Annotated in this window: 40 protein-coding genes and 1 pseudogene (1 of these 41 running past the window's edge); 10 read left to right on the top strand and 31 right to left on the bottom strand. The window is 33.8% G+C overall.

Going from position 1 to position 46,420, the window contains the following annotated elements; all coding sequences use genetic code 11:
* Nucleotides 1-138: 138 nt before the first annotated feature.
* On the bottom strand, nucleotides 139-1,077 hold the full coding sequence (locus FLACHUCJ7_RS04095; protein ID WP_078226928.1) for an L-threonine 3-dehydrogenase: 939 nt from the start codon (nucleotides 1,075-1,077) through the stop codon (nucleotides 139-141).
* A gap of 205 nt (nucleotides 1,078-1,282) precedes the next feature.
* Here FLACHUCJ7_RS04095 and FLACHUCJ7_RS04090 point away from each other — a divergent pair, with 205 nt between their 5' ends.
* The 4 genes from FLACHUCJ7_RS04090 to FLACHUCJ7_RS04075 all read left to right on the top strand — a co-directional run bounded on the left by FLACHUCJ7_RS04090 (nucleotide 1,283) and on the right by FLACHUCJ7_RS04075 (nucleotide 7,748).
* Entirely contained in the window at nucleotides 1,283-1,891 is a 609-nt protein-coding gene (locus FLACHUCJ7_RS04090) for a hypothetical protein (RefSeq protein ID WP_180907996.1), read from the top strand.
* Nucleotides 1,884-5,246, top strand: a complete 3,363-nt coding sequence (gene mfd / locus FLACHUCJ7_RS04085; protein WP_180907995.1) for a transcription-repair coupling factor — start codon at nucleotides 1,884-1,886, stop codon at nucleotides 5,244-5,246. Before FLACHUCJ7_RS04090 ends, mfd begins: the two co-directional genes overlap by 8 nt.
* An 824-nt stretch (nucleotides 5,247-6,070) precedes the next feature.
* Nucleotides 6,071-7,153, top strand: a complete 1,083-nt coding sequence (gene dinB / locus FLACHUCJ7_RS04080) for a DNA polymerase IV (protein ID WP_180907994.1) — start codon at nucleotides 6,071-6,073, stop codon at nucleotides 7,151-7,153.
* 79 nt (nucleotides 7,154-7,232) lie between these two features.
* Nucleotides 7,233-7,748, top strand: coding sequence for a PAS domain-containing protein (locus tag FLACHUCJ7_RS04075; RefSeq protein WP_180907993.1), 516 nt, complete (start codon nucleotides 7,233-7,235; stop codon nucleotides 7,746-7,748).
* Nucleotides 7,749-7,797: 49 nt separating this feature from the next.
* On the opposite strand, the pseudogene FLACHUCJ7_RS04070 reads toward FLACHUCJ7_RS04075, so the two are convergent.
* The 19 genes and pseudogenes from FLACHUCJ7_RS04070 to aspS form a co-directional block, all read right to left on the bottom strand.
* A pseudogene (locus FLACHUCJ7_RS04070) lies at nucleotides 7,798-8,575 on the bottom strand (Bax inhibitor-1/YccA family protein).
* 161 nt (nucleotides 8,576-8,736) lie between these two features.
* A complete protein-coding gene (locus FLACHUCJ7_RS04065) occupies nucleotides 8,737-10,128 on the bottom strand; it encodes an NADH-quinone oxidoreductase subunit N (RefSeq protein ID WP_180907992.1) in 1,392 nt (463 codons plus the stop codon).
* A 64-nt stretch (nucleotides 10,129-10,192) separates the two neighbouring features.
* Nucleotides 10,193-11,635, bottom strand: coding sequence for a complex I subunit 4 family protein (locus tag FLACHUCJ7_RS04060; protein WP_180907991.1), 1,443 nt, complete (start codon nucleotides 11,633-11,635; stop codon nucleotides 10,193-10,195).
* A 10-nt stretch (nucleotides 11,636-11,645) separates the two neighbouring features.
* On the bottom strand, nucleotides 11,646-13,535 hold the full coding sequence (nuoL, locus tag FLACHUCJ7_RS04055) for an NADH-quinone oxidoreductase subunit L (RefSeq protein ID WP_180907990.1): 1,890 nt from the start codon (nucleotides 13,533-13,535) through the stop codon (nucleotides 11,646-11,648).
* 6 nt (nucleotides 13,536-13,541) lie between these two features.
* On the bottom strand, nucleotides 13,542-13,862 hold the full coding sequence (gene nuoK, locus FLACHUCJ7_RS04050) for an NADH-quinone oxidoreductase subunit NuoK (RefSeq protein WP_017494599.1): 321 nt from the start codon (nucleotides 13,860-13,862) through the stop codon (nucleotides 13,542-13,544).
* The gene (locus FLACHUCJ7_RS04045) at nucleotides 13,862-14,401 is read right to left on the bottom strand and encodes an NADH-quinone oxidoreductase subunit J family protein (RefSeq protein WP_031454066.1); all 540 of its coding nucleotides are present in this window, start codon (nucleotides 14,399-14,401) and stop codon (nucleotides 13,862-13,864) included. Before FLACHUCJ7_RS04045 ends, nuoK begins: the two co-directional genes overlap by 1 nt.
* Nucleotides 14,402-14,947 (bottom strand): NuoI/complex I 23 kDa subunit family protein, encoded by a 546-nt coding sequence (locus FLACHUCJ7_RS04040; protein WP_180907989.1) that lies wholly within the window; start codon nucleotides 14,945-14,947, stop codon nucleotides 14,402-14,404. It abuts the gene before it with no gap.
* A 157-nt stretch (nucleotides 14,948-15,104) separates the two neighbouring features.
* The gene (nuoH, locus tag FLACHUCJ7_RS04035) at nucleotides 15,105-16,160 is read right to left on the bottom strand and encodes an NADH-quinone oxidoreductase subunit NuoH (RefSeq protein ID WP_078226936.1); all 1,056 of its coding nucleotides are present in this window, start codon (nucleotides 16,158-16,160) and stop codon (nucleotides 15,105-15,107) included.
* A 2-nt stretch (nucleotides 16,161-16,162) separates the two neighbouring features.
* The gene (locus tag FLACHUCJ7_RS04030; protein WP_078226937.1) at nucleotides 16,163-17,194 is read right to left on the bottom strand and encodes a 2Fe-2S iron-sulfur cluster-binding protein; all 1,032 of its coding nucleotides are present in this window, start codon (nucleotides 17,192-17,194) and stop codon (nucleotides 16,163-16,165) included.
* Nucleotides 17,195-17,287: 93 nt separating this feature from the next.
* Nucleotides 17,288-18,658: an NADH-quinone oxidoreductase subunit NuoF gene (nuoF, locus tag FLACHUCJ7_RS04025; RefSeq protein WP_180907988.1), complete on the bottom strand. Its 1,371-nt coding sequence runs from the start codon at nucleotides 18,656-18,658 to the stop codon at nucleotides 17,288-17,290.
* A 6-nt stretch (nucleotides 18,659-18,664) separates the two neighbouring features.
* The gene (locus tag FLACHUCJ7_RS04020; protein WP_180907987.1) at nucleotides 18,665-19,294 is read right to left on the bottom strand and encodes a DUF3226 domain-containing protein; all 630 of its coding nucleotides are present in this window, start codon (nucleotides 19,292-19,294) and stop codon (nucleotides 18,665-18,667) included.
* Nucleotides 19,294-20,397 (bottom strand): AAA family ATPase, encoded by a 1,104-nt coding sequence (locus tag FLACHUCJ7_RS04015; RefSeq protein ID WP_180907986.1) that lies wholly within the window; start codon nucleotides 20,395-20,397, stop codon nucleotides 19,294-19,296. Before FLACHUCJ7_RS04015 ends, FLACHUCJ7_RS04020 begins: the two co-directional genes overlap by 1 nt.
* 3 nt (nucleotides 20,398-20,400) lie before the next feature.
* Nucleotides 20,401-20,931: a complex I 24 kDa subunit family protein gene (locus tag FLACHUCJ7_RS04010; protein WP_180907985.1), complete on the bottom strand. Its 531-nt coding sequence runs from the start codon at nucleotides 20,929-20,931 to the stop codon at nucleotides 20,401-20,403.
* Nucleotides 20,932-21,013: 82 nt separating this feature from the next.
* A complete protein-coding gene (locus tag FLACHUCJ7_RS04005; protein WP_110305960.1) occupies nucleotides 21,014-22,252 on the bottom strand; it encodes an NADH-quinone oxidoreductase subunit D in 1,239 nt (412 codons plus the stop codon).
* A gap of 21 nt (nucleotides 22,253-22,273) precedes the next feature.
* Entirely contained in the window at nucleotides 22,274-22,795 is a 522-nt protein-coding gene (locus FLACHUCJ7_RS04000) for an NADH-quinone oxidoreductase subunit C (RefSeq protein ID WP_180907984.1), read from the bottom strand.
* Between the two features lies 1 nt (nucleotide 22,796).
* A complete protein-coding gene (locus tag FLACHUCJ7_RS03995; RefSeq protein ID WP_031454074.1) occupies nucleotides 22,797-23,345 on the bottom strand; it encodes an NADH-quinone oxidoreductase subunit B in 549 nt (182 codons plus the stop codon).
* 89 nt (nucleotides 23,346-23,434) lie between these two features.
* Nucleotides 23,435-23,800, bottom strand: coding sequence for an NADH-quinone oxidoreductase subunit A (locus tag FLACHUCJ7_RS03990; protein ID WP_031454075.1), 366 nt, complete (start codon nucleotides 23,798-23,800; stop codon nucleotides 23,435-23,437).
* A 241-nt stretch (nucleotides 23,801-24,041) separates the two neighbouring features.
* Entirely contained in the window at nucleotides 24,042-24,236 is a 195-nt protein-coding gene (locus tag FLACHUCJ7_RS03985; RefSeq protein ID WP_007137066.1) for a cold-shock protein, read from the bottom strand.
* A 321-nt stretch (nucleotides 24,237-24,557) separates the two neighbouring features.
* A complete protein-coding gene (gene aspS / locus FLACHUCJ7_RS03980) occupies nucleotides 24,558-26,309 on the bottom strand; it encodes an aspartate--tRNA ligase (protein WP_180907983.1) in 1,752 nt (583 codons plus the stop codon).
* 159 nt (nucleotides 26,310-26,468) lie between these two features.
* Between aspS and FLACHUCJ7_RS03975 the strand changes: the two genes are divergently transcribed.
* Both FLACHUCJ7_RS03975 and FLACHUCJ7_RS03970 read left to right on the top strand, forming a co-directional pair.
* On the top strand, nucleotides 26,469-27,464 hold the full coding sequence (locus FLACHUCJ7_RS03975) for a TlpA family protein disulfide reductase (RefSeq protein ID WP_180907982.1): 996 nt from the start codon (nucleotides 26,469-26,471) through the stop codon (nucleotides 27,462-27,464).
* Nucleotides 27,465-27,670: 206 nt separating this feature from the next.
* Nucleotides 27,671-28,018, top strand: a complete 348-nt coding sequence (locus FLACHUCJ7_RS03970) for a toxin-antitoxin system YwqK family antitoxin (protein WP_031454078.1) — start codon at nucleotides 27,671-27,673, stop codon at nucleotides 28,016-28,018.
* A gap of 80 nt (nucleotides 28,019-28,098) precedes the next feature.
* On the opposite strand, the gene FLACHUCJ7_RS03965 is transcribed toward FLACHUCJ7_RS03970, so the two are convergent.
* The 9 genes from FLACHUCJ7_RS03965 to FLACHUCJ7_RS03925 all read right to left on the bottom strand — a co-directional run bounded on the left by FLACHUCJ7_RS03965 (nucleotide 28,099) and on the right by FLACHUCJ7_RS03925 (nucleotide 39,946).
* Nucleotides 28,099-29,646 carry a PepSY-associated TM helix domain-containing protein gene (locus FLACHUCJ7_RS03965; protein WP_180907981.1) on the bottom strand — a complete coding sequence of 516 codons (1,548 nt, stop codon included), beginning with the start codon at nucleotides 29,644-29,646 and terminating at the stop codon, nucleotides 28,099-28,101.
* 3 nt (nucleotides 29,647-29,649) lie between these two features.
* Nucleotides 29,650-29,952 carry a hypothetical protein gene (locus FLACHUCJ7_RS03960; RefSeq protein WP_031454080.1) on the bottom strand — a complete coding sequence of 101 codons (303 nt, stop codon included), beginning with the start codon at nucleotides 29,950-29,952 and terminating at the stop codon, nucleotides 29,650-29,652.
* A gap of 2 nt (nucleotides 29,953-29,954) precedes the next feature.
* Nucleotides 29,955-30,287 carry a hypothetical protein gene (locus FLACHUCJ7_RS03955; protein ID WP_180907980.1) on the bottom strand — a complete coding sequence of 111 codons (333 nt, stop codon included), beginning with the start codon at nucleotides 30,285-30,287 and terminating at the stop codon, nucleotides 29,955-29,957.
* Nucleotides 30,288-30,345: 58 nt separating this feature from the next.
* Complete coding sequence (locus tag FLACHUCJ7_RS03950) at nucleotides 30,346-32,805, bottom strand: TonB-dependent receptor (RefSeq protein ID WP_180907979.1); 2,460 nt, start codon at nucleotides 32,803-32,805, stop codon at nucleotides 30,346-30,348.
* Nucleotides 32,806-33,027: 222 nt separating this feature from the next.
* Nucleotides 33,028-36,204 (bottom strand): efflux RND transporter permease subunit, encoded by a 3,177-nt coding sequence (locus FLACHUCJ7_RS03945; RefSeq protein ID WP_180907978.1) that lies wholly within the window; start codon nucleotides 36,202-36,204, stop codon nucleotides 33,028-33,030.
* A gap of 83 nt (nucleotides 36,205-36,287) precedes the next feature.
* Nucleotides 36,288-37,355, bottom strand: a complete 1,068-nt coding sequence (locus FLACHUCJ7_RS03940; protein ID WP_180907977.1) for an efflux RND transporter periplasmic adaptor subunit — start codon at nucleotides 37,353-37,355, stop codon at nucleotides 36,288-36,290.
* 9 nt (nucleotides 37,356-37,364) lie between these two features.
* Entirely contained in the window at nucleotides 37,365-38,699 is a 1,335-nt protein-coding gene (locus tag FLACHUCJ7_RS03935) for a TolC family protein (protein WP_180907976.1), read from the bottom strand.
* Between the two features lie 18 nt (nucleotides 38,700-38,717).
* Nucleotides 38,718-39,317: a TetR/AcrR family transcriptional regulator gene (locus FLACHUCJ7_RS03930; RefSeq protein ID WP_031454086.1), complete on the bottom strand. Its 600-nt coding sequence runs from the start codon at nucleotides 39,315-39,317 to the stop codon at nucleotides 38,718-38,720.
* A 107-nt stretch (nucleotides 39,318-39,424) separates the two neighbouring features.
* The gene (locus tag FLACHUCJ7_RS03925) at nucleotides 39,425-39,946 is read right to left on the bottom strand and encodes a YceI family protein (RefSeq protein WP_031454087.1); all 522 of its coding nucleotides are present in this window, start codon (nucleotides 39,944-39,946) and stop codon (nucleotides 39,425-39,427) included.
* A gap of 250 nt (nucleotides 39,947-40,196) precedes the next feature.
* On the opposite strand from FLACHUCJ7_RS03925, the gene FLACHUCJ7_RS03920 reads away from it, so the two are divergent.
* Genes FLACHUCJ7_RS03920 through FLACHUCJ7_RS03910 form a run of 3 tightly spaced genes read left to right on the top strand, consistent with a single transcriptional unit; the run spans nucleotide 40,197 to nucleotide 42,341 of the window.
* Nucleotides 40,197-41,171 carry a polyprenyl synthetase family protein gene (locus FLACHUCJ7_RS03920; protein WP_180907975.1) on the top strand — a complete coding sequence of 325 codons (975 nt, stop codon included), beginning with the start codon at nucleotides 40,197-40,199 and terminating at the stop codon, nucleotides 41,169-41,171.
* A gap of 15 nt (nucleotides 41,172-41,186) precedes the next feature.
* Nucleotides 41,187-41,933, top strand: a complete 747-nt coding sequence (locus FLACHUCJ7_RS03915) for a hypothetical protein (RefSeq protein ID WP_078226954.1) — start codon at nucleotides 41,187-41,189, stop codon at nucleotides 41,931-41,933.
* A 54-nt stretch (nucleotides 41,934-41,987) separates the two neighbouring features.
* A complete protein-coding gene (locus FLACHUCJ7_RS03910; protein WP_078226955.1) occupies nucleotides 41,988-42,341 on the top strand; it encodes a hypothetical protein in 354 nt (117 codons plus the stop codon).
* Nucleotide 42,342: 1 nt separating this feature from the next.
* Here the strand turns inward: FLACHUCJ7_RS03910 and FLACHUCJ7_RS03905 are convergent, their stop codons facing one another.
* Nucleotides 42,343-42,921 (bottom strand): hypothetical protein, encoded by a 579-nt coding sequence (locus FLACHUCJ7_RS03905; RefSeq protein WP_180907974.1) that lies wholly within the window; start codon nucleotides 42,919-42,921, stop codon nucleotides 42,343-42,345.
* Nucleotides 42,922-42,976: 55 nt separating this feature from the next.
* Complete coding sequence (locus FLACHUCJ7_RS03900) at nucleotides 42,977-43,531, bottom strand: hypothetical protein (RefSeq protein WP_180907973.1); 555 nt, start codon at nucleotides 43,529-43,531, stop codon at nucleotides 42,977-42,979.
* A gap of 118 nt (nucleotides 43,532-43,649) precedes the next feature.
* Here FLACHUCJ7_RS03900 and FLACHUCJ7_RS03895 point away from each other — a divergent pair, with 118 nt between their 5' ends.
* On the top strand, nucleotides 43,650-46,420 hold the 5' portion of the coding sequence (locus FLACHUCJ7_RS03895; RefSeq protein ID WP_180907972.1) for a 2-oxoglutarate dehydrogenase E1 component. 10 nt of this gene lie beyond the right edge of the window; the window shows 2,771 of its 2,781 coding nt (coding positions 1-2,771); it begins with the start codon at nucleotides 43,650-43,652; its stop codon lies off the right edge, out of view.

The following is a 46,420-nucleotide window of genomic DNA, read 5'->3' as shown; positions in this document are numbered from 1 at the left end:
ATTACACTAAAAAGATACAAAAAAAGGAGCAGAAAACTTTTAGCTTCTGCTCCTTATTAATTAACAATTTATTTGTGAAAAGACTTTTTCAGTGCCCTCCGTTTTTAACTTCGGTATTTTTTTGTTTTAATTTTGAAATTAGCCCAAATGCTCGAGCATATCTTTGGTCATAGATTCCAGATCAAATTTGTGATTCCAGCCCCAGTCTTTTCTTGCATCAGCATCATCGATACTAGCAGGCCAGCTGTCCGCAATTTTTTGACGGAAATCCGGATTGTAAGTAATTTCAAATTCCGGAATATGTTTTTTGATTTCAGCAGCAATTTCAGTTGGCGTGAAACTCATGGCAGCTAAATTATAAGAAGAGTGTATTTTGATTTCTTCAGCCGGAGCTTTCATGATGTTGATTGTGGCGTCAATTGCATCATCCATATACATCATTGGCATTTTGGTTTCTGAGGATAAAAAGCACTCATATTTTTTATCGGCAATAGCTTTGTGAAAAATATCTACGGCATAATCTGTAGTCCCGCCGCCCGGAGGAGTCGACCAGCTAATTAGACCCGGATAACGAATACTTCTAACATCAACTCCGTAAATATTATGGTAGTATTCACACCATCTTTCACCGGCTTGCTTACTGATTCCGTAAACTGTCGAAGGTTCCATAATCGTATATTGAGACGTATTTTCTTTTGGTGTTGTTGGACCAAAAACTGCTATACTGGATGGCCAGAAAATCTTCTGAATTTTTTTGGCTTTCGCCAGATTCAAAACATGAAATAAAGAGTTCATATTCAAATCCCAGGCAAAAGCAGGGTTTTTTTCAGCTGTAGCCGATAAAAGGGCTGCCATTAAATAAATATCAGTAATCTGATGGATCTCTACAAGATGTTCAATTTGGTTAAAATCCAAAGCATTAATTACTTCAAAAGGACCGGAGTTAACGACGTCTGTATTTAATTTTCGGATATCAGAAGCAATTACATTCTCGGTTCCGTACAATTTACGAAGTTTCTGAGTCAGCTCTGTTCCAATTTGACCACAAGCACCAATAATTAATATTTTTGGATTCATTTGAATAGATTTTAAAGAACAAATATAGTTTATTCGTAAATTATAGTGCTTTTAAGAATGTTAAATTATGAATTTAATAACAAATAATATTTATTTTTGTATAATTCGTTCTGATGTGCATTTCTTAAACTTAACAAAATGCTTGTAATTCAAAATTCATAATTGTAAAATTTACTTGTAACTTTGTAGCTTAATGTTTTATAAAATGAAATACAAAATATCTCTTCTTCTGCTTTTCGCTTTCATATTGAATTCATGTCAGGATGAAAATGAAAGACGTATAGCTGAAAATAAAAAGGAAGCCAAAAAAAAGGAAATCATTTTTAATAATATAGATAAAGGCTGGTCGTTTATTGACGAACCTATTAATGAAGTTTCAGAAAAAAATGTAAATGATTGGAAAGAGTGGGGTGAATTTTTAAAAGAATTAGACGGAAAGCCAAAGAAAACTATTGGAGCATTTCAAAAAAAATCTGCTGCGATTGCCAAAAAATCTATGGCATTAAACAATAATATTCCGGCACAATTCAATCAGCCTCAAATCAGAAGTCGAATTTCTATTTTGATTACAAAAGTGAAGATGATGGATTTGTTTATTCATTTAGATAAAATTCCGGATGAAAAAGTTACTTTTTTAATTGGCGAAATCAATAAAGAGTTAGTTTCATTAGAAAGACAAATGGATAAAATTGTTGAAAAAAGCAAAATTCCACAAGAAGAAGGAGAGTCAGATTTCTTAAGAATGTTAGATACTACACGAGCAATCCCGAATTCGATGCCACCAATAGATAAAAATTTACCTAAAGTTGAGTAAAAACGCCTTATATACAACCTACGATAATCTGCCAAAAGCTGAGCAGATCGCAGCAAGTTTACTGGAAGGAAATCAAATAAAAATGAATCTTTCAGGATTACTTGGTTCTGCGGTTTCATTTATAATCCGTTCCGTTTTTAAGAAAACCGAACTGCCTTTTTTGATTGTTTTAGACAATAAGGAAGAAGCTGCGTATTACCTGAATGATCTGGAACAAATGATCGGAGAGCAGGATGTTTTGTTTTATCCGGCTTCATTTAGACGTCCGTACCAGGTTGATGAAACCGATAATGCAAATGTCTTGCTTCGCGCTGAGGTTTTAAACCGAATCAATTCCCGTAAAAAACCAGCGATAATTGTTACGTATCCGGAAGCACTTTTTGAAAAAGTGGTTACCAGAAGGGAACTTGATAAAAACACTTTAAAAGTAGCCTTGAACGATAAAATTTCGATTGATTTTATCAACGAAGTTTTGTTTGAATATGAATTTAAAAGAGTTGATTTTATTACAGAACCCGGCGAATTTTCGGTTCGTGGAGGAATTGTCGATGTATTCTCTTTCTCAAACGATCATCCGTACCGAATTGAGTTTTTTGGCAACGAAGTAGACAGTATCAGAAGCTTTGATGTAGAAACACAATTATCGGTAGAAACACATAAAAAAATTACGATTATCCCGAATGTCGAAAACAAACTTTTTCAGGAAAATCGCGAAAGCTTTTTAGATTATATTGCGGAAAGTACCGTTATTTTTATTCAAAATACAGAAGGGCTTTTTAGTCAATTAGACAAACAATTCGCAAGGGCTGAAGAAGCTTTTGAGAAATTGTCCAAAGAAATAAAACACGCTGTGCCGGAACAATTATTCTTAAATCAGGCTTCATTTATAAAGCGGTCTTTGGATTTTTCTGTAGTAGAATTGTCAAAACCGGTTTATAAAACAGCTAAGAAATTCGAATTTCATATTCAGCCACAGCCCTCGTTCAATAAGCAATTTGATTTGCTGCTAAACAATCTGAGCGACAATCATTTCAACGGATACAAAAATTATTTGTTCTGTTCAAATGAAACGCAGGCAAAACGTTTCCATGATATTTTTGAAAGCTTAGACGAAGCCAATTCGGAGAATATTAGAAAACAATATCATACTATTGTACTGCCTTTGTACCAGGGTTTTATTGATGAAGAAAATCAGATTACGGCATATACCGATCATCAGATTTTTGAGCGATATCATAAATTCAACATCAAAAATGGCTATTCGAAAAAGCAGAATATCACGTTAAAAGAACTAACAGCACTTTCAGTTGGCGATTATGTAACACATATCGATCACGGAATCGGGAAGTTTGGCGGTTTGCAGAAAATTCAGGTTGAGGGAAAAACCCAGGAAGCTATAAAACTGGTTTATGCCGATAATGATATTGTATATGTGAGTATTCACTCGCTTCATAAAATCTCGAAATACAACGGAAAAGACGGAACGCCTCCAAAAATTTACAAACTTGGATCGAACGCCTGGAAAGTTTTAAAACAGAAAACCAAAGCACGCGTTAAACATATTGCCTTCAACTTGATTCAGCTCTATGCAAAACGCCGTTTGGAGAAAGGTTTTCAGTTTGCGCCGGACAGTTATCTTCAAAACGAATTAGAAAGTTCGTTTATTTATGAAGACACTCCGGACCAGACCAAATCGACAGCAGAAGTAAAAGCAGACATGGAAAGTGATCGTCCTATGGACCGCTTAGTCTGTGGAGACGTAGGTTTTGGTAAAACAGAGGTTGCGATTCGTGCTGCTTTTAAGGCAGTTGACAACAGCAAGCAGGTAGCCGTTTTGGTTCCGACCACAATTTTGGCCTATCAGCACTACAGAACTTTTTCAGAACGATTAAAAGATATGCCGGTCACAATTGGGTACTTAAACCGATTTAGAACTGCCAAACAAAAATCGCAGACTTTAAAAGATTTAGCCGAAGGAAAACTCGATATCGTTATTGGAACACATCAATTGGTAAACAAAAATGTAGTTTTTAAAGACCTGGGTTTATTGATTGTCGATGAGGAACAAAAGTTTGGTGTAAACGTAAAAGATAAACTCAAAACCATTGCTGCAAATGTCGATACGCTGACGTTAACAGCAACACCAATTCCGAGAACGTTGCAGTTTTCATTAATGGCAGCGCGCGATTTATCAGTAATTACAACGCCTCCTCCAAATCGTTATCCAATTGAAACGAATGTAGTTGGTTTTAATGAAGAAACAATTCGTGATGCAATTTCATATGAAATTCAGCGCAACGGACAGGTTTTCTTTATCAATAACCGAATCGAAAATATCAAAGAAGTGGCAGGAATGATTCAGCGTTTGGTGCCAAATGCAAGAGTTGGAATTGGTCACGGGCAAATGGAGGGAGCAAAACTCGAAGAATTGATGTTAGGTTTCATGAACGGAGATTTTGATGTTTTGGTAGCAACCACAATTATCGAAAGCGGATTGGACGTTCCAAATGCCAACACGATTTTCATCAACAATGCCAACAATTTCGGATTATCAGATTTGCATCAAATGCGTGGTCGTGTTGGGCGAAGTAATAAAAAAGCATTCTGTTATTTCATCTGTCCGCCGTATTCATCCATGACCGAAGATGCGAGAAAACGAATTCAGGCATTGGAGCAATTCAGTGAACTCGGAAGTGGTTTCAACATTGCGATGAAAGATCTTGAAATTCGTGGTGCCGGAGATTTATTAGGCGGAGAACAAAGCGGTTTCATCAACGAAATTGGTTTCGATACCTACCAAAAAATCATGAACGAAGCTATCGAAGAATTGAAGGAAAACGAATTCAAAGATTTATATCCGGAAGAAAATGATATTGAAACGAAGGAATACGTAAAAGATTTACAGATCGATACGGACTTCGAGTTGTTGTTTTCTGACGAATATATCAATAATGTCACCGAACGTTTGAGTTTATATAACGAATTGGGTTCAGTCAAAAACGAAGAAGAGCTGGTTACTTTTCAAAACAAACTAATTGACCGTTTCGGGCCAATGCCTCCGCGGGCCAATGCCCTGATGAATAGTATCCGTATCAAATGGATCGCTACAAATATTGGTATCGAGAAACTGGTAATGAAAAAAGGCAAAATGATTGGTTATTTTGTTTCGGATCAACAATCAGATTATTATCAATCTTCGAAATTTAGAAAGGTTTTACAATTTGTACAAAAACAAAGCAGTCTTTGCACAATGAAAGAAAAACAAACGCCAAGCGGTTTACGACTTTTATTGACCTTTGAGAATGTAAAATCAACCAAAAGAGCTTTGGAGTTAATGGAAATGTTGGGTGAATAAATTTTAGAAGCAGAATAACTGAGTTTCAAACACCAACAGTCCCGTATTCCTTTCACACGATCGATTGCGAACTGACGAAGTAATCTTTTGCACCGAACCACGGCACAAAAGGATTTCCAGCCCTATCGGGGCTAAGTTAGAGGTTTAGTAATTTTATTGACCTTCTCAAACGTCTTTTTGAAAAGTAAACATAAAAAGTAAACCCGAATGAAAATTTTCATTCGGGTTTACTTTTTAAACAATATTAATTTGTGTAATTTAAAAGTTTTTTACTTCAAAGCTTGCTTCATTTATTACCTGTAACAGTAATTTCAAAAAGTAAAAAAATCACCTTGGGAAGGTGATTTAATTTGGTCAATTGGTTTTTTGGTTTAGATAGTTCATCATGAACCCAAAATACTTGCATCTATTATATGCGAGCTTTTTGTTTTCTGATAGTATTTATAGAGATGCCGAGTCCATTATGATTTATTTCTTAAGAACTCATGCCTTTCTTTCATGATATTTAATTTTTTTTTCTGCTTGTGATTTTCAATTCACTTTACCGAAATGTCTGGTGTAATTCATTTCTGTACAGCAAATATATAAAAATATTTTTCTCAATTATAGATATATAAAAAAACTTATTTTATTTTTTTTATCTATTTTTTTTTAATAATTAAAATTAATACTTAATTTATTAAGATATTTCAAATGTAGCTATTTCTTTTTTTTGATCATGAAAAAACGTCGTTATCAGGAATTAAATAAAAATTTCAATTTACTAAAAAACATTTGATCAGTTTTGATAGCTCAGATTACCTGTTCTTCTTTAAATTTGTATTATGTCTGAAACTCCAATTTATCGAAAAATAATCCACATCGATATGGATGCTTTTTATGCTTCGGTAGAGCAAATGGATGATCCTGCTTTGTGTGGAAAACCTATTGCTGTTGGTGGCTCAGAGAACAGGGGAGTAGTTTCTGCAGCAAGCTATGAAGCCAGAAAATTTGGTGTCAGAAGTGCTATAAGTGGTGTTTTGGCCAAAAAATATTGTCCCGAAATTATATTTGTCCGGCCTCGTTTTGATCGTTACAAAGAAATCTCTTCTAAGATTCATAAAATCTTTCATGAATACACAGATATGGTGGAGCCGCTTTCGCTTGATGAAGCCTATCTTGATGTAACTCAAAATAAAAAAGGAAATCCAAGTGCATCCTTATTGGCCCAGGAAATCAGATTACGAATTTTAAATGAAGTTGGAATCACAGCTTCTGCAGGAATTTCTATAAATAAATTCGTAGCTAAAATTGCGAGTGATTACAATAAGCCTAATGGCCAGAAAACGGTAAATCCTGATGAGGTAGTTCCTTTTTTAGAAGAATTGCCTATCAGAAAATTTTATGGAGTCGGAAAAGTGACGACAGAAAAAATGTACCAACTGGGGATTTTTACAGGATTAGATTTGAAAAGCAAATCACTTGAGTTTTTAGAAAAGCACTTTGGAAAATCAGGAAAATTTTATTTTCACGTTGTTAGGGGAATTCATAACAGCGAAGTAAAGCCTTCACGGAATACCAAATCTGTTGCCTCAGAACATACTTTTGATGTCAATCTTACATCGGAAATTTTTATGCTGGAACAACTCGAAAAAATAGCTGTTTCGTTGGAAAAGCGATTAAAAAGGTACAATGTTTCAGGAAAAACGGTCACACTTAAAATTAAATACAGCGATTTCACACAGCAAACCAGAAGCAAAACGCTGCCTTATTTTATTTCTGATAAAAGTTTAATTCTTGAAACGGTTGAAGAGTTATTGTATCAGGAACGAATGAAAGATTCTGTCAGGTTATTGGGGATTTCTTTGAGTAATCTAAATACAGAACAAAAAAAATCGGTAGTTGTTCAGTTGAAATTTGCTTTTTAATTAGATTAAAAAATCATTAAGTGAATAAAAAGCTAAGCAATACAATTTTTTTAGTTAATTTTAGCTATAATTTTTTTTTATGAATTCTGTTAATCATTATAGAGCGTTTTTCACTGAATCTGAAGCAAATTTAAATTGCAATTCAGTTCCGATACTTTGTTGGGATTTTCATTATGAATCTTTAAATGAACTGAAAACTTTCTCTTCGGATGTAAAAAAAATCCAACGTATTTCCAGCCAATTTAAATGGAATACAACTGATTTAGGAATAAATGAGCGAATAAAAGATGAGGTTGTTTTAATTACCGATTTAGAACAAAAAATAATTTTTGCTTCAGAGGGAGTTTGTAAAATGACAGGTTATACAGAAAAGGAAGTGCTTGGAAAATTGCCAAAGATGTTTCAGGGACCGAAAACTTCAAGTGTAACATTAGGAGAAATCAGAACAGCAATAAAAAAACAAATTCCTTTTGAAAAGACAATTTTGAATTATAAAAAAAACGGAAAAACTTATGACTGTACAATTCATGGTTTCCCTGTTTTTAATTTGAAAGGCGAATTGTCACATTTTATAGCATTTGAAAAAGCAGCATAAAAAAGGGCCTTTTGAATTTCAAAAGGCCCTTTTTTTATTTAGAAATAAGTTAATCTCTGCTTGCAAATTTTGACAATAATCTAAGGAACTCTATGTATAACCAAACTAATGTAATTACTAATCCCATAGCGCCATACCATTCCATGAATTTTGGCATTCTTTGCTGAACACCCTTTTCGATTTGGTCGAAGTCTAAAAATAAATTTAAGGCCGCAACAATGATTACAAAAACACTAATTCCGATACTCATCAATGAATTTCCATGATGAACAGGAGTAAAGCTGGTAAACATTGAAACTATCCAGGAAATTAAATAATAAGTTGCAATTGCCAATGTAGCAGCAATAACTATTGATCTAAATTGCTCATTTACTTTTACGATTTTAAATTTATATAGACCCAGACAAACTAAAAAAGTGACTAAGGTCGCTCCCTACGGCATTTAATACAATTCCTGGAAATTTTGCCTCAAAAATAGCGGAGATTCCTCCAATAAACAACCCTTCAAATATAGCGTAACCTGGAGCTAAATAAGGAGAGGCCTGAGGTTTGAATGCTGAAATTATTACCAAAATAAGGGCTATAATGGCGCCTCCAATAGTTGGTAACATTGCATTCATTCCATTAAATGCCATCCACCATGTTAAAATTGCTCCGGCACATAACAGTAAGAATAAAATGGCTGTTTTATTTATAGTACCGGATATAGTCATTTCCTGATTGTAATCGATAATCTGTGCTCCGTGTACTTGCTCAGAAGACTTAGAAACAGCATTTGATGAAAAACGCTTGTTACTTAAAAATGGATTTTTCGAATTGAAGTTCATATTTTAATACATTTAATTGTAATCAAATATAGGTAGTTTTTTTGAAGTCTGCAGGTTTGGATAAAATTTTTAACATCATTTTTTATCACAAATTATTGATTAAAATAAAAAATCCATCAGAAATTTTTCTGATGGATTTGTAATTATAAGAATTGAAATTTTTAATTCAATAAATCTAAAATTAATGAAGGGAACAAACCTAACGCAATATTTAAACCAATTGAAATGATGGCAACAGCATAAATAAGGAATGGTTTTCCGCTACGCTCCTGATTTGGCTCTTTTGAATACATAGCTAATATCAATTTAAAATAATAACCAACGCTAATAATAGAATTAATAACGGCTACAATAACTAAAGTAATATGACCAGCCTGAATGGTTTGATTGAATAAAAATAGTTTTGCAAAAAAACCTGAAAAAATTGGAATACCTGCCATTGAGAGTAAAGAAGCAGTAAGGATTGCAGCCAACAACGGATTTGTTTTTCCTAAACCGTGAAAGTTCGTAATGTCTTCGTTGTCCTGATTTTTGCATACGTATAAAATTACACTAAAAGCGGCGATACCTGCCAAGGCGTAAGCTGTAGTATAATACAATAGAACTCCTGCAGAAGTTGCAACAGTTAAGAAAGTCATTAACATAAAACCTGCATGAGAAATTCCTGAGAAAGCCAACATACGTTTTACATTTACCTGACGTAATGCCATTATATTTCCGACAGTCATAGAAGCAATTGAAATGATAACAATTATAGTTTCAAAAGTTCCTAAAAGCTCCTGATTTTCAAGAGATGAAATTAAATTTAGCCCAGCTATTAATTTATAAAGTGTTGCAATAGCTACTACTTTTGCCAATGTACTCATTAAAGCAGTTGTTAAAGCCGGTGAGCCTTCGTACACATCAGGTGCCCAGAAGTGAAAAGGAACTGCGGCAACTTTAAACAACATTCCTACAGTAAGCAAAATCATTCCGATAGGGAACCAGATTGGCAATTCTGCAGATAAAGAATATTCACTTATTTCCACTACATCAAAACTTCCCATTGCCCCGTAAATCAGACAAATTCCAAAAAGGATAATTCCTGAAGCAAATGAACCCATCAAAAAGTATTTCATTCCTGCTTCGTTGCTTTTTAAATTTAAGCGCTCACTTGCTGCCAGAATGTATAAAGAAATAGAAAGTATTTCGATACCTAAGAAGAACATGGCTAAATTTCCAAAAGAAACCATTGCTACTGCTCCTGCCAATAAAAAAACTTTTATAGCAACAAAATCTGAAATTTTATTTTGATGATTTTCGTAAAAATTATGGCTTAAGGCAACAAGGAAAATAGTCAATACAATAAATAATGATGAAAAAGAAGTAGAAAACTTACTCACTGTAATCATATTGTTGTAGTAACTTTCTGTTGATCCAAATTCTGAAAAATTAAGTGCCAGAACAGCCAATAATCCAACAATTGTTATCGGAACAATGGCTTTCCTTAAATTAAGAATTTCAAATAATAGGCAGAAAATACCCAATCCTGTAATTGCTATTAATGTATTCATTTTTGCTTTTTTGATTTAGGAAATCTAAAACTGTCGATGCCCTAATTTATTTTTATTTAAAATATTAATTTTTATTGATAACGTTTAAAATCGTTTCTAAACTTGGTGTTATTAAGTCAGTAATTGGTTTTGGATACAATCCAAAGAACAATAAAACGCCAATAATTACAACCAATGAAATTCCTTCGTTAAGAGTAACATCAGAAAAAGTTTTAGCATTAGCTTCACCCAACATTACATTTTGAAACATTTTAAGCATATAATAAGCGCCTAAAATAATCGTGGTTCCACCCAAAACTGCAAACGACATATTAATTTGAGAAAGACTGTATAAAACGGTAAACTCACCTACGAAGTTAAAAGTTCCCGGTAACGCAACTGAAGCCAATACCAGAATTAAAAACATCGAAGTGAATTTAGGTGACTGAATACGTATTCCGCCTAATTCAGTAATATCTCTTGTAGCAAATCTTCTAAAAATGATTTCGGCAGCAAAGAATAATCCAACCACCACAAAACCGTGAGCAATCATTTGTAAAACTGCTCCGCGTAAGCCATCAAGAGTTAAAGTGTAAGATCCTGCCGCAATTAATCCCACGTGAGCAAGAGAGGAGTATGCTAATAATTTCTTTACATCTTTTTGTCTTAAAGCTACAATTGATCCATAGATGACGCCTGCAATTCCCAAACCGATAATAATATTCATTAATTCTTTAGCAGCAAAAGGTGCAATTGGCAATTGCCAGCGGATAACGCTGTACAATCCCATTTTAAGCATGATACCTGATAAAAGCATAGTTCCAACAGTTGGTGCTTTTTGGTACACATTTGCCTGCCAGGTGTGGAAAGGAATAATTGGAATTTTAATAGCATAAGCTAAAAAGAAAGCCAGGAAAATCCAAAGCTGTTCGCAAACGGATAATTCTACTTTGTATAAATCTTCAATTAAGAAACTTCCGTTTGCTTTTTGAGATAAATAAATAAAAGCCACCAGCATGAATAAGGATCCGGCAAGAGTGTAAATAAAGAATTTCACAACTGCTTTTCTGCGTTCTTCAGCATCGCCATTCCCCCAAATGAGAGCAATAAAGTAAATTGGAATTAATGCTAACTCCCAGAAAATATAGTATAAAAGACCATCTGCAGCAAGGAAAGTTCCTGTCATTGCAAAAGCCATAAATAAAATCAAAGCATAAAAACCTTTTGCATTTTTATATTCATTTCCAAAAGAGGAGAATATAATAATTGGAGTTAGTGCTACCGTTAATAAAACCATTGCGATTGCTAAACCATCAGCATTTAAAGCAAATGAAATTTTAGGCTTAGTAATCCAGGCGTTGATTAAACTGATGTTTTCTCCTGCCAAAAAATGATTCAACAAGACAACAGAACAGCCCAATGCTGTCAAACTAAAGAACAAAGCTACTTTTGATGCCAGTTTATCACCAGCAAAATAAGTGACAAATGCACCAATTAAAAGAATAATTAATATAAGAGAAACGTTCATAGTTATAAAATTATTGAGCTAAAAATATATAGGAAACAATGGCGCAAAGACCCAAAACAAAAGCAAAAAGATACAATCCGACACTTCCGTTTTGTAATTTTTTACCCTGAAAACCAATCTCATTGGTTACTTTGCCTAATCCAAAAACAAATGCAGATAAACCTGTTTCAATATAATCCCTAAAGAATTTTGATAAAAAGTTTACCGGAGCAACAAACAGTGCATCATAAGCTTCATCAACATAATATTTGTTATATAAAACTTTGCTCAAGCCTGTAATATTTTCATCAGATTCAGGAACATTATCTTGTTTGAAATATTTGATGTAAGCAATTAAAATCCCTAGTAACCCGCCTAAAACAGCAACTCCCATAAGAGTATATTCAGTTGCGCCTAAATGATGTTCTTCGCCGGCTACTTTCGTGAAAAGCGGAGCAAGATATTCATTTAACCAACTGTGTCCAGGTAAACTGATTAATCCTCCAAAAGCCGCTAAAATAGCTAAGATGATAAGCGGAATAGTAATTAAGGAACCGCTTTCATGTAAATGATGTTTTTGCTCTTCAGTTCCTCTAAATTCTTTGAAGAAAGTTAAGAACATTAATCTAAACATATAGAAAGCCGTCATAATTGAAGCAACTGAGCCAATAACGTATAATGTTTTACTGTGTTCGAAAGCCGTTAGTAAAATTTCATCTTTAGAAAAGAATCCTGAAAAGAATGGAACTCCTGAAATTGCCAATGAAGAAATTAACATGGTCCAGAACGTGATTGGCATTGCTTTACGCAATCCTCCCATTTTACGCATATCCTGCTCTCCGTGCAATCCGTGAATTACAGAACCTGAACCTAAGAATAAACAAGCTTTAAAGAAAGCATGTGTGATCACGTGAAAAACAGCTACTTCATAAGCCCCAAATCCTAATGCCAAAAACATTAAACCTAATTGAGAAACTGTAGAGTAAGCCAATACTTTTTTGATGTCTGTCTGAACTAAACCAATAGTTGCAGCAACTAATGAAGTTACAGCTCCAACTATTGCAATTACAGTCTGGACGTCATGAGCTAAATCAAAAACAAAGTTTAATCTCGTTACCATAAAAATCCCTGCAGTTACCATCGTAGCTGCGTGAATCAATGCAGAAACCGGAGTTGGTCCCGCCATCGCATCCGGTAACCAGGTATATAACGGAATCTGTGCAGATTTACCACAAGCTCCTATAAATAAACATAAAGCTGCAATTGATACATTCCAGGCAATTTGCGGCTCATAATGAATCGTTAGAATAGTTTGTTTTAATTCGGTATAATCTAATGTTTTAAAAGTATATACTAAAATAAACATTCCAATCAAAAGACCTAAATCCCCAATTCTGTTCATGATGAAAGCTTTTTTCGCAGCATCGTTGTAATCCTGGTTTTTATACCAAAATCCAATTAATAAGTACGAACAAAGTCCAACACCTTCCCAACCGATAAATAATACCAATAAGTTACTTCCAATTACAAGGGTAATCATAAAGAAAATGAATAAGTTCAGGTACGAAAAGAACTTGTGCATATTTTCATCATCATGCATGTAACTGATAGAATATATATGAATCAAAGAACCAATACCGGTTACAAAAAGCAGCCAAAGTAAGGATAACTGATCTAATAAAAACCCGAGATTGATTTTAAGATTACTAATCTGAATCCAGTCAAATAAAGTGACCTGAATGGCTTTTCCAGTTGAAGTAATTTGATTAAAAAGTAAAAGAGTAACCACAAAAGAAACTGCTACGGCAACGGTTCCGATAATTCCGGAAACTGTTTTTCCTAAATTTTTCCCAAAGAAAACATTGATTAAAAATCCTAAAAAAGGAGCTAAAACTAAAACTAAAGCTAAATTGGTATCCATTTCCATTTATCCTTTTAAATTTTTTAAATTATCGATACTAATCGAACCTAAATTTCTAAAGATCGAAACTAAAATAGCCAATCCAACCGCAACTTCGGCTGCAGCAACAGCCATCGAAAAGAATACAAAAACCTGTCCTTGTGCATCCTGATGATAAGTCGAAAAAGCAACAAATAAAAGGTTTACCGCATTTAGCATGATTTCGATAGACATGAAAACAATAATTGCATTTCGTCTGTACAATACACCAAAAATACCAATACAGAAAAGTACAACACTTAAAAAGATGTAGTTTTCAATACCTATTTGATTTAATATATTACCCATTATTTATTTAATTTTTCTTTTTTAGACAATAATACAGTTCCAATCATCGCTACCAAGAGCAGTATCGAAGCAAATTCAAACGGAACCATATATTCGTTCAGTAATATTTTACCCAAAACTTTAATAGATTGAAAATCTTCTCCGCTTGAATCATATTCGCCAACAATTGGTTTTGAGTTAATGAAAATTGTAATCAGTACAATAACAATCAAACAAAAAGAAACAATCGCACCCAAACGTGTAATCCTCGGTCTGTGTACCTGATGACGTTCGTTTAGGTTCATCAGCATGATCGTAAACAGGAACAGAATCATAATAGCACCCGAGTACACTATAATATGTACGATAGCCAAAAATTGGGCATTTAGCAATAAATAATGACCTGCAATCGAGAAGAAACAAATCACTAAATAAATAGCGCTATGAATTGGGTTTCGGCTAAAAATGGTCAAAAAAGCAGTAATTACCGTGATAAACGCTAAGAAACAAAATATAACTTGTACAGTAGTTGCATGTGCAAAATCAGGAATATGTATCATTTAGTTAGCATTATTAAGTTGAGCATTTTTGATCGCCACATCAAGAGGCATCACTAATCTGTCTTTTCCAAAAATAAAATCTTCTCTTTCATAACTGGAAGGAACCAAAACTTTTGAAGTCGTCAAATAAATAGCATCTTTAGGACAGGCTTCTTCACAAAGTCCACAGAAAATACAACGTAACATATTGATTTCATAAATCGAAGCATATTTTTCTTCTCTGTACAAATGTTTTTCATCCGCTTTACGCTCGGCAGCTTTCATTGTGATCGCTTCGGCAGGGCATGATAAAGCACACAATCCACAAGCGGTACAGTTTTCACGGCCTTGCTCATCACGTTTCAATTGGTGCTGGCCACGATAAACCGGACTCATTTCACGTACTTGTTCCGGATAATGAATAGTAGCTTTTTTTCTAAAAAAGTGCTTGATCGTAATCAATAACCCTTTTACAATCGCCACAAGATACAATCGCTCCCAAAAAGTCATCTCTTTGTTAGAGACCAACTTTTTTCTACCCGATAATGATATAGTTTCTATTGACATTTAAAGTATATTTTGTGATTCAATTTGATGATTAGACCAAATTCAAATCTATTTGTTTTTTATTTAGTAGCTAATTCCTGCTATCCGCTGTATCTTTTATTTTTTAAAGAAAAAAATAAAAGGATGCCGCTGCTATCAGGGCTAGGGCTCTCCGTTATTAAAATCCTAAATAGGCAGCAATTTCGCTTCTTAAAATAACAACACCTGTAATCATGATATTAATAATAGAAAGCGGAATCAAAATTCTCCATCCCAAGTTCATTAATTGGTCATATCTAAATCTCGGAATCGTCCAGCGCACCCACATATAGAAAAAGATCCAGAAACATATTTTAGCAAATAAAACTGCTATTCCTAATATGTTAGCGGTATTCACACCAACATTTTCAACCATCCACTGCATTCCCGGATAGTTATAACCTCCAAAAAACAATACCGAGATAATAGTTGCAGAGATAAACATATTGGCATATTCAGCAAATAAATAGAATCCCATTTTCATAGATGAATATTCAGTATGGTAACCACCAATCAACTCCGATTCACATTCTGCCAAATCAAAAGGTGTTCTGTTGGTTTCTGCGAAAGCACAAATAAGGAAAATAAGGAAAGATAAAGGTTGATAAAACACATTCCAGTTCATTCCGGCCTGTTGCTCAGAGATTTCTTTTAAACTTAAAGTTCCGGTCATCATCAACAAAGCAATCATCGATAATCCCATCGCAACTTCATAAGAAACCATTTGCGAAGCGGCACGAACAGCTCCCATCAAAGAGAATTTATTGTTAGAGGCCCATCCACCAATCATGATTCCGTAAACTCCGACTGAAACAACGCCAAAGAAGTATAATAACGCAATGTTAATGTCAGTAGCCTGTAATAAAATATCCCTTCCAAAAAGATGTAATCTGTCTCCCCACGGAATAACAGCACTTGTCATCAAAGCGGTACTCATGGCAATTGCCGGCCCTACAACGAATAAAAATCTATTTGGCGTATTCGGGAAAAATTCTTCTTTCGAAAATAATTTCAAACCATCTGCAAGAGGCTGTAATAATCCTCCCCATCCGGCGCGGTTTGGTCCTACACGATCCTGTAAAAAAGCAGCAACTTTACGTTCTGCCCAAGTAGAATACATGGCCATAATCATAGTTACGGCAAAAACCACTACAATAACAACGCTTTTCTCTATAATAAATGCACTATCTACCATGTTTAAGAATTTTTGTTGTTAGTGTTCAACGGAATTTCAGCCATACTAATTTTTTTACGGTCAACATCTCTACCCAAAAGAATATTCTTTTCGGTGTCTATTTGTACTTTCTCTAATTTTTGAGTGTAGTTGTTTTGGTTGATAACAGAATCTTTTTCAAATTCTCTTGGTCCTTCAATAACCCAGTCATTAACATCTTTATGGTCAAAACGACAGCTGTTGCAGATAAATTCTTCTACTTCATGATACTCATCTTTACGACCCGTTACACGCTGAATTTCGCCTCCAAACATCCAAACGGTTGTTTTTCCGCAGCATCCCGGAGTGGTACATTCTCTGTGTGCGTTGTAAGGTTTGTTAAACCAGACTCTTGATTTAAAACGGAAAGTTTTATCTGTCAAAGCGCCAACAGGACAAACATCAATCATGTTTCCGGAGAATTCATTATCGATTGCTTTTGAAATTCCTGTTGAAATATTAGCGTGGTCTCCACGGTCTAATACGCCGTGAACTCTGTTGTCTGTCAATTGATCTGCAACTTGTACACATCTTTGGCATAAGATACAACGATTCATATGAAGTTGAATATTCGGACCAATATCTTCTGGCTCGAACGTTCTTTTTTCTTCAATATAACGTGATTTTGGGTTTCCGTGCTCGAAACTTAAATTCTGTAAATCACATTCTCCCGCCTGATCACAAATTGGACAGTCCAGTGGATGATTGATCAATAAAAATTCCGTTACAGATTTACGGGCTTCTGTTACGCGGTCAGAAGATTTACTGTTTACTTCCATTCCGTCCATACAGCCAGTTACGCAAGATGCCATTAGTTTTGGCATTGGTCTTGGGTCAGCTTCACTTCCTTTTGAAACTTCAACTAAACAGCAACGGCATTTTCCGCCGCTTCCTTTTAGTTTTGAGTAATAACACATGGCTGGCGGAACTAGATCTCCTCCAATCATACGTGCAGCCTGCAGGATGGTAGTTCCTGGTTCTACGTCGATACTTTGACCGTCTATGGTTACTTTCATCTCTCTTAATGATTTGAATGTCGAAAGCTTAGCTATTCAAAAGATTTGCTGTCCTTTTAATACTATATAACTTTGTAATTCTTTTATATTTTATTATACGATTATCTTACCACCAACCAAATGTTTCACTTTAGAAAATGGTTCAGCTACAAAATGATCTCTGTGTTTTATTTTTTCAGGGAAACGAACGTGGTATTCAAACTCTTCTCTAAAATGACGGATAGCTGCTGCTACCGGCCACGAGGCCGCATCGCCAAGCGGGCAAATCGTATTACCTTCGATTTTACTCTGAATACTCCATAATAATTCGATATCCTCTTCACGGCCGTGACCGTTTTCAATACGATGTAATATTTTTTCTAACCAACCTGTTCCTTCGCGGCATGGGGTACATTGTCCGCAGGATTCATGGTGGTAAAAACGGGCAAAATTCCATGTATTTCTCACTATACATGATGTGTCGTTGTACACGATAAAGCCTCCTGAACCTAACATAGATCCGGTAGCAAAACCACCATCACTTAAAGATTCGTATGACATTAAACGGTCTTCACCATTGGATGTTTTAAAAATTAATTCAGCTGGTAAAATCGGCACAGAAGATCCTCCCGGTACTAAAGCTTTCAAAGGTCTGCTGGAAGACATTCCACCTAAATATTCATCAGAATTCATGAATTCATCAACAGATAATCCTAATTCAATTTCGTAAACCCCAGGATTTTTAATATGTCCTGAAGCCGAGATTAATTTAGTTCCTGTAGAACGGCCAATTCCAATTTTAGCATACTCATCACCCGAATTGTTGATAATCCAAGGCACAGCAGCAATAGTTTCCACATTGTTTACCACAGTTGGATTTGCCCAAAGTCCGGAAACAGCCGGGAATGGTGGTTTAATACGAGGGTTTCCTCTTTTACCTTCCAAAGATTCTATAAGTGCAGTCTCTTCACCGCAAATATAAGCTCCGGCTCCACAGTGAACATATAAATCTAAATCGTAACCTGTACCTAATATATTTTTTCCTAACCAGCCCGCAGCTCTTGCTTCGTTGATTGCTTTTTCCAAAATTTTGAAAACCCACATATATTCTCCACGAATGTAGATGTAGGATAGGTTTGCGCCCAAAGCAAAACTTGAGGTAATCATTCCTTCGATCAATAAGTGAGGAATAAATTCCATTAAATAACGATCTTTAAAAGTTCCTGGCTCAGATTCATCGGCGTTGCAAACTAAATGTCTTGGTTTTCCTGATTTTTTATCAATAAAACTCCATTTCATACCAGCCGGGAAACCAGCTCCACCACGACCTCTGATTCCTGATTTTTTTACTTCTTCAACAACTTCGTCAGGCGTAAGTGTTTTTAAGGCTTTTTCTACAGAAGCATATCCGCCGTTTTGACGATACACTTCGTAGGTTTTGATACCTGGAATATTGATTTTGTCTAATAATATTTTTTTTGACATATTTATTTAATCATTAAATAGATTATCATTTATGAAATCTAGTAATTTTTTTAATTCTATATTTTCATCTGGGTTTATCTCCCAAATATTTTTATCCGAATAATCATAAACAGTTGAACCTTTATAGTCCCAATTCGTACTTCTGTATTTTTTAAACAAATCAATTTTAGAATATAAAAATGCTTTTTGGGCTGGTATATTTAGATTTTCAGCTTTTGAATCACCTATACAACTCAGCATTACACTCCAACATTTATCGAAAAAATTAAAATCTTTTTTAACACAAATATTTAATAAATCTTCTAAAATCCCTTCTCGTTCGTCATTAAAAGGAAGTAAATATATTTCGAATTTTGTGTCTAACTTAATTTCAATATTATTTAAATCTTCTATTCTTTGTTTTCTTCCGCCGTTAATTTTTGTTGAATCGGTATCAAAAATAATTATATTTTTTGCTTTTTCTTCTTTTCTTTTAATATCGGCTAATAAAGGCTGATCAATTAATTTGTCTTTCCCTTTTACATCAATTACTAGATTTAAATCCTCAATTTCAAAATATGATTTAAGCAAAAAATCAATAAATAGTTTATCACTTTTACCTTCAACGAATATTTTATTTAAACCGTACTCTTTCATTATCCTCTTAACTCAACATTAGATTCTATACCAGCACTAATTTGTTTATATGTAAAAGTTGAAGCGTAAATTTTTTCTTTATTTGTGCTTTCCTCAAGTTTTATTAATCTGATGTCATTATTATAATTCAACAAGTTTGATGCCTCAATATATGTTTCTGTACATTCTTGACTATGTGTAGTTGCAAATAATTGTACATCCAACTCTTTACACACTTTCATTATATTAATCCAAAAATCTTTCATTTTAGAATAATGAATTCCTATCTCAATTTCATCGATTAAAATTCTTTTTCCTTTTAAGGATAATGCTTTTAATACAATATAAAATATTCGTTTGAAACCATCGCCTAGAAAATTCAAAGGAACAAATTCGTCTTTATCTTCAAAACTGATTAAAAAAACGGATTTTAAATCCTCAAAATTCTCTCTCAATTCAATATCAACAATTTTTGAATTAACAACTTTTAAAACATCAATTAAGATTTGTTTTTCTCTTTTTGTTTTTAAATTTTCATAGATACTTCTTGTTATTTCATCTAATGGTGTGTCATTAAAACTGATTAATGGGAAATCCATCTTGTTTTCATTGTAACCATAAATCCAATTTGTAGTTGAATTTCCAATATCATTTATTTCAAAAAAAAGAAATTGTTTTATATAATCTTCAAATTGAATATTTTTTTCACTCTGATAGCCCTTTAAAGAATTCCTTAATCTTTCTTTGTCATTAATTTTTAAAACAAATTTCTCTTTTTTGTCGTTGACTTTGTAATCAAAAGTTACTTGGCTTGAAAATTTTCCGAATATAAACTTTTCAAAATAATTTTCTTTAGGATATAATGTTTCGGTAGTTATTAAATTACCTGATTTTCTTGTAATTTCCTCAATTTCAAATTTTAATCCTCTTTTTGTTAGAGCTAAATAAAAATTTGATATTAATTGTGCTAAATCTTCATCGAACAACAATGCCTCCAATAAACAAGTTTTACCAACATTATTATCCCCTACAATCAAATTAAATTGTCCAATATCATTCACTTCAAGAGAGTCAAACTTCTTGAAATTTTCGATTTTGAAATATGTTAAATGATTGTTTTCCACTTTTTATTTATCGTGTAATATTATTTTATCCTCTCTGCAATCAGCAATTAACTGATCGATTTTGTCTTCTGTCAGTTTTTCTTTGTAGAAATCGCCAAGTTGCATCATTGGAGCGTATCCACAGGCACCTAAACATTCTACTCCGGCAATGGTAAACATTCCGTCCGGAGTTGTTTCGCCCATTTTAATGCCTAATTTTTCAGAAGTATAATCCATTAAATTTTCAGCACCATTTAAACAACAACAAGAAGTCTGGCAAAATTCGAACATGTATTTTCCAATTGGTTTTTGGTTGTACATAGTGTAAAAAGTAACTACCTCGTAAACCTCTATTGGTTTTATGTGCAAAATTTCCGCAACTTTATCCTGCAACTCAATGCTCAGCCAGTTATCATGCGCATCCTGCACTTCGTGCAAAACAGGCAACAAAGCTGACTTTCTTTTGTCTTCAGGGTAATGACTGATGAGTTCATTGATGCGGGACATCAATGCTTCAGTCATGTTTATTTCTTGTTTGTAATGTTTACGTTCCATTTTTTATTATTTTGAATATTAAATTTTAAATTCTAAATGTTTTCGGCATTTATAATTTATAACTCAAAATTTATAATTCATTTTATGCATCTAATTCTCCGGCAATAACATTTAAGCTTGACAAAATAACAATGGCATCTGATAGTAATGCGCCTTTGATCATTTCCGGATAAGCCTGATAATAAATAAAGCAAGGTCTTCTGAAATGTAATCTGTAAGGTGTTCTGCTTCCGTCAGTTACTAAATAAAATCCGATTTCTCCATTTCCACCTTCAACTGGGTGATAAATTTCTGCAACTGGTACAGGAACTTCTCCCATTACAATTTTAAAGTGATAAATTAAAGATTCCATTGAAGTATAAACGTCTTCTTTTGGAGGAAGATAATAATCAGGAACTTCTGCATGATATTCATTTCCGGGCGGCATTTTTTCCAGTGCCTGACGAATAATGCTTAAACTTTCCCAAACTTCGGCATTACGAACACAGAATCGATCATAAGTGTCCCCCGATTTTCCAACAGGAACAATAAAATCGAAATCCTCGTAAGAAGAATAAGGCTGTGCAACACGAACATCGTAATCAACCCCGGCAGCACGTAAGTTGGGTCCTGTAAATCCGTAAGCCATTGCCTGTTCTGCTGTGATTGCTCCAACGTTTACCGTTCTGTCAATAAAAATTCTGTTTCTTTCGAATAAGTTTTCGAATTCTTTCCAGGCAATTGGAAATTCTTCAAGGAATTTGTCGAGTTTTTTAAACGCTTCGGGAGACCAGTCTCTTTCAAAACCACCGATTCTTCCCATATTGGTTGTCAAACGGGCACCACAAATTTCTTCGTAGATTTCGTAGATTTTTTCTCTAAATTGAAAAACGTATAAGAAACCGGTATAAGCACCAGTATCTACCCCTAAAATTGAGTTACAGATTAAGTGATCTGTGATACGAGCCAATTCCATTACAATAACTCTCAGATATTGTGCTCTTTTAGGAACTTCAATACCTAATAATTTTTCTAAAGTCATCCACCATCCCATGTTGTTGATAGGAGAAGAGCAATAGTTCATACGGTCTGTAAGAGGCGTAATTTGGTAAAAAGGACGGTTTTCTGCAATTTTTTCGAAAGCCCTGTGTATGTAACCAATAGTTGGTTCTGCTTCCAGAATTCTTTCTCCGTCCATCAACAAAATATTTTGGAAAATACCGTGAGTAGCTGGGTGAGTAGGGCCTAAATTCAGTACTGAAAGCTCGCTTCCGTCTTCGTTTAGTTTATCCTTTATAATTTTAGCATATCGATGCTCTGGTGATAATAATAGTTCTGACATTTATAATGTTGAATTACTTATTTAGCAATTTGTTGTTGTTCTTCCAAAGAATCGGTCATCTTTATCAGTTCTTCCACTGTCTTCCATTGGAAATTCTTTTCTCATTGGGAAAGAAACCATTTCATCCATATTCAAAATACGTTTCAATTGCGGGTGGCCAATAAAATTGATTCCGTAGAAATCGTATGTTTCTCTTTCCATCCAGTTTGAACTTAAGAAGATATTTGAGATAGTTTTGATTTCTGGTTTTTCGCCATTTAGATAAACTTTAATTCGAAGGCGTTTGTTTTCGTACCAGTTATGCAAATGATATACGATGGCAAACTGACGCTCTGATTCGTTATCTGGATAGTGAATACCGCATAAATCGGTTAAAAAGTGAAAACGTAAATCGGCGTCATTTTTCAGGAAAAGAATCAGGGCTGTAATTTTATCAGCAGAGGTTTCCAGTGAAAAAATATCTCTTTCTTGTTGAAAGTTAAAAACATTTTCATTAAATGTTTCTACAAGTTTATCCTGAATAAGGTTGTTTTCTAAAGCCATCTTATGAAATGTTATAGGAAGCTAATAATTCTTGGTATTCCGGAGAGCTTCTTCGTCTCACAGATTCGCTTTTTACCAATTCTTGAAGTTTCATTACGCCGTCAACAATTTGTTCCGGTCTTGGAGGACATCCCGGTACATAAACGTCAACCGGAATTACTTTGTCAATTCCTTGTAAAACCGAATAAGTATCGAAAATTCCGCCTGATGAAGCACAGGCTCCAACAGCAATAACCCAGCGAGGTTCAGACATTTGTTCGTAAACCTGTCTTAAAATTGGTGCCATTTTTTTAGAAATAGTTCCCATTACCATTAACATATCAGCCTGACGAGGAGAAAAACTCACACGCTCAGAACCAAATCGTGCCAAATCGTAATGTGATGCCATAGTTGCCATAAATTCGATTCCGCAACATGAAGTTGCGAAAGGCAATGGCCAAAGAGAATTCGCTCGTGCCAAACCTACAACGTCATTTAGTTTTGTGGCAAAAAAACCTTCACCTACAACACCTTCAGGAGGGGCAACCATATTTACATTTGAATCGCTCATTTTGTATGTTATTTTGAATTTTGAATTATAAATTTTGAATGTTCAAATAATTTATAATTCAGCATTTATAATTTAAAAATAAATATTTTTTATTCCCAGTCTAATGCTCTCTTTTTGATGATATAGAAAAAACCAACCAAAAGAAGAGACATGAAAACAATCATTTTTAACATCCCTTCAATTCCTAATTCTTTAAAGTTTACTGCCCATGGATAAAGGAAGATCACCTCTACGTCAAACAATACAAATAAAATGGCTACAAGAAAATATTTTACTGAAAAAGGAATACGGGCGTTACCTACAGATTCGATACCGCATTCGAAGTTTTTATCTTTTGTTTCAGAAGTTCTTTTTGGGCCTAATTTTCCGGAAATAATGATAGTTCCCACTACAAAACCAACAGCTAAGATAAGCTGCATTAAAATAGGAAGATAACTGTATTGGTCAGATTGCATAAACTTAGGTTTTTTACTTAAAAAATAAGCCACAAAGATAGCTTTCAACTCTGTAAATCACAAACTAAAAAATGATTTAAGTTTAGTGTGTAATATGGATTAAGTGTAATTTTTATTGATTATAAATAAAAGGTCAGACTTTTGTATTTTTTTTAACAAGAAAGCAAAAAAAAACGTTTCGAAATAAATCGAAACGTTTTAAACCATTCAGAGGCAAAAAAAATAAATTGCTATATTTTTCTTAGATTACTGCTACTTTAGCAGCAACTTTCCCTTTTCTTCCTTCTTCTTCTTCGTAGCTTACACGGTCACCTTCGCGTAATTCTTCCGCGTTAATTCCTGAAGCGTGAACGAAGATGTCTTTTCCTGTTTCTTCGTCTGTAATGAATCCATAACCTTTAGACTCATTGAAAAATTTTACTGTACCTGTACGCATTGTAATTGTAATAATAATTTATAATAAAGCAAATGTAATATATAAATTCATACAAAAGACACTAAGGTGTTAATTTTTTGTAAAAATTATTGATTTACAGTGTTTTCTGTGCTTAAATTATATTAAAATTCATATGGATTTCTTTGATTTAAGATTCATTTATTAAGGATAAAGCAATTTCAGTACTAATTTTATTGTAATAAACGGACTACTTATTAAAAATTTAATTTTTTGAAATTCTTACAATAAGTTTTAGTAAAATATATAAAGAGTGACAGATTTAATTGTCACTCTTTATATATTTATTAAAATAGTTTACAATTATTTTAAATCCAGTTTAATTGATAATTCTTTCAATTGTGAATCGTCAATGGCAGCAGGTGCATCGATCATTACATCGCGACCTGAATTGTTTTTAGGGAAAGCTATAAAATCTCTAATAGTTTCCTGACCTCCTAAAATAGCAACTAATCTGTCTAAACCAAAAGCTAATCCTCCGTGTGGCGGTGCTCCAAACTGGAATGCATCCATTAAGAATCCAAATTGGGCTTTTGCTTCTTCTTCGGTAAATCCTAAATATTTGAACATTAACTGCTGCGTTGCTTTATCGTGAATACGAATAGATCCTCCACCAATTTCGTTTCCGTTCAAAACCATATCGTAAGCGTTTGCACGAACTTTTCCGGGTTCTGTTTCCAATAGTGTCATATCTTCCAGTTTTGGAGATGTAAACGGATGGTGCATTGCGTGGTAACGACCGCTTTCTTCGTCAAGCTCCAATAATGGGAAATCTACCACCCATAACGGAGCAAATTCTTCAGGATTACGCAATCCTAAACGAGTTGCCAGTTCCATACGAAGTGCTGAAAGCTGAGCGCGTGTTTTATTTGCAGGACCAGAAAGGACGAAAATCATATCTCCAGGGTTTGCTTCTGTTGCTTTTGCCCAGTTTGCCAAATCTTCCTGGTCATAGAATTTATCTACAGATGATTTAAAAGTTCCGTCGTCATTGCATTTTGCATATACCATTCCGGACGCGCCAACTTGTGGACGCTTCACCCAGTCAATTAATCCGTCGATTTCTTTTCTAGTATAATTTCCTGCTCCCGGAACAGCAATTCCGACAACTAATTCTGCTGAATTGAAAACTGGGAATTCTTTGTGCTGTGCAAATTCATTCAATTCACCAAATTTCATTCCGAAACGAATGTCCGGTTTGTCATTTCCGTATGTTTTCATGGCATAGTCGTAAGTAATTCTTGGGAATTTGTCTACTTCAATACCTTTAATTTCTTTTAATAAATGTCTTGTCAATCCTTCAAAAACATTCAGAATATCTTCTTGCTCCACAAATGCCATTTCGCAGTCGATTTGTGTAAACTCAGGCTGACGGTCTGCACGTAAATCTTCATCGCGGAAACATTTCACGATTTGGAAATATTTGTCCATTCCACCTACCATCAATAATTGTTTGAAAGTTTGTGGAGATTGCGGCAAAGCATAAAACTGACCTTCGTTCATACGGCTTGGTACAACAAAATCTCTCGCTCCTTCAGGAGTTGATTTGATTAAGTAAGGTGTTTCAACTTCACAGAAATCTAAATCAGATAAATATTTACGAACTTCCATTGCCACTTTGTGACGGAATAACAAGCTGTTTTTTACCGGATTTCTACGAATATCTAAATAACGATATTTCATTCTGATATCTTCACCACCGTCCGTTTCATCTTCAATTGTGAATGGAGGCGTTAAAGCCGCGTTTAAAATCGTTAATTCGGAAACTAAAATTTCGATTTCACCAGTCGGGATATTTTTGTTTTTGGCTTCACGCTCAATAACTGTTCCTTTTACCTGAATTACAAATTCTCTTCCCAGTGTTTTTGCCAATTCAAAAACGTTTTTATCGGTACGGCTTTCATCGAAAATAAGTTGTGTAATTCCGTAACGGTCACGTAAATCAACCCAATTCATAAATCCTTTATCGCGTGATTTTTGAACCCAGCCTGCAAGTGTAACTTCGGTATTAATATTTGAGGCATTTAATTCGCCACAATTATGACTTCTATACATTGATCAAAATTTTAGATTGCAAAAGTAAACACAAAATTCAAATTAATATAGTAAAGTAATAACTTGATGCTTATAAAATTGAAATATTTTGTTAACGGCTAATTTTCTCACATAGAAATTCTTTAGATTTGGTCTACTCAAAATAAAATATTGTCAATTATGAAAAAAGTTTTTCTTTTAGCTTTAATTGTGTTTAGTGTTTTTAACATTAATGCCCAAACAAAGAGTCAAATAAAATTTACTGCGAAAATTGCGAATAGAAACAGTGATACTTTAGTTATCCGAGGAGCAAATGATTTTAAACAAGTCATTCCAATTAATAAGAAAGGAATTTTTGATGCAACCTTTGAAGCTCCAAAAGGTTTTTATCAATTTTCAGACGGTCATGAAGTTTCAGGGTTGTATTTAAAACCTAATTCTGAGGTGAATTTGACTATGGATGCCAAGCAATTTGATGAAACGATTGTTTATAAAGGAAAAGGGGTAGACGAAAGTAATTTTCTGGCTCAATATTCCTTAAACAATGAAAAATTTCAAAATGAAGCTTTTTCTAAAGATGAAGCTGAATTTGCTACACTTTTGGAGGCAAAGAAAAAATGGGATAATGAAACGCTGGAAAAAGGAAAATATGATGCAGATTTTCAGACTGCATTAAAAAATTCATTTGCACAATTTAATCAGTATGCGGCACAGGCTTATGAAAGCAATGCTAAAACGAATAAACTCAAAGGAAAACCTTCACCTGATTTTGATTATGAAAATTATAAAGGAGGTAAAACAAAACTTTCAGATTTAAAGGGGAAATATGTTTACATTGATCTTTGGGCAACATGGTGCGGGCCTTGTAGAGCTGAAATTCCTTTTCTGCAAAAAATTGAAGAAAAATATCATGGAAAAAATATTGAATTTGTAAGCATCTCAATTGATACAGCAAAAGATCATGACAAGTGGAAGAAATTTGTTACGGATAAAAATTTAGGCGGAGTTCAGTTATTTGCTGACAAAGACTGGGGATCTGATTTTGTAACAAGTTATGGTGTAAATGGAATCCCAAGATTTATACTAATTGATCCAAACGGTAATATTATAAATCCGGATGCCGACAGACCATCATCTGCAACATTGCAAACCCAGCTAGATGCTTTATTGAAATAATTCTTCCAAATTTACAACGTTGTCGTAATTTGTTTATTTTTAAAAATACCAGTAAAACCAATGCTTCAGCGTTGGTTTTTTTATATTCGGTTGATTTCCAATGTTAAGCTTTTATCTAATGTTACCAAATTGTTAAGCAAAAGTTTTTTTAATGTAAACATTTAATTATATTTGATAAAGATTTGATAACATTAATACCTAAAGATATGAAAAAGTGTGTAATTTTAGTTGCAATATTGTTCTCTGGAATTTTAGTTGCACAAGAGACAAAACCTGAGTTGGAAGCTGTTGGAAACAAAGTAAGAGCTACTTATTATTATGAAAATGGTAAAGTACAACAGGAAGGTTTTTTTAAAGAAGGTAAATTAGATGGTGTTTGGGTGTCTTATGACGAGAACGGAAATAAGAAAGCTATCGCTGAATACAAAGATGGCTTGAAAAGTGGAAAATGGATTTTCTTTAATGACAAAAACATTTGCCAGGTAGATTATTCAAACAGCAAAATTAATTCAGTTAAAAGCTTAGAAGAAAAGATTATAGCAAATAGAAATTAATATAATTTTAGTTAATGAAAAAAGGGAGAAAATTTTACAAAATTTTCTCCCTTTTTTGTTCAATTAATTAATTGTCACAATTAGTTGCTTTCTTTTGGTTTTAATGAAAAAGCAACATATAGTGTAATTGAAGCCAGAACAATCCAAAAAACATCAATAAAGAAAATCTGAATCTGGTTTTGTATAAAAGAATTCCAAAACCAATTTCCTGTAATTATTCCATTTGTTATCGGGATTAACAAACCTAAAATACTTCCTGAGATTAAACACCATTTGTTGGTAAAAGCATCATTCTTTTTGATGATAAAAAAGATTGTAAGCAATAACCATCCAATAAAATAAATACTGTATAAATTAGACTGAGTTAAAGGATGAAACAGTTTAGCAGCTATAAAAGCCAATGCCGTAATAGGATACATGCTTAAACAAATAGCCAAATAAATTCGGACCACACCTTCATTAAAACGTCGTTTTTTTTCAGGCATATTTTTCTTATTCCTTGCAACTAACCAAATCATTACTCCCGAAATAATAACGAAGCAGGTTATAATGCCTAAAACAAAACTTATTATTTTTAAGGCATATCCACCATAATCACCAAAATGGATGCGGTACAAAACATTTTTTACAGCATCTAAATAATTGTTTTCCGTTTCAGGATTTTTCTTTGCAACTTCTTTTGAATCAGAAATATGGTAAACTACTTTTCCGATTCCTGTAAATTTTTTGGTGCTTAATAATTCACCTTCTACGATAACATGCATATTGGTATCTCCATAATTTTGAATCATAACACGGGTTATTTCAAAATCTTTCCAATTGTTTTTTGCTTTTGTAACTAATTGATCAATACTATAAGGAGATACTAATTTTTTGTTATCAAACTTATATTCAGGATCCTTATATTCAAGTTCTTTGTATAATTTATCCTGGTCGCCTTTGTAAAGTACCATTACAGCCGGGGCTACTATTAGAAGCTTAATCATAAAAAAAGCACCTGTTACCGCATAAACAAACTGAAAAGGTAAACCAATCATTCCTAATGCTGTGTGAGCATCAGTCCATAATGTTTTAAGCTTTTCTTTTGGGCGAAAAACATAAAAATTAGACACGATTTTTTTCCAATGCAATAAAACTCCGGTTACAATTGCAAATAAGAAAAACAAAGCTATAAAACCTGAAAGATAATATCCCACAGGATAAGGAATCTGAGCCAAAAAGTGAAGTCTGTATAAAAACTCTCCCAATGAATAAGATTCTTCATAAGTTGATGTTTTATAGTTTTTGGTATCTATGGTAAAGTAAGCTCCTTCTTTTAGTTTTGCCGGGGCTAAAGTATCTTTAGTCCCTTCTAGATAAACACTAACTCTTCTTTCATTGCTATGTTTGGAGAAGGTAAGGTTTCTGCCCTGTAAGACATACTCCTTATCTATTTTTTTTAAGGCAGCATCATAGTTTAAATCAATCTCTCTTGATATAGAAGTTGATTCATTTCTTTCCCAATTGATTATTTCATCCCTAAAAAAAGAAAACGAACCTGCAAAAAATATTATAAAAAGGACTACACTTATAACAATTCCGCTAACAGTATGTGTATGAAAATAAATATTATAATTACGATTACTCATAGTTTATTGTACGATTGAATTATACGTTTGCCCTAAATAGATTAAAAGAGAAAAAACTAGCGAAAGGAGTATATAAATCAGCCATATTTTCCATCCGTTTTTGGCTAAAAAAGCAACAACCATAAGTGCTACCCAAAGGATAAAACCACTAAAAGCCATTGTGATAAGAATGTTTGCCCTGTTGAGCCATGAAGCTAAAGCTAAATGAAAAGTAATCGAAACAAAATAACCACCCAGAATGGCAGCTGTAATTTTGGCAAACCGTTGCCATTTAGATTGTGTTAAGTATTTAGGATTTGCTGGCATGTTTAAGCGTAATAAAATTCTGATAAAGCAATTATTATAAAAAGAATGAATAGTTTTGAACGGCTTATTTTTTTAAGTGGGGATAATAATACAATTAAGCTTCCAACAGCCATTAGCTGAATAAAAAACATTAAAGTACCACAACATAATGATTTTGTAAAAAGCCAAAAACCATAGGCAGAAAGAAGCAAAATTAATCCGGTAATTTTGGTTTGTTTCGGATTTTTCTGCATCCATTTTTCAAAACCTAAATCATACGATAAAACAGCTTTTTTTGAAGTATGATATAAGGTGTAAAAAGCTAAAAAAAGTACAAGACTGGCTATTGTTATCATAATTTTATAATTTTAAACACCTTTCTGTTTGAGGAGAAAGGTGTTTTTTGGTGTTTATTTAGAATCTGTATGTAAAACTTGCAGCAATAGTTCTAGGATCTTTAGGATGAACAGTTGACCATCCATCATAGATTTCTTTGTTTTCAATGTTGTTTAGTTTAACTGTTACGCCAAATTTTTCAGTATTATAAAACAAAGATGAATTTAGAACAGTGTATTCCGGAATTGTAAATGTTCCTGCAGTAGCTCTATGCATAATCATATTGTCACCAACATAATTTCCTCCAAAACCTAAACCAAAACCTCTTAGGATACCGCTTGTAAATTTGTAGCTGGCCCAAAGGTTTGCCAGATTTCTAGGCCCTGCATCTTCAGATCTGAATCCCACAAAGTCAGGATCTCCTTTTGTTAAAATGGCTTCATTATAGCTGTATCCGGCAATAATGTTTAAACCATTAACAGGATTGGCAACAATTTCAACTTCTACACCTTTGTTTTCCTGAGCTCCATCCTGATAATAAGTCACATCATTAGCATTAGGTCTAACGCCATAAACTTTGTCTGTTACCTTAATGTCGTAGTAACTAACAGTAGCATAAAATTTGTCTTTGAAGAGATTCAGTTTTGTTCCTACTTCGAATTGATTTGCATGCTCAGGGCCAAATGTTCTTAGTGTTGTAACAGAACCATTGACATCAGCAGAAGGACTTACGTTAGAAAATCCGTTCATGTAATTAGCAAAAACGGATACCTGATCTAAAATGGGCTGAAATACAATTCCGAATTTTGGAGAAAAAGCGGTTTGATTGTATGCGTCATTATCAGCATTCATAAAACGATCGGCACGTAAACTAACCATCGCTGATAAATTTGGAAGAATGTTTAATACATCTGAAAAATAGGCACTGTAAACTTCTTGCTTAGTTTTACTATTATTTCTTTGGCTATTCCCTACAATTGCATCAGACCCTTCTTTAGTCAAATCACCTGTATCTCCGTTTGAAGGACCAAAAACAGCATTGAAAGAAGCCAAATCATCTCCTATATAAATGAATCCATTTCCAAAATAACCCGAACTATAGTCTGCAGCTGTTCTTTTATAATAATCTAAACCAACAACCAGTCTGTTTCTCAAACTTCCTATTTTGAAATCGCCAATAAAGTTTTGCTGGACATCAGTACTTTTATTTTCATTGTCCTGGTAACTAAATTGACGATACAGAACAATTCCATCAGTTATTTGGGATACCAGTGGAATTAAAGAAGGATTTTTTGAATTGGTTACTTCATACAAATAGGCATAATTTCCATCTGATTTTGCTGTACTATTTGAGAAAACGGTTTGTGATGTCCACTGGTCAGAAAGTTTGTAATTCATCTGAGCCTGAATATTAAATGAAGGAGTTTTAATTGTTAGTTCATCACTGGTATAAGAGCGGTTGTTATCATATTTTAGTTCCTCAATATTATGAACTCTTAAGGGAGCTCCTCTATCTAAAAATAACATTGTTGGATTTGTAGATTCATTACTCATGAATTCAGTTTGTACTAAGAATGATAATTTATCATTTACTTCGTAAGATAATGATGGAGCAATAAAAAACGATTCTCTAAAACCTGCATCCTGAAAACTATTTTGTTTATTGTATGCTGAGTTTACTCTGAAATTTAAAGTTTTTTTGTCGTTTAAAGGTGTGTTTAGATCAACAGTAGCACGGTTTAACCCATAACTTCCAACAGTGTAATTTATTTCCCCTCCAAATGTTTTGTATGGTTTTTTTGTAGTAGTATTTATTAATCCTCCGTATGAGATTAAGCTGCTTCCAAATAAGGTTCCGGATGGACCTCTTATAATTTCGATTTTGTCAACATTTGCAGGGTCTAAACTTCCGTTTGTTAGACCAGGTAATCCGTTAACCATTGTAGGCTGAACAGGAAAACCTCTTAAAGCATAATAACCTCCGCCATCGCCGCCACGGCCTGTTGAAGCCCAAAGCTGCGTTACACCCGGAGCATTTTTTAAAGCATCATCAAAATTTGTTACAACTTGTTCTTTTAAAACTTCACCTGTAATAGTTGTATATACTTGTGGGTTTTCAAGATTTTTAAGAGGCAATCTTGATACTTGTTGGTTCTCTTTACGGGCAAAATGATTCGTTTTTCCTCCGTTTATAACCACTTCTGTTAGTTCTTCTGAATTTGAATTGATAGTGAAGTTTTCAATAAGTTCCTGACCTTCAATTACAACAATGTTTTTTTCTTTAGTAGAATGTCCAACGGCAGATATTTTAATGGTGTAAGATCCTGGTTTAACGTTTTTTATTTTATAATTTCCAGCTTCGTCCGTAATAGTACCTAAACGGGTACCTTTTAATATGACAGAAATATTTTCTGGAGTTTCATTATTGTTTAAAGTTATTTTACCTTTTATAGTTGTTTTTTCTTGTGCACTGATTGATGTACCAGTTAACAAAATAAAAAATAAACCTAATAGTGGTATTGTAAATCTTACTTTCATGTTATTTAGAATTGTTTTTGATAGTGCAAATTTAAGCGTTGAATATCAACTATACAAACTATTTTTATTTATTCTAAATAAATTATTTTAAAAGGTTAAAACTTATAATTGTTTAAAAAATTAACATCTTAAGTAATTTAAGCAAAAAATTAACATTGGGATAAGCAAAAAGCCCGTTCAAATTAATGAACAGGCTTTTTAAAATTACAAATCAACAATTAACTAATGCGTATGTTTAGGATTAAAACCGTCTTCACTTAACTCAGTGTGCTCATAATCAGCTACCATTTCAGCTTCATAATCGATTTTATCTCCTTTAGAGAATTTTTGAATTATTTTCTCCATAATATTATAAATTACCGGAACCACAATCAGGGTTAGAAATAAAGAAGAAATTAATCCTCCGATAATTACCCATGCCAAACCGTTCTTCCATTCAGCTCCAGCTCCTGATGCCAATGCAATTGGGAACATACCAAATACCATCGCAATTGTCGTCATCAAAATCGGACGCAAACGAGCGTGGTTTGCCTGAATTAAAGCTTTTCTGATTGATTCTCCGGCAGCTCTTCTTTGATTCGTATAATCGACAAGCATGATCGCATTTTTACACACCAGACCAATCAACATGATGATACCTAATATCGTAAAGATGTTTAACGTATTGTTTGTTAAAGCTAGAGCTAACATTGCTCCGATAAAGGATAATGGTATAGCAAATAGTACTACAAAAGGATGAACAAAACTGTCATATAAACCAACCATTACCAAATAAACTAAAATAATTGCAGCTAATAAAGCGATTCCTAAGGTACCAAATCCTTCACTTTGATTTTCCTGATCACCTCCCCAAATATAGTTTACACCAACTGGTTTTTTAAGCTTATCTAATTTTTCCTGCCATTGGGTAACAATTGTTCCTGAAGCAACCCCAACGTTTTGTCCTTGTACTGTTACCGAAGCCGTTTTGTCTCTACGCTCTAACTGGCTTGGGCCTGAACCTTCTGTAATAGTTGCAAATTGGGATAATTTAATTTGTTGTCCGGCTGAATTAATAAAAATCAAATTACTAACATCTGTAATACTTTTTCGATCAAAAGCATTATACTTAATGTTGATATCATATTCGTATTCGCCTGCTCTGTATTTACCATCTGTGTTTCCACTATAAGCAGTTTGCATCGTTAAACCAACTGTTTGTAAAGTCAATCCTAAAGCAGCCATTTTATCACGATCTACCTTAACATTGATTTCAGGATTACCATCTTCAACGGTTAATTTAATCTCTGTTGTTCCGGGGATTTTACGTAATTCTGCTTCAGCTAATTTAGCAAAAGCCATTGCAGTTTCCGTTGAAGGACCTGTTACGATCAAACCTAAAGTAGCGTTATCTGCAGTTCCTAAAATACCAACCGGAACCGTTTTAACTTTGGCACCAACTAATACTTTTTCTAATTTACGTTTGATTTTAGCAGCGTATACAGAAGCCCCGTCTGTACGATCTTTTTGCTCAATCATTTTAACATCAATCTCTGCTTTGTAAGCCGTTGCTTGCGATGCTCCAAGACCTTCACTAGTTTGTCCTACTGTTGTGATTTGACTGTGAACATATTCTTGCGTTTTCAAAAAAGCTTCTGCTTTTTGTGTCATAAAGTTAGTTTGTTCTAACGAAGCGTCTTTAGGCATTTCGATCTGAACTAAAAACTCACCACTATCTGACGCAGCAAAAAACTCACCACCTATGAAACCTCCGCCCATTAATCCTATTGTAGATCCAAAGAACAAAACAAGTACTACGATAAGAGTTTTCACATAATGATCTAAGCACCATGTCAATAAGTGAGAAACCCAGTCTGTAAAACGTGTTAAATAATTTTCAAAACCAAGAATAATTCTTCCAAATAAATTTTTTCCTTCAATATGTTCTAATTTCCCAAAACGAGATGATAACCACGGAATAATAGTAAAAGAGGCTAAAAGTGATAACAGTGTTGAGATAATTACTGTAACACAGAATTGCGTAATGATATTAGAAACCAATCCGGAACTCATCGCAATAGGCAGGAATACCACCACAATTACCAATGTAATTGAAGTTACAGTACCACCAATTTCGGCAGTCCCGTCATATGATGCACGAATTCGGCTTTTACCCATTTCCATGTGCCTGTAAATATTCTCCAAAACCACAATAGCATCATCGACCAGAATACCAACCACCAGAGATAATCCTAATAAACTCATTAAGTTCAAAGTATATCCCATTAAATAAATACCTATGAAAGTTGCAATTAGCGATGCCGGAATCGAAACCATTACAATTAATGAGTTTCTAATACTGTGCAGGAAGAACAACATTACGAGAGCCACCAGAATTACTGCTATTAATAAATCGTGAACTACAGAATCTGCAGCTTCCAAAGTAAAAATTGTACTGTCTTTTGCTACTTCTAATTGTAAATTGTTTTTTTCATAATCTTTTTCAAGAATTGCAATTGTTTTTAGTAATTGCTCACTTACGGCAACCGCATTCGCATCTGATTGTTTAATAATTTGTAAAACAATCGCACTTTTTTGATCAACACGTGATATTTTTTCAGCTATTTTCTGTGTATCCTGAACGTCAGCAATATCATTTAAACGAATTTGAATTCCGTTTTGAGATGAAACCACTAAGTTTCTTAATTCCTCTACATTTTTATATTTACCCGCTAAACGAATTAATATTTTTTGATCACGGGTCTGAATGTTACCTGTTGGGAAATCTAAGTTTGAAGACAAAATAGTTTGCTGAACCTGAGGGATTGAAAGCCCGTAACCCTGCATTTTTACCGCATCCAGATTTACCTGAATTTCACGTTCTGAACCACCAATAATATTTACTTGTGCGACACCTTGTACACGAGATAAAATAGGCGCAATTTTTTTATCAATTAAGTCATAAAATGCTGCTTCATCCATTTTTCCATTGGCGCCAATTGTCATAATTGGTAAATCACTCAACGAGAATTTGGTTAATGCAGGCGTTTCAGCATCATCTGGTAAATCACTAATGATTGCATTTATTTTTCGCTGCGCATCATTCATAGAGAAATCAACCTTTGCATTTGAAGTCAAAGTAATGGACACAATAGACAAACTCTCGTAAGATTTTGAGTCAATTTTCTTGATATTCTCTAAGGACGCAATCGCATCTTCAATTTTCTTTGTTACCGTATTCTCAACCTCACTTGGAGAAGCTCCCGGATAAATTGTAGAAATGGTAATAACATTTTGTTCAAATTTTGGGATCAGCTCGTAGCCCAGTTGGCTGTAACTGAATAATCCACCAAGTGTCAGAATTGTAAACAATACAATTACCAACGACGGACGTTTTATGGATATTTCGGCTAATTTCATATTTGTTGCTTTACGCTATAGGCGGTAAACTGTAGGCTTTAGGCTTTTTTAATGGCTTAAAGCTTATTGCTTAAAGCCAATAATTATTTAATAATTTCTACTGTATTTCCGTCTTGTAAGTTAATCTGACCTGTGGTAATCACTTTTTCACCGTCAGATAGTCCGTTGATAATTTCTACTTTGTCACCTAAAATTCTTCCGGCAGTAACTTTTTTCAGTTTAGCTTTACCATTTTCAGCAACAAAAATTTCGTTACTGCTCACACTTCCAACAAATGCATTTCTTGGTACCACCATTAAGTTTTGTTTTTGTTGTTTTGAAGCAAAATTTGCCGTTCCGTACATACCGGCTTTCAAATCATTATTTGAGTTGTTTGTAATTTCAATCTCAACAGGGAAATTTAAAGATTCATCCGCTTTTGCAGCAATAAAAGTAATTTTTCCGGAAAATGTTTTGTCAGGATAAACACTTGCTGTTACATTGATGTTATCTCCTTTTTTAAGGCTCGCTACCTGGTTTTCATTTACAGTAACTGTTAATTTTAATTTAGATGTATTTACAATATCAAATAATGCAGTTGCAGGCATTCCTGTTAAAATAGATCCCGGTTCAATGTATTTTTTATTGATAAATCCGTTAATTGGAGCTTTTACTTTTGTATCACCTACATTAATGTTAGCTTGTTTTAAATTAGACTCCGCATTTGTCAGAGCTAATTTTGCCTGATCTAATTGTTGTTTGGTAACACCGCCGGTTTTAAAAGCATTTTCATATCTGTTGTAATCAGATTTTGCATTTTGATAAACAGCCTGAGCCTGTTGCGCACTTACATTTATTACATCACCTCTCATCGTTAGTAAAGTCTGACCTACTCTTACATAGTCACCTTCTTTTACCAAAACGCTGATTACTTTTCCTGATTTTTCTGCAGAAAAAGTCAATTCTTGGGTTGGTGCAAAATTTCCATTAGCAACAAAATCTAAAGAAATTTGCTCTGTTTTTACAGGAGTAACTTTTACTGAAACAGCAGCATTTTTTTCAGCTACAATATCTGTTTTTTCTTTGTTCTCCTTTTTATTGTTACTTAAAACATATCCTATCACACCCAAAGTTGCGATTATGATTACGATCGTTATAATAGTTTTCTTCATTGTAATTAGTTATTTAATAAGAGTTTTTAGTTCGCCTTTTGATTTGATTAGTGCTACTTCAGCTAATTTGTAATCTAATATAGCCGCGGTATAATTGTTTTGTGCTTCTATCGATGCATTTTCAGCATCAAGTAAATCGGTTAATGAAGCAAGTCCCTGTAGATAATTGTTTTTGGTATTACTCAGGATCTCTCCGGCCAAAGTCATATTTTCTCTTTGATTTTCTATTGTAATTAAACTATTCTCTATTTGAGTCTTTGCATTTTTATATTCCAGGTCTAAGGAAAGCTGTGTATCTTTAATATCTTCCTGTAGCGTTCTGATTTTTACATCAGCTTGTCTTACTCTTGAACGGGTTCCGAATCCGGTAAAAATGGGTACTCTCAAATTTAATCCGATTGAAGAGTAATCTGACCAGTAAACACCATCGGCAGGTTTAGCAAACCATGGCATTTCAGGACCCTGTCCTATATAATTATATCCTGCAGATAACGAAAGGGTAGGGTAATATTCAGCTTCAACAGATTTTTTTTGAAACATCAATAATTCTTCCTGTTTTTTCAAAAGCAAATATTCTGTTCTGTTTGCAGTATTAGGAGCCTCACTCAAAGCAGCGGGGGTCACTTCAAATTCAGATTGTGGAATCTCAATTTGTGTTTCCATAGGCATTCCGATATAAAACTTCAAGGCATTTTCCTGTAATTGTACTGCGTTCAAAATTTGCTGGCGCTGTGTACTAATGTTTGATAGTTTTACACTTACCCTGTCTAAGTCAATTTTTTTTGCCAGTCCGTTATCAAACTGTCCTTTAATAATGTCTCGAACTTTTGTTGTATTAACATAATTACTGTCCAGTAAAATTAGTTTCTGACGTTGAACATATACCTGATAATAGTTGTTGGCTACTCTTTCAATTACCTGCTCTTCTGTTAACTGGTCATTGATCTGATAAAACTGACGGGTTGATTTTGCTGCTTTCAAACCTGTAAAAACGGAAAGGTCAAATAAAGCCTGAGTTAACGAAACTCCTGCAGTAGATGTCCATTTTTGACCAAAAGCAGCCTGAATTGTAGTTCCAGGAGCGTTAAATGCCGCACCGTCGATAACAGTTGTCTGGATAACAGGGTTATAGGTCAGATTTCCATTAGCAGAAATTTGAGGTAGTGCACGAGAGCGAACTTCCTGAATCTGGTATTCGCTGTTTTCAACTTCCAGCTTTGCTTTTTTTGCGTCGGCTTTATTCTGAAGCGCATAGGAAACAGCATCTTTTAGGGTTAAGGTTGTGACTTGTGCATTGACAGACAGGCCAATGATGCACAAAAATATTAGAATTATTCTTTTCATATATTTATAGATTGATGATTAAATTATAATTTTTTCAAGTTGTTTTTCTAGTTCCTGAATTCCTTTTTCAGTTGCCATGGCTCTGGTATGATACTCTAAAGCTTCTAATTCCATTTTCTGTGCTTCTGTTTCTGAAACTGTGGTTTCGTTGATATGAAAAATAAGAGTGTAATAAAATTTTACATAAATAGCGATGTTCAGATCTTTGCGGTATAATCCTTCGCGAATTCCTTTTTCAATATTGGCTCTGAAATACTGTGTGCACTGATCAATTTCTTTCGTAAGTACAGTTTGGTATATTTCAGGATAATGTTTCTTTAGTTGATAAATCGGTGAGGTGTCAATATTGGTTTTGAACATGTCACGAAACATTTCTCTAATTTCAAAATTCTCATGAATCGAATTAAAATCTTTTGCAACAATAGTATCGATTAAATCATGAACCTGTTTGTGAACCATTGCAGTGCTCTCTTTGACTAAAACTTCCTTGTTACAAAAGTATTTGTAGATCGTTTTTTTTGAAATGCACATTTCTCCCGCAATATCATCCATTGTAACGCTTTTAAAACCCAGTTTTAAAAACAAATCACTTGCTTTTGATATTATTTTCTCTTTCATTTTTGATTTTCAAATTTTATTACAAATATACCAGGAAACTAAAGTTAAGAAAAAAGTCTCCAATATCTTAGTAATAGTTTTACATTAACGTATTCATTAGGTAGGATTTATATGCTAAATTCTAAATTTGCGATAAGTTTAATGTCTTTTCCCATTGCCAATCCTCCATTTTGATTATAGGAATTATAATCAAGTCCAAAATCCTGACGTTTAATATCACCTTTGATTTCAAAAGCTACTTTTTTCTCACCGTTGTAGTTATTAACTCCAATGAATTCCGCATCAAGTTCAACAACCCGTGTAACGTCTTTTATAGTCAGGTCACCTTTAAAGAAATTGATATTATTATTTACTTTTTGAAAAGATGTTGATTTGAAACTAATTATTGGATGCTCATTTACATTAAATAAATCATTCAGTTGCAGATGAGAGTCAATTTGTTGAAAACTATCTGCTTTATTGTTTATATCTAATGAAAAAGCAACTGATGCATCTTCAATTTCATTATCCTCGATATTTACATAACCATCAAATTTGTTTGCAGTTCCTCCCAAATAAGCAATTATCGAATGCCTCATTTTTATTAAAACATCTGACTGGCTAGAATCTACGGTCCATGTTGTTCTCATAAATATTTGATTTAATTGAGTTTATAAAAGCTTAAATTATATTGGAAACTTTTTTAGTGTTATTAGTTTCCGTTTGCAAATATAGAAAGGAAACTCATAACACCAAAAAAGTTTCCATGTTTTTTTTTAAAATAATTTTAAAGGATTAAAAATGAGGTAATATTAAATTCTGATGAGCATTTAAATTTTAAAAACAATAAATTCATATTTCAATTGTATCTTTGGGCTTCGTAAATCAGAATTCCATTTTATGCACGATATTAGTCAGTACCAGGATTTTTTTATTAGTTATCTAAAAAGTCAAAACATAACCAAAGAGCCTACTAACCTTTATGAACCTATTACATATATTTTAGGTCTTGGCGGAAAACGTATGCGTCCGGTACTAACCCTAATGGCAGCAGAAGTTTTTGATACGGATTATAAAGTAGCCCTTCCGGCTGCAATGGCAGTAGAGGTTTTTCATAATTTTTCGTTGGTGCATGATGATATTATGGATGATGCGCCTTTACGCAGAGGAAAAGAAACCGTACATGAAAAATGGAACCTGAATACCGGAATTCTCTCTGGAGATGCTATGCTTATTTTGGCGTATCAATATTTTGAGCAATATGAACCAGAAATTTTCAGGGATTTGGCCAAATTATTCAGCAAAACAGCACTCGAAGTTTGCGAAGGTCAGCAATGGGATGTTGATTTTGAAACCCGTACAGATGTTACAATTCCTGAATATCTGAAAATGATAGAATATAAAACAGCCGTTTTGGTTGCTGCAGCAATGAAAATGGGTGCCATTGCAGCAAAAACCTCAGAAAAAGAAGCTTGTTTAATTTATGATTTTGGACTTAATTTAGGATTGGCTTTCCAGCTTCAGGATGATTATTTAGATGCTTTTGGTGATCCTGAAACTTTTGGAAAACAAGTAGGAGGAGATATTATCGAAAACAAAAAAACCTATTTGTACTTAAAGGCAGTTGAGTTTTCTGGTTCTGAAAAAGCAGCAGAATTAAAAAAGTTGTTCAGTTTGCAGTTGGAGGATAACACTGATAAAATAGAAAATGCCAAAGCAATTTTTAACGAATCCGGTGCGTCAGAAGCTACTCAAAAAGCTATAGAAATGTATACTTTTAAGGCTTTTGAAACACTTGATAAAATGGATATCAGTGTAGAAAAGAAAAATATTCTGAAAACTTTTGGAGAAAACCTAATGGGCAGAAAGGTTTAAAATAAATCAGAATTTATGAATGCTATTGTAAGCTCTGTTTTTTTTAATGAACAAAATTGTGATGCCAAAAAACAATTGTTTTTTGCTGCTTGCTTCCCTTTTTTTACCCTTTTCGCTTTAGGTATTGACAGTGTTTTTTTTAATGAGCAATATTTTGACGGCCGTCAAATTACAAACTTGTTAGCAATACTCTATTTCTCCTTTTTCTTTTGGGTTTCCGGTTCTTATTTAAGAAAACTGATGTTTGTGATGGTTTTCTTGTCTTATATAGGAGAAGTGATTTTTTGCACTTTGCTCGGAATGTACCATTACAGAACTACAGTTATTCCTTTATATGTTCCTTTTGGTCATGCAATTGTATACGCTTCAGGTTATGTTTTTGCACATGCAGAATGGGCAGTTAAGAACGACAAATTTCTTAGAAAATATTTCGCAGTTGGATTTACATTACTGTTTTTATTAGTTGGAATATTTCTGAAAGATGTTTTTTCATTGGTTTTCGGAATCTTTTTCTTTTTGCTTCTAAAGAGAAAAAAATGGCAGAATTTATATTATTTCATCGCCCTTTGTGTTATATTTATTGAGCTTGCCGGAACTTATTTTCAATGCTGGAAATGGGTGCCTAAAACCTTCGGATTAATTCCCGCCGCCAATCCGCCAATGGGAGCTGTATTTTTCTATGCAGGCGGCGATGTTCTTTTGTCTAAAATTGTAGATTATTGGAAATCAAAAACCATAAAAACCAATATCGATTGTAATTGAATTGATTTTAAAGTTGCCATTGCCATTAAAATTGAATTTTGAAATTGAAAAAATATGTATGTTTCACCATTAAATACCGATTTATTATTCGAAGAAGCTCAAAAAGATTCTTTGTATCTGAAATTAATTGAACAGCTCAATAAAGATTTTAATTTGGCAAACGAAGGCATAGATTTTCCGCTGAGCATCACTCCGGAAGAATTAAAAATCCAGCTTCACGAAAAAATCTACCGAATGATTCAGTACAAATTTGCTGAATACCTCAATTTGCTATACATAATTGATGTTCCTGAAAATGAAATCAAACAACTTGACGGGTCAGATTTGGTTGTTCTTGCTGAAGAGGTTTCTTTTTTAATTCTAAAAAGAGAATGGCAGAAAGTTTGGTTTCGGAATTTCTACAAATAGATTATTCGGTTATCAGGATACTATAATTTTCAGGTCTTACGATTTTTCGTAGTTTATCTAACTCAGTCCAAAGGCCAAAACCTTCGGTATCAATTTTATTCCCTACAAATTGAACGCGGCCGCATTTGAAGCACATCTTAACTATTCCTACCGTTTCTTTTTTCTTTTTAAAAAGAAAAATATCGCGATATTCTGCTGCACAGGCGGCGAAAGCATCTTGCAATGAATCTTTTTCACTAAACACATTTTCAATCTCTTTCTGCTGTTTAAGCGATAAATTTGATTTTTTGTAGTTATAATTCAATAGAATTTTTTCGAAATTTTCTTTTGGAATGGTCTCTGGAAAATGATGAACGAATAAATCTATAAACTCTAATTCTTTTGGAGTATTCTTCTCTTTCATCATAATTTTCATAAAATCTTCCTCCGAAAAATTCAAATAATAATGATTGATTTCATCAGAATCAAAAAAAGGTCGTAATTCTTTCTTTACAACCTTTTCATTATTAGTATTTTCCTTTTTAGAATTATTACAACTAGAAATGATTATAGCTGTAATTATAAAGATATATTTTTTCAAATCTTCAGGTTTAAATAAACTTAGAATCTTAGCATCTCAGAACCTTAGCAACTTTTTAGAAATAAACCCTCACAAAAGGCATAAACGCAGATCCGTACAAACTTCTTTTTTCATTAAATAAAACATCATAGCGACCACCTACAGTTACGCTTCCGGTTCTGTAACCAGCACCAAGATATAGTGCCGTGTTCCAGTAATTATCTGAATAGCCGGGTACGTTATCAAGGCGTTCATATTTTGTATTAACCCTAACTTGTTCCAGTTCAGCAGATAACTGCATTTCGGGAATGGGGTTTACTAATCCGACAAGACTCCCCCCATATATGTAAGAATGATATTGGTTTTTAGAAGATAAATAGCCAAACTGCATTCCTAATCCAACTGCGACAATTTCGTTAACATTATAAATAGCGCTTGGCATTACAGAAATATCAGTATATCCGGAGCCAAATCCAAGACCCAATCCGCCACCAAATTGCACTTTGTCCCAAAACTCTTTATTGTTATCGATTACATTATTTTCGTCCTGTGCAATTGTAAGATTTGAAAATAGGCTAATCAAAATCACAAAAAATGATTTGAAAACGATTGAAAGATGAATTTTCTTCATAGTTTAGGCTATTTTTAACAAATTTTTACGTAAAAGTACGTAAAAAAATCATTTAAATAATATCGATTGTTGTACTTTTGCCATTCTATATAACAAAAAGTATATTCACTCAAATATTATGGATAGGTTTTCATTTTTAAATGCAGCGCATACCGAGTTTTTTGCACAATTATACGATCAATATTTAGTAAACCCAGACAGCGTTGAGCCAAGCTGGAGAAGTTTTTTTCAGGGCTTTGACTTTGGAATGACTACTTATAACGACGAAAATCCTGTGCAAACAATCGTTGAGTATGTAACTACTACTAGCGACAACGCAGATTACAGTAAAGTTTCTGAAAAATTACAAAAAGAATTTAACGTATTGAAATTGATTGATGGCTACCGTTCACGTGGTCATTTATTTACCAAAACCAATCCGGTTCGTGACCGTAGAACTTCATCTCCAACTTTGGATATTGAAAACTTCGGATTAACTACTGCAGACCTTTCTACAGTTTTTGATGCTGCACAGGTTATTGGTGTTGCTCCTTGCTCTCTGCAGGATATCATTACCCGTCTTAAAGCAATTTACTGTCAGCATATTGGTGTTGAATATATGTACATCAGAAACCCTGGTGTTGTAAAATGGATTCAGGATAAATTGGGTGTTAACAACAATCAGCCTAATTTCTCTGTTGAAGAAAAACAAACTATCCTTAATAAATTAAATGAAGCTGTTTCTTTCGAGAACTTTTTGCATACTAAATATGTCGGCCAAAAAAGATTTTCATTAGAAGGTGGTGAAACCATCATCCCGGCTTTGGACGCTTTGATCGAAAAAGCTGCTGAAAAAGGAGTAGAGCAGTTTGTAATGGGAATGGCGCACCGTGGCCGTTTGAACGTTTTGGCAAACATCTTCGGAAAATCTACTCAGGATATCTTTAGCGAATTTGACGGTAAAGATTATGATCAGGAATATTTTGACGGTGACGTAAAATACCACTTAGGTCTTACAGCCGACAAAAAAACAAGAACAGGAAAAAGCATCAATATCAATTTAGCACCAAATCCTTCACACTTAGAAACGGTTGGAGCTGTTATTGAAGGAATCACAAGAGCAAAACAAGATAAATATTACGCTGATGATTTTTCAAAAGTATTACCAATCGCTGTTCACGGAGATGCTGCAATCGCAGGACAAGGTTTGCTTTATGAAATTATCCAAATGGCACAATTAGACGGTTACAAAACCGGAGGTACCATTCATATCGTAATCAACAACCAGGTTGGATTTACAACAAACTATTTAGACGCGCGTTCATCAACTTATTGTACAGACGTTGCCAAAGTAACACTTTCGCCTGTATTACACGTAAATGCCGATGATGCAGAAGCTGTTGTACACGCAGTATCTTTTGCATTAGATTACAGAATGGAGTTTGGACGTGACGTATTTATCGATTTATTAGGATACAGAAAATACGGTCATAATGAAGGTGATGAACCTCGTTTTACACAGCCGGTTTTATATAAAATCATTGCAAAACATCAAAACCCAAGAGATATTTATGCTGAAAAGCTTTTATCAGAAAGCGTTATTGATGCCAATTATGTAAACACAATTGAAAAAGAATACAAATCAGATCTTGAACAAAATTTAGAAGCATCCCGTAAAAAGGCGTTGACAATCATTACTCCATTTATGCAAAATGAATGGAAAGGATTCCAGCAGGTTTCTGATGATGTAATGTTGAAAAAGGTAGATACTTCTTTCGATAAAAAAGGCCTGGATTCAATTATCAATACGATTTCAACTTTACCTTCGGATAAAAAATTCATCAATAAAATCAACAAAATTGTATCTGACAGAAAAACAGGATACGATAACAACACCTTAGATTGGGGAACTGCAGAAGCATTGGCTTATGGTTCTCTTTTAACTGAAGGATTTGATGTCAGAATCTCTGGTCAGGACGTAGAGCGTGGTACATTCTCTCACCGTCATGCGGTAGTTAAAGTAGAAGATTCTGAAGAAGAAGTAATCTTACTGAACAATATCGAAAACAAAAAAGGAAAATTCGGAGTATTCAATTCACTTTTATCAGAATACGGAGTTTTAGGATTTGATTACGGTTATGCTTTGGCAAACCCAAATGCTTTAACAATCTGGGAAGCACAATTTGGAGATTTCTCTAACGGTGCACAAATTATGATTGACCAGTATATTTCTTGTGGAGAAGATAAATGGAACAACCAAAACGGTATTGTTTTATTATTGCCACACGGATACGAAGGTCAGGGAGCTGAACACTCTTCTGCAAGAATGGAGCGTTACTTACAGCTTTGCGCAAGACACAATATGTATGTTGCCGATTGTACAACGCCAGCGAACTTTTTCCACTTGTTGAGAAGACAAATGAAAACAGATTTCCGTAAACCTTTGGTAGTTTTCTCTCCAAAAAGTTTATTGCGTGATCCAAGATGTGTGTCTTCAGTTGAAGAATTAGCAACAGGAAGTTTCCAGGAAACTATCGATGACAATACAGTAAACAAAAAAGACGTAAAAACTCTGGTTTTCTGTACCGGTAAATTCTACTATGATATTGCTGCTGAAAGAGAAAACAACGGAAGAAAAGATGTGGCAATTGTTCGTATCGAGCAATTATTCCCTTTCCCTGCAGAACAAATCAAAGAAATCATTGCAAAATATCCAAAAGCTGATGATTATGTGTGGGCACAGGAAGAACCTAAAAACATGGGAGCTTACAGTTTTATGCTAATGAACTTTGATCTTGTAAAATGGAGACTTGCTTCATTAAAAGCTTACGCGGCTCCGGCAGCAGGAAGTTATACACGTGCAAAACGCCGTCATGCAGATGCAATCAGAATGGTATTCGATAAAAATTT

The organism is Flavobacterium salmonis, from assembly GCF_903819435.1.
Lineage (GTDB): Bacteria > Bacteroidota > Bacteroidia > Flavobacteriales > Flavobacteriaceae > Flavobacterium > Flavobacterium chungangense.
Note: the sequence above shows the minus strand (reverse complement) of the source record. Positions and strands in the feature narration are given on the sequence as shown.

Bases quoted from the DNA above. Each gene is read 5' to 3' on its own strand.
- FLACHUCJ7_RS03975 (WP_180907982.1), top strand. From the start codon at position 26,469: ATGAAAAAAGTTTTTCTTTTAGCTTTAATTGTGTTTAGTGTTTTTAAC.
- nuoL (WP_180907990.1), bottom strand. From the start codon at position 13,535: ATGGATACCAATTTAGCTTTAGTTTTAGTTTTAGCTCCTTTTTTAGGA.
- FLACHUCJ7_RS03960 (WP_031454080.1), bottom strand. From the start codon at position 29,952: ATGCCAGCAAATCCTAAATACTTAACACAATCTAAATGGCAACGGTTT.
- nuoK (WP_017494599.1), bottom strand. From the start codon at position 13,862: ATGGGTAATATATTAAATCAAATAGGTATTGAAAACTACATCTTTTTA.
- FLACHUCJ7_RS03920 (WP_180907975.1), top strand. From the start codon at position 40,197: ATGCACGATATTAGTCAGTACCAGGATTTTTTTATTAGTTATCTAAAA.
- FLACHUCJ7_RS04095 (WP_078226928.1), bottom strand. From the start codon at position 1,077: ATGAATCCAAAAATATTAATTATTGGTGCTTGTGGTCAAATTGGAACA.
- FLACHUCJ7_RS03935 (WP_180907976.1), bottom strand. From the start codon at position 38,699: ATGAAAAGAATAATTCTAATATTTTTGTGCATCATTGGCCTGTCTGTC.
- FLACHUCJ7_RS04005 (WP_110305960.1), bottom strand. From the start codon at position 22,252: ATGTCAGAACTATTATTATCACCAGAGCATCGATATGCTAAAATTATA.
- aspS (WP_180907983.1), bottom strand. From the start codon at position 26,309: ATGTATAGAAGTCATAATTGTGGCGAATTAAATGCCTCAAATATTAAT.
- FLACHUCJ7_RS03955 (WP_180907980.1), bottom strand. From the start codon at position 30,287: ATGATAACAATAGCCAGTCTTGTACTTTTTTTAGCTTTTTACACCTTA.
- FLACHUCJ7_RS03995 (WP_031454074.1), bottom strand. From the start codon at position 23,345: ATGAGCGATTCAAATGTAAATATGGTTGCCCCTCCTGAAGGTGTTGTA.
- FLACHUCJ7_RS04075 (WP_180907993.1), top strand. From the start codon at position 7,233: ATGAATTCTGTTAATCATTATAGAGCGTTTTTCACTGAATCTGAAGCA.
- FLACHUCJ7_RS03915 (WP_078226954.1), top strand. From the start codon at position 41,187: ATGAATGCTATTGTAAGCTCTGTTTTTTTTAATGAACAAAATTGTGAT.
- FLACHUCJ7_RS03945 (WP_180907978.1), bottom strand. From the start codon at position 36,204: ATGAAATTAGCCGAAATATCCATAAAACGTCCGTCGTTGGTAATTGTA.
- FLACHUCJ7_RS04020 (WP_180907987.1), bottom strand. From the start codon at position 19,294: ATGAAAGAGTACGGTTTAAATAAAATATTCGTTGAAGGTAAAAGTGAT.
- FLACHUCJ7_RS03930 (WP_031454086.1), bottom strand. From the start codon at position 39,317: ATGAAAGAGAAAATAATATCAAAAGCAAGTGATTTGTTTTTAAAACTG.
- FLACHUCJ7_RS04010 (WP_180907985.1), bottom strand. From the start codon at position 20,931: ATGGAACGTAAACATTACAAACAAGAAATAAACATGACTGAAGCATTG.
- FLACHUCJ7_RS04060 (WP_180907991.1), bottom strand. From the start codon at position 11,635: ATGAACGTTTCTCTTATATTAATTATTCTTTTAATTGGTGCATTTGTC.
- FLACHUCJ7_RS04030 (WP_078226937.1), bottom strand. From the start codon at position 17,194: ATGAAAGTAACCATAGACGGTCAAAGTATCGACGTAGAACCAGGAACT.
- FLACHUCJ7_RS04000 (WP_180907984.1), bottom strand. From the start codon at position 22,795: ATGGCTTTAGAAAACAACCTTATTCAGGATAAACTTGTAGAAACATTT.
- FLACHUCJ7_RS03970 (WP_031454078.1), top strand. From the start codon at position 27,671: ATGAAAAAGTGTGTAATTTTAGTTGCAATATTGTTCTCTGGAATTTTA.
- FLACHUCJ7_RS03985 (WP_007137066.1), bottom strand. From the start codon at position 24,236: ATGCGTACAGGTACAGTAAAATTTTTCAATGAGTCTAAAGGTTATGGA.
- FLACHUCJ7_RS03900 (WP_180907973.1), bottom strand. From the start codon at position 43,531: ATGAAGAAAATTCATCTTTCAATCGTTTTCAAATCATTTTTTGTGATT.
- FLACHUCJ7_RS04065 (WP_180907992.1), bottom strand. From the start codon at position 10,128: ATGAATACATTAATAGCAATTACAGGATTGGGTATTTTCTGCCTATTA.
- nuoF (WP_180907988.1), bottom strand. From the start codon at position 18,658: ATGTCAAAAAAAATATTATTAGACAAAATCAATATTCCAGGTATCAAA.
- FLACHUCJ7_RS03950 (WP_180907979.1), bottom strand. From the start codon at position 32,805: ATGAAAGTAAGATTTACAATACCACTATTAGGTTTATTTTTTATTTTG.
- FLACHUCJ7_RS03910 (WP_078226955.1), top strand. From the start codon at position 41,988: ATGTATGTTTCACCATTAAATACCGATTTATTATTCGAAGAAGCTCAA.
- FLACHUCJ7_RS03965 (WP_180907981.1), bottom strand. From the start codon at position 29,646: ATGAGTAATCGTAATTATAATATTTATTTTCATACACATACTGTTAGC.
- FLACHUCJ7_RS04045 (WP_031454066.1), bottom strand. From the start codon at position 14,401: ATGATACATATTCCTGATTTTGCACATGCAACTACTGTACAAGTTATA.
- nuoH (WP_078226936.1), bottom strand. From the start codon at position 16,160: ATGGTAGATAGTGCATTTATTATAGAGAAAAGCGTTGTTATTGTAGTG.
- FLACHUCJ7_RS03940 (WP_180907977.1), bottom strand. From the start codon at position 37,355: ATGAAGAAAACTATTATAACGATCGTAATCATAATCGCAACTTTGGGT.
- FLACHUCJ7_RS04090 (WP_180907996.1), top strand. From the start codon at position 1,283: ATGAAATACAAAATATCTCTTCTTCTGCTTTTCGCTTTCATATTGAAT.
- FLACHUCJ7_RS03990 (WP_031454075.1), bottom strand. From the start codon at position 23,800: ATGCAATCTGACCAATACAGTTATCTTCCTATTTTAATGCAGCTTATC.
- FLACHUCJ7_RS04040 (WP_180907989.1), bottom strand. From the start codon at position 14,947: ATGTCAATAGAAACTATATCATTATCGGGTAGAAAAAAGTTGGTCTCT.
- FLACHUCJ7_RS03925 (WP_031454087.1), bottom strand. From the start codon at position 39,946: ATGAGAACAACATGGACCGTAGATTCTAGCCAGTCAGATGTTTTAATA.
- dinB (WP_180907994.1), top strand. From the start codon at position 6,071: ATGTCTGAAACTCCAATTTATCGAAAAATAATCCACATCGATATGGAT.